This window comes from Aeromonas finlandensis, from assembly GCF_000764645.1.
Classification (GTDB): Bacteria; Pseudomonadota; Gammaproteobacteria; order Enterobacterales; family Aeromonadaceae; genus Aeromonas; species Aeromonas finlandensis.
The window spans coordinates 1-57,337 of the sequence record NZ_JRGK01000269.1 but is presented as its reverse complement, the minus strand read 5'-3'; the positions used below and the strand labels follow the sequence as shown (position 1 = coordinate 57,337).

General features: G+C 59.3%; 51 protein-coding genes and 1 pseudogene (1 of these 52 cut by a window edge). 34 read left to right on the top strand and 18 right to left on the bottom strand.

Annotation, left to right across the window (positions count from 1 at the left end):
- Nucleotides 1-102, bottom strand: partial view of a serine hydroxymethyltransferase gene (glyA, locus tag LD28_RS0115030; protein WP_033137758.1) — the start only. It extends 1,152 nt beyond the left edge of the window; 102 of the gene's 1,254 nt are visible here — the first part of the coding sequence; the start codon lies at nt 100-102; its stop codon lies beyond the left edge, outside the window.
- Between the two features lie 325 nt (nt 103-427).
- On the opposite strand from glyA, the gene LD28_RS0115025 reads away from it, so the two are divergent.
- The 4 genes from LD28_RS0115025 (at nt 428) to LD28_RS0115010 (ending at nt 2,302) form a co-directional block, all read left to right on the top strand.
- Complete coding sequence (locus LD28_RS0115025; RefSeq protein ID WP_033137793.1) at nt 428-724, top strand: hypothetical protein; 297 nt, start codon at nt 428-430, stop codon at nt 722-724.
- Nucleotides 725-750: 26 nt separating this feature from the next.
- Nucleotides 751-1,149, top strand: a complete 399-nt coding sequence (locus LD28_RS0115020; RefSeq protein WP_033137757.1) for a GFA family protein — start codon at nt 751-753, stop codon at nt 1,147-1,149.
- A gap of 135 nt (nt 1,150-1,284) precedes the next feature.
- Nucleotides 1,285-1,929 (top strand): molecular chaperone TorD, encoded by a 645-nt coding sequence (gene torD / locus LD28_RS0115015; RefSeq protein ID WP_033137756.1) that lies wholly within the window; start codon nt 1,285-1,287, stop codon nt 1,927-1,929.
- A 4-nt stretch (nt 1,930-1,933) separates the two neighbouring features.
- Entirely contained in the window at nt 1,934-2,302 is a 369-nt protein-coding gene (locus tag LD28_RS0115010) for a hypothetical protein (RefSeq protein ID WP_033137755.1), read from the top strand.
- A gap of 2 nt (nt 2,303-2,304) precedes the next feature.
- Here the strand turns inward: LD28_RS0115010 and LD28_RS0115005 are convergent, their stop codons facing one another.
- Nucleotides 2,305-2,577, bottom strand: a complete 273-nt coding sequence (locus LD28_RS0115005) for a hypothetical protein (protein WP_033137754.1) — start codon at nt 2,575-2,577, stop codon at nt 2,305-2,307.
- 269 nt (nt 2,578-2,846) lie between these two features.
- Between LD28_RS0115005 and LD28_RS0115000 the strand changes: the two genes are divergently transcribed.
- Nucleotides 2,847-5,291 carry a sensor domain-containing protein gene (locus LD28_RS0115000; protein ID WP_033137753.1) on the top strand — a complete coding sequence of 815 codons (2,445 nt, stop codon included), beginning with the start codon at nt 2,847-2,849 and terminating at the stop codon, nt 5,289-5,291.
- A 54-nt stretch (nt 5,292-5,345) separates the two neighbouring features.
- Here the strand turns inward: LD28_RS0115000 and LD28_RS0114995 are convergent, their stop codons facing one another.
- A complete protein-coding gene (locus LD28_RS0114995) occupies nt 5,346-5,627 on the bottom strand; it encodes a hypothetical protein (protein WP_241462303.1) in 282 nt (93 codons plus the stop codon).
- Between the two features lie 166 nt (nt 5,628-5,793).
- Between LD28_RS0114995 and acs the strand changes: the two genes are divergently transcribed.
- The 7 genes from acs (at nt 5,794) to LD28_RS0114960 (ending at nt 13,713) form a co-directional block, all read left to right on the top strand.
- Nucleotides 5,794-7,740, top strand: coding sequence for an acetate--CoA ligase (gene acs / locus LD28_RS0114990; RefSeq protein WP_033137751.1), 1,947 nt, complete (start codon nt 5,794-5,796; stop codon nt 7,738-7,740).
- A 288-nt stretch (nt 7,741-8,028) separates the two neighbouring features.
- Nucleotides 8,029-8,478: a type II 3-dehydroquinate dehydratase gene (gene aroQ / locus LD28_RS0114985; RefSeq protein WP_033137750.1), complete on the top strand. Its 450-nt coding sequence runs from the start codon at nt 8,029-8,031 to the stop codon at nt 8,476-8,478.
- A 36-nt stretch (nt 8,479-8,514) separates the two neighbouring features.
- On the top strand, nt 8,515-8,967 hold the full coding sequence (gene accB / locus LD28_RS0114980) for an acetyl-CoA carboxylase biotin carboxyl carrier protein (RefSeq protein ID WP_033137749.1): 453 nt from the start codon (nt 8,515-8,517) through the stop codon (nt 8,965-8,967).
- A gap of 15 nt (nt 8,968-8,982) precedes the next feature.
- Nucleotides 8,983-10,323, top strand: coding sequence for an acetyl-CoA carboxylase biotin carboxylase subunit (gene accC / locus LD28_RS0114975; protein ID WP_033137748.1), 1,341 nt, complete (start codon nt 8,983-8,985; stop codon nt 10,321-10,323).
- 162 nt (nt 10,324-10,485) lie between these two features.
- Nucleotides 10,486-10,749, top strand: a complete 264-nt coding sequence (locus LD28_RS0114970; RefSeq protein ID WP_033137747.1) for a YhdT family protein — start codon at nt 10,486-10,488, stop codon at nt 10,747-10,749.
- Nucleotides 10,739-12,199: a sodium/pantothenate symporter gene (gene panF, locus LD28_RS0114965; protein WP_033137746.1), complete on the top strand. Its 1,461-nt coding sequence runs from the start codon at nt 10,739-10,741 to the stop codon at nt 12,197-12,199. Before LD28_RS0114970 ends, panF begins: the two co-directional genes overlap by 11 nt.
- Before the next feature lie 86 nt (nt 12,200-12,285).
- Nucleotides 12,286-13,713, top strand: coding sequence for a PTS transporter subunit EIIC (locus LD28_RS0114960; protein ID WP_033137745.1), 1,428 nt, complete (start codon nt 12,286-12,288; stop codon nt 13,711-13,713).
- A gap of 1 nt (nt 13,714) precedes the next feature.
- On the opposite strand, the gene LD28_RS0114955 is transcribed toward LD28_RS0114960, so the two are convergent.
- A complete protein-coding gene (locus LD28_RS0114955; protein WP_005338917.1) occupies nt 13,715-14,587 on the bottom strand; it encodes a LysR family transcriptional regulator in 873 nt (290 codons plus the stop codon).
- Nucleotides 14,588-14,687: 100 nt separating this feature from the next.
- Between LD28_RS0114955 and LD28_RS0114950 the strand changes: the two genes are divergently transcribed.
- The 3 genes from LD28_RS0114950 to LD28_RS0114940 all read left to right on the top strand — a co-directional run bounded on the left by LD28_RS0114950 (nt 14,688) and on the right by LD28_RS0114940 (nt 18,288).
- The gene (locus tag LD28_RS0114950; protein ID WP_033137744.1) at nt 14,688-15,704 is read left to right on the top strand and encodes a zinc-binding alcohol dehydrogenase family protein; all 1,017 of its coding nucleotides are present in this window, start codon (nt 14,688-14,690) and stop codon (nt 15,702-15,704) included.
- Between the two features lie 536 nt (nt 15,705-16,240).
- A complete protein-coding gene (gene prmA / locus LD28_RS0114945; protein ID WP_033137743.1) occupies nt 16,241-17,119 on the top strand; it encodes a 50S ribosomal protein L11 methyltransferase in 879 nt (292 codons plus the stop codon).
- 200 nt (nt 17,120-17,319) lie between these two features.
- Nucleotides 17,320-18,288, top strand: a complete 969-nt coding sequence (locus LD28_RS0114940) for a D-2-hydroxyacid dehydrogenase family protein (RefSeq protein WP_033137742.1) — start codon at nt 17,320-17,322, stop codon at nt 18,286-18,288.
- 370 nt (nt 18,289-18,658) lie between these two features.
- Here LD28_RS0114940 and LD28_RS0114935 read toward each other — a convergent pair whose 3' ends face one another.
- On the bottom strand, nt 18,659-19,207 hold the full coding sequence (locus tag LD28_RS0114935) for an NAD(P)H nitroreductase (RefSeq protein WP_033137741.1): 549 nt from the start codon (nt 19,205-19,207) through the stop codon (nt 18,659-18,661).
- Between the two features lie 107 nt (nt 19,208-19,314).
- A complete protein-coding gene (locus LD28_RS0114930) occupies nt 19,315-21,342 on the bottom strand; it encodes an oxidoreductase (protein WP_033137740.1) in 2,028 nt (675 codons plus the stop codon).
- 208 nt (nt 21,343-21,550) lie between these two features.
- Between LD28_RS0114930 and sppA the strand changes: the two genes are divergently transcribed.
- Nucleotides 21,551-23,395: a signal peptide peptidase SppA gene (gene sppA / locus LD28_RS0114925; RefSeq protein WP_033137739.1), complete on the top strand. Its 1,845-nt coding sequence runs from the start codon at nt 21,551-21,553 to the stop codon at nt 23,393-23,395.
- A gap of 91 nt (nt 23,396-23,486) precedes the next feature.
- Here sppA and LD28_RS0114920 read toward each other — a convergent pair whose 3' ends face one another.
- The 8 genes from LD28_RS0114920 to LD28_RS0114885 all read right to left on the bottom strand — a co-directional run bounded on the left by LD28_RS0114920 (nt 23,487) and on the right by LD28_RS0114885 (nt 32,664).
- Entirely contained in the window at nt 23,487-24,407 is a 921-nt protein-coding gene (locus LD28_RS0114920; RefSeq protein ID WP_033137738.1) for a L,D-transpeptidase family protein, read from the bottom strand.
- Nucleotides 24,408-24,947: 540 nt separating this feature from the next.
- A complete protein-coding gene (locus LD28_RS0114915; protein ID WP_033137737.1) occupies nt 24,948-26,189 on the bottom strand; it encodes a tetratricopeptide repeat protein in 1,242 nt (413 codons plus the stop codon).
- An 11-nt stretch (nt 26,190-26,200) separates the two neighbouring features.
- Nucleotides 26,201-26,836, bottom strand: coding sequence for an energy transducer TonB (locus LD28_RS0114910; protein WP_033137736.1), 636 nt, complete (start codon nt 26,834-26,836; stop codon nt 26,201-26,203).
- Nucleotides 26,837-26,852: 16 nt separating this feature from the next.
- Nucleotides 26,853-27,260: an ExbD/TolR family protein gene (locus tag LD28_RS0114905; protein ID WP_033137735.1), complete on the bottom strand. Its 408-nt coding sequence runs from the start codon at nt 27,258-27,260 to the stop codon at nt 26,853-26,855.
- A gap of 67 nt (nt 27,261-27,327) precedes the next feature.
- Nucleotides 27,328-27,855 (bottom strand): MotA/TolQ/ExbB proton channel family protein, encoded by a 528-nt coding sequence (locus LD28_RS0114900; RefSeq protein WP_005338936.1) that lies wholly within the window; start codon nt 27,853-27,855, stop codon nt 27,328-27,330.
- A 10-nt stretch (nt 27,856-27,865) separates the two neighbouring features.
- The gene (locus LD28_RS0114895) at nt 27,866-29,239 is read right to left on the bottom strand and encodes a MotA/TolQ/ExbB proton channel family protein (protein ID WP_033137734.1); all 1,374 of its coding nucleotides are present in this window, start codon (nt 29,237-29,239) and stop codon (nt 27,866-27,868) included.
- On the bottom strand, nt 29,236-30,000 hold the full coding sequence (locus LD28_RS0114890; protein WP_033137733.1) for a DUF3450 domain-containing protein: 765 nt from the start codon (nt 29,998-30,000) through the stop codon (nt 29,236-29,238). Before LD28_RS0114890 ends, LD28_RS0114895 begins: the two co-directional genes overlap by 4 nt.
- A 108-nt stretch (nt 30,001-30,108) precedes the next feature.
- Nucleotides 30,109-32,664, bottom strand: a complete 2,556-nt coding sequence (locus LD28_RS0114885; protein ID WP_033137732.1) for a TonB-dependent receptor — start codon at nt 32,662-32,664, stop codon at nt 30,109-30,111.
- A gap of 739 nt (nt 32,665-33,403) precedes the next feature.
- Here LD28_RS0114885 and LD28_RS0114880 point away from each other — a divergent pair.
- The 5 genes from LD28_RS0114880 to LD28_RS0114860 all read left to right on the top strand — a co-directional run bounded on the left by LD28_RS0114880 (nt 33,404) and on the right by LD28_RS0114860 (nt 39,576).
- The gene (locus LD28_RS0114880; RefSeq protein WP_033137731.1) at nt 33,404-34,429 is read left to right on the top strand and encodes an ABC transporter permease subunit; all 1,026 of its coding nucleotides are present in this window, start codon (nt 33,404-33,406) and stop codon (nt 34,427-34,429) included.
- A gap of 2 nt (nt 34,430-34,431) precedes the next feature.
- Nucleotides 34,432-35,475, top strand: a complete 1,044-nt coding sequence (locus tag LD28_RS0114875; RefSeq protein WP_033137730.1) for an ABC transporter permease — start codon at nt 34,432-34,434, stop codon at nt 35,473-35,475.
- A 150-nt stretch (nt 35,476-35,625) separates the two neighbouring features.
- On the top strand, nt 35,626-37,443 hold the full coding sequence (locus tag LD28_RS0114870; protein WP_033137729.1) for an extracellular solute-binding protein: 1,818 nt from the start codon (nt 35,626-35,628) through the stop codon (nt 37,441-37,443).
- 31 nt (nt 37,444-37,474) lie between these two features.
- Entirely contained in the window at nt 37,475-38,533 is a 1,059-nt protein-coding gene (locus LD28_RS0114865; protein WP_033137728.1) for an ABC transporter ATP-binding protein, read from the top strand.
- Nucleotides 38,530-39,576: an ABC transporter ATP-binding protein gene (locus tag LD28_RS0114860; RefSeq protein ID WP_033137727.1), complete on the top strand. Its 1,047-nt coding sequence runs from the start codon at nt 38,530-38,532 to the stop codon at nt 39,574-39,576. The genes LD28_RS0114865 and LD28_RS0114860 overlap by 4 nt, the downstream gene beginning before the upstream one ends.
- A 101-nt stretch (nt 39,577-39,677) precedes the next feature.
- On the opposite strand, the pseudogene LD28_RS23965 reads toward LD28_RS0114860, so the two are convergent.
- A pseudogene (locus LD28_RS23965) lies at nt 39,678-39,803 on the bottom strand (YitT family protein); the annotation flags it as partial.
- Nucleotides 39,804-39,873: 70 nt separating this feature from the next.
- Between LD28_RS23965 and LD28_RS0114855 the strand changes: the two are divergent.
- Nucleotides 39,874-40,665 carry a substrate-binding periplasmic protein gene (locus LD28_RS0114855; protein ID WP_033137726.1) on the top strand — a complete coding sequence of 264 codons (792 nt, stop codon included), beginning with the start codon at nt 39,874-39,876 and terminating at the stop codon, nt 40,663-40,665.
- Nucleotides 40,666-40,676: 11 nt separating this feature from the next.
- Here LD28_RS0114855 and LD28_RS0114850 read toward each other — a convergent pair whose 3' ends face one another.
- On the bottom strand, nt 40,677-41,288 hold the full coding sequence (locus LD28_RS0114850) for a YitT family protein (protein ID WP_033137725.1): 612 nt from the start codon (nt 41,286-41,288) through the stop codon (nt 40,677-40,679).
- 243 nt (nt 41,289-41,531) lie between these two features.
- Here LD28_RS0114850 and LD28_RS0114845 point away from each other — a divergent pair, with 243 nt between their 5' ends.
- The 6 genes from LD28_RS0114845 to LD28_RS0114820 all read left to right on the top strand — a co-directional run bounded on the left by LD28_RS0114845 (nt 41,532) and on the right by LD28_RS0114820 (nt 46,994).
- Entirely contained in the window at nt 41,532-42,899 is a 1,368-nt protein-coding gene (locus LD28_RS0114845) for a nucleotide sugar dehydrogenase (RefSeq protein WP_033137792.1), read from the top strand.
- Complete coding sequence (locus tag LD28_RS0114840; RefSeq protein ID WP_033137724.1) at nt 42,896-43,921, top strand: NAD-dependent epimerase; 1,026 nt, start codon at nt 42,896-42,898, stop codon at nt 43,919-43,921. Before LD28_RS0114845 ends, LD28_RS0114840 begins: the two co-directional genes overlap by 4 nt.
- Before the next feature lie 111 nt (nt 43,922-44,032).
- A complete protein-coding gene (locus tag LD28_RS0114835) occupies nt 44,033-44,635 on the top strand; it encodes a DUF2076 domain-containing protein (protein ID WP_033137723.1) in 603 nt (200 codons plus the stop codon).
- 203 nt (nt 44,636-44,838) lie between these two features.
- The gene (locus tag LD28_RS0114830) at nt 44,839-45,027 is read left to right on the top strand and encodes a hypothetical protein (RefSeq protein ID WP_033137722.1); all 189 of its coding nucleotides are present in this window, start codon (nt 44,839-44,841) and stop codon (nt 45,025-45,027) included.
- A 155-nt stretch (nt 45,028-45,182) separates the two neighbouring features.
- Nucleotides 45,183-46,037 (top strand): lytic transglycosylase domain-containing protein, encoded by an 855-nt coding sequence (locus tag LD28_RS0114825; RefSeq protein ID WP_033137721.1) that lies wholly within the window; start codon nt 45,183-45,185, stop codon nt 46,035-46,037.
- Nucleotides 46,038-46,157: 120 nt separating this feature from the next.
- Nucleotides 46,158-46,994: a phosphorylase family protein gene (locus tag LD28_RS0114820; RefSeq protein WP_033137720.1), complete on the top strand. Its 837-nt coding sequence runs from the start codon at nt 46,158-46,160 to the stop codon at nt 46,992-46,994.
- A gap of 104 nt (nt 46,995-47,098) precedes the next feature.
- On the opposite strand, the gene LD28_RS0114815 is transcribed toward LD28_RS0114820, so the two are convergent.
- Nucleotides 47,099-47,608 (bottom strand): YgjV family protein, encoded by a 510-nt coding sequence (locus LD28_RS0114815; protein WP_033137719.1) that lies wholly within the window; start codon nt 47,606-47,608, stop codon nt 47,099-47,101.
- A gap of 57 nt (nt 47,609-47,665) precedes the next feature.
- Nucleotides 47,666-48,241, bottom strand: a complete 576-nt coding sequence (locus tag LD28_RS0114810; RefSeq protein WP_033137718.1) for a Crp/Fnr family transcriptional regulator — start codon at nt 48,239-48,241, stop codon at nt 47,666-47,668.
- A 243-nt stretch (nt 48,242-48,484) separates the two neighbouring features.
- Here LD28_RS0114810 and ettA point away from each other — a divergent pair, with 243 nt between their 5' ends.
- The 6 genes from ettA to LD28_RS0114780 all read left to right on the top strand — a co-directional run bounded on the left by ettA (nt 48,485) and on the right by LD28_RS0114780 (nt 57,212).
- A complete protein-coding gene (gene ettA / locus LD28_RS0114805; protein ID WP_033137717.1) occupies nt 48,485-50,152 on the top strand; it encodes an energy-dependent translational throttle protein EttA in 1,668 nt (555 codons plus the stop codon).
- Nucleotides 50,153-50,245: 93 nt separating this feature from the next.
- Nucleotides 50,246-50,578: a hypothetical protein gene (locus tag LD28_RS0114800; RefSeq protein ID WP_033137716.1), complete on the top strand. Its 333-nt coding sequence runs from the start codon at nt 50,246-50,248 to the stop codon at nt 50,576-50,578.
- 264 nt (nt 50,579-50,842) lie between these two features.
- Nucleotides 50,843-52,186 carry an NCS2 family permease gene (locus LD28_RS0114795; protein WP_033137715.1) on the top strand — a complete coding sequence of 448 codons (1,344 nt, stop codon included), beginning with the start codon at nt 50,843-50,845 and terminating at the stop codon, nt 52,184-52,186.
- 162 nt (nt 52,187-52,348) lie between these two features.
- Nucleotides 52,349-52,795 (top strand): GNAT family N-acetyltransferase, encoded by a 447-nt coding sequence (locus LD28_RS0114790; protein ID WP_033137714.1) that lies wholly within the window; start codon nt 52,349-52,351, stop codon nt 52,793-52,795.
- Nucleotides 52,796-52,954: 159 nt separating this feature from the next.
- Nucleotides 52,955-55,852: a bifunctional [glutamate--ammonia ligase]-adenylyl-L-tyrosine phosphorylase/[glutamate--ammonia-ligase] adenylyltransferase gene (gene glnE / locus LD28_RS0114785; protein WP_033137713.1), complete on the top strand. Its 2,898-nt coding sequence runs from the start codon at nt 52,955-52,957 to the stop codon at nt 55,850-55,852.
- Between the two features lie 265 nt (nt 55,853-56,117).
- A complete protein-coding gene (locus tag LD28_RS0114780; protein ID WP_033137712.1) occupies nt 56,118-57,212 on the top strand; it encodes a type I restriction endonuclease in 1,095 nt (364 codons plus the stop codon).
- The last annotated feature ends 125 nt before the right edge of the window (nt 57,213-57,337 follow it).

Genomic DNA, 57,337 nt, shown 5'->3' with positions numbered 1-57,337 from the left:
CGCAATCAGCTCGATATGCTCTTCCTGACGACGGGTTTCGTCTGTGATGGCCTGCCACAATTGCGGATCATAATTGGCGATGGTCATGTCACGTTTCAACATCCGTTTCTCTCCTGAAAATCGTTTGCGCGTTAGGTGAAGTGGGCGTGGGCATTGTAACGTGAGCTGGATCAAAGAGACAGTCCAACCACCTAAAAAAATGTTGAATTTATGTTGTAAAAAGCAAGATTCTCTCCGCCCTCAGTACCTTGGCCGCCACGCAAAAATGCGCAGGCAACCCCCCTCGCTTTAGCGGGTAAAACCCGAAGGGGATCACACCCATGTCGTTATCCATCCTGTAACATATTCATTCGAAACAAATTTCAAGATGATGATGTCACCTGCTGATATGCACCCGAGCGGCGGCATCCAACTGGAGGAGCTCAAGATGGACCATCTGCTGACATTTGTGATCCTGGCTGTCTTTTTTCTGTTCTATTGGGTCTACTACACCAGCCAGCGCAAACATGTTCCCACCACCTCGTGGGAGGCGCTCCCCACCAAAGCCGAGTATCTGGCGGCCCACCCGGAAGCGGTCGATGGCGACATCATCTTCTGTCACCACTGTGGTCACCACGAGTTACTGGAGGTGGGTCTGGTGCATCTGACCGATTTTCGCCGTGAATGGGTCTGCGCCAAGTGCAAGCAAGTGCTCTTTCGGGAGAGCGATGATCAAACCCTTTAGCGTGCCGATGGGCACAAGGAAGCAAAATGAGACAGTTACACGCCAGTTGCCTCTGTGGCGCCGTTCATCTGCACCTGCCAGACCAGTTTGATTACATGGGCAACTGCCACTGCTCGGAGTGCCGCAAATTCTCTGGCTCCGACTACGCCTCCGTCGGCGGGCTGGATGGGGACAAGGTCACTATCGCCAAGGGGGAAGCGGTGCTGACCCGTTATCAGAAATCTGCAGAGACCACCCTCGCCTTCTGCAGCCAGTGCGGATCCAGTCTCTTTAGCCAGAAGCGCAGCAGCGGCAAGATCAACCTGCGGCTGGGGATCCTCGACGACGTACCGACCCAGCAGCCGAACTTTCATATCTTTGTCGGCTCCAAGGCCCCCTGGCACCAGATTGGCGACGATTGCCCACAATTCGATACCCGCCCCTGAACAGAGCAGCCAACCTGCACCATCTGTGACCGACTGGCCAGAATCACTGAAACCGCCCCGTGAAGTTTCCTTTATTTTTAAAGTCGTTAGAATCGGGAGCCATCAAGGCTCCCGATTGCCATCCACGGAGGAAAAATGCAGGAATTTATGGCTACCAGCGAACGCCGGGCCGAACTCTACTGGTGGTTCTCCACCCTGTTCGCCGCCGAACTCAGTGATGAGCTGATCGCCGAATATGACACCTATGATGTGCGAAGCTTCCTGAAAAGCCTCTCCACGCTGGATCCCATGCGTGACGCGGTGGCCGAGCTCAATGATGCCATCGCCCGTCTGCTGGTGCGTGACGAACGAGCCAGCGCACTGGCCACAGACTTCAACACGCTGTTTCTGACCCCGGACTCGGTGCAACCCTATGAATCCGCCCATGGCGACAACACTGCACGCAGCCACATGGCAGAGCGCCTGACCCGACTGGCGATCGATGTGAGCGACAAATATCAGCAACCGGTCGATCATCTCGCCATCGAGCTGGATCTGATGGGCAATCTCATCATCCGCGCAGCGGAAGCAAAGAGCGCTGCCGAGCGGGAAAGCTGGCTCGACGAGCAGGAAGCGCTGCTGCACACGCATTTGTTAGCCTGGTTCGCACGATTTGAAACGGCCTGTCGCGCCGCCGACCCGTTCGGTTTCTATGGCGCCAGCGCCCGCCTGCTGGGGGTCTTCCTCAAGATGGATGCCAACTACCTCTCTCTGGTCAAACCGGCGCAAAGCGCCGATTAAGTCGATGAAAACAGCCCTGCTTCTGATTGCATGCTGGCTGCTGGCCCTGATCCCGCTGGATCAGGGCGTTACCCCCCTCGTCGCCCTGCTGTTCAATCCGGACCGCGAGCTTTATGGCACCGCCCAGCTCACCGGCTTTGCCGGTATCCTGTTGACGATTTACCTCTCCACTCTCGGCGTCGAAGTGGTGCTGCGCCGCCGCTTCCAGATTGCTGGCATGCTGGCCCTGCTGGCGGCCTGGATCGACTTCATCAACAGCAGTGGCAGCGAAGCGCACTGGTTGTTGCTGTATGCCCTGGCGCTCCCTTTCCATCTGCTCGGCTGGCTGGTTTTCGTGCGCGGCCTTCAGGCGTTTGGCCGCCAGAAGGGATAGGCTTACTGACCCCCCACTTCCAACTGCCAGTGGTCAGCATCCCGTTCGTTAAGGTAGCGTGATAGCGGATCGTCACCCTGATAACGGGACGCTTTTCTGAATTGGAGCGGAAACGACTCATCGACCTGCGACTTGTTCAATGAATCAACCACCTGCTCGCGGGTAGCTGGAGCCAAATAAGCCCCCCTATCCACATAACCCTGACTGGCAAACTCGGAGTCAAACACCGGAGCCTCAAACTGCCACGCCACCGCCAGCAATAACACTTCAATCATCGCATCAACTCCGTTGTTCTTTGCGCGTCACTCATACGCCCTGTGTTTCTATTTTTGCCACATTTGATGACCGATGAAAGACCCACTTTTCTAATAACTCCATTATCAAATACGCGACTGACAGCAACGCTGTTGTGACCAAATCCCCCGCATTACCTGCACATTTTTTTATCAAAAATAGATAGATAACTCCGCTTGACTCCCCTCAAAAAGTTCGTGCCATACTGAAATTCGATGTAAGTGACAAATCAATCAATGCCGAGGTCACCATGGATGGGAAGCTTTTCAATGCCGACGCCGAGGCACTACTGACACAGTTGTCAGATCACACCGTCCTGGAACAGCTGATGGATACAGCCCCATTGGGCATAGGCGTATTTGACCGTGACTTTCGTTACCGCAAAGTCAATCAGGTGCTGGCCGACATCAACGGCAAGAGTATCGAGGAACATCAGGGCAAACACCTTCGAGAGGTGGTGCCCAAACTGGCCGCAACCCTGGAGCCGATGTTTCAGCAGATCCTTCACAACGGCAGGCCCTATGTGAATGTGGCCATCACCGGCCAGACGGCAGCACACGACAGCAGCTCACGGCGCTGGCAAGCCACCTACAGTCCGATGCGCGATGAACGAGGGGAACCAAACGGAATCCTGGCTATCGTGCGGGACATCACCGAGCAGTACGAAACCGAGCAACGCCTGCAACTGGCGATGCGGGCGGCACAAATTGGCGTATGGGAATGGCATGTGGCGGAGGACAGATTGCTGTTTGACGGCCAGATTGAGCCACTGCTGGGGATCCAGGCCAATCAGTTCAATGGCGGATTGCAGGCGTTCGTCGACTGCTTCGAACCGGAATCAGGCCGTCAGCTCAAGGATGCCTTGCAAGGCCATGAGCCCATCCACCTCACTCTGAGTTATATGACTCCCCTTAATGAGCGTCACTGGGTAGATATTCATGCAGATCATGTGCCTGCCACCGAGTCGGTCGGACATAGAGTCATGGGGGTCATCCACAATGCCACTACCCGACGCCATCAGGAGGAGCGACTGCATCAAGCCAACGTAGTATTCGACACTACGGCAGAAGGGATCATCATTCTCGACAACGAGCATCACATACTCTCGGTCAACCCGGCCTTCACCATGCTGACCCAGTATGAAGCCGAAGAGGTCATAGGGCGCACGCCGGATATCATCATGCACCCGAAACGTTATGCGGAGCTCGATTTCCCCTGGTATCACCTGCGTCCCGGCAATAATGCCTGGCACGGTGAAATGGTCTGTCTGCGCAAGGATGGCAGCTACTTCTCCTCCTGGCAGCAGATCAGCGCTGTCTATGACAACTTCAACAACACCACCCACTATGTGATCGCTCTCTCCGACATCAGCGCCATCCGCAAGGTGGAGGCCGAGCTCAACCACCTTGCCTATCACGATCCCCTGACCGAGCTGGGCAACCGCCATCTGTTGCAAGAGCGGCTGACTCTCGAGTTGAAGACGGCAAAACTCAATCACAAGCGGTTGGGGCTGCTATTTATCGATCTGGATGGTTTCAAACTGATTAACGACAGCCTGGGTCACGACGTCGGCGATCAACTGCTCAAACGACTGGCAGAGCGGATCCGCTGCTGCTTGCAGCACAACGATCTGGCAACCCGACTCGGGGGGGACGAATTTCTGGTGCTGATCCCCTATCTGGAAGAGCCTGACGAGCTGGCGACCCTCGCCAATACCCTGCTGACAGTGTTGCGTGAACCGGTGGAGCTGGCCCACGAACTGGTCGCTATCTCTGCCAGTATCGGCATCGCTATCTATCCGGATCACGCCGACACCCCGGAGACCTTGATCAGTGCCGCAGACAGTGCCATGTACGAAGCGAAAAGCCAGGGGCGCAACGGTTACCAGTTTTATAGCCCGAGCATGGCCGCCAGCGCCCGCGAGCGCATGAAGATTGAGCAGGGACTGATCAAGGCACTGGAGCTGGAGCAGCTCTGCGTCTTCTATCAACCCATTACCAATCTGCTCAATGGCCACCTGAGCGGACTGGAGGCGCTGGTTCGCTGGCAGCATCCGAATGAGGGGATCATTGCCCCAACCCGCTTTATCCCGGTAGCGGAAGAGTGCGGCCTGATTGAGAAGATCGGGGGGTGGGTCATGCGCAATGCTTGCGAGCAGGGACGACTCTGGCTGGCGGCCGGATTACCGGTCCCCCGCTTGTCAGTCAACGTCTCGGTGCGGGAAATGCGCTCCCCCGGTTACGTTGAGCGGGTTGCCGCCATTTTGGCCGAAACCGGATTTCCGCCGGAGCGGCTGGAGATAGAGGTGACAGAGAGCATTATCCAGCGGGTTGATCAGAGTCTGGACCTCTTCACTCGCCTGAAAAGTCTGGGGGTGCAGATTGCCATCGATGACTTTGGCACCGGCTTCTCGTCACTGAGCCTGCTCAAAACCCTGCCGATTGATCGCATCAAAATCGACCGCGCGTTTGTGCAGGCATTACCGGAAGACAAGAACAGTCGGGAACTCTGCCGCACCATTATCAATCTGGCTGACAGTCTGGATATGGAGGTCACCGCCGAGGGGATTGAAACCAAGGCACAACATGCCTTCTTGCAGTCACTCAACTGCGGTGAGGGACAGGGTTATCTGTTCAGCAAGCCGCTTCATGTCGATCACATGAAGGATCGCCTGCATCAGCGCTATGTCTCATAGCGGTTGGCAATCATCACCAGCCGGGAGGCATCCGCCTCCTGGCTACCGACCGGATTACCACTCAATCTGCAAACGGGATTCCCAGCCATCATCACGGTCATTGAGCATTCGCGTCAGCGGTGATTCGCCAGCATAACGGGGGGCTGGCTCGCTGAAGGTAAGTCTGGTACCGGGCTCTTTGGCCTGCCATGCATGACCAAGCTGATCGGCAACCTGATCCCGCAGCGCGGGGGTAGCTTCCTGATGAGTGATCGCAAACTCTTTCAGAGGTTCACCAGCAGGAACTGGCGCATCAAACTGCCAGAGAGATGTACAGAGCAACAGAGAAAACATCATGACCTCCAATTAATCAACATGCCCCCTTTTACCCACTCGCCGATTAATTGTCACTCCTTACCCTGTAACCAACTGTTGCCGCCTATCCAAAAGTCTAATTGCCCCCCGCCACCAAAGGTATAAGTTGTTAAGAAACCATTAAAAGATCTATTCAAAGGAGTGACAGATGAGCGAGAGCAAGGTCTACCCGGTCAAATCCCATATCAGCGACAGCGCCCTGCTGGACAAGGCCGGGTACGAGGCCATGTATCAGGCCTCCATCGACAATCCGGACGCCTTCTGGGGAGAACAGGGAAAAATCCTCGACTGGATAAAGCCCTATAGCAAGGTCAAGAACACCTCCTACGATCCGGGCCATGTCTCCATCAAATGGTTTGAAGATGGTCAGCTCAACGTCTCGGCCAACTGTCTCGATCGCCATCTCGCCGAACGGGGTGACAAGGTCGCCATCATCTGGGAAGGGGACAACCCCGCTGAAGATCGCAAACTCACTTACCGCGAGCTGCACAGCGAAGTGTGCAAGTTTGCCAACGTCTTGAAAGCACAAGGGGTTCACCGCGGTGACGTGGTCTGCCTCTATATGCCCATGGTGCCCGAAGCCGCCATCGCCATGCTGGCCTGTACCCGCATCGGCGCGGTACACAGCATCGTCTTTGGCGGCTTCTCGCCGGAAGCGCTGGCCGGGCGCATCATCGACTCCGGTTCCCGTATCGTGATCACCGCCGACGAGGGACTGCGTGGCGGCCGTCCGGTACCGCTCAAGAAGAATGTGGATGAAGCGCTCACCAACCCGGATACCCAGGTCAACAAGGTGATCGTGCTCAAGCGCACCGGCGGCAATGTCGCCTGGCACAACCACCGCGACATCTGGTGGCACGAAGCGACCGCCGCCGTCAGCAGCGACTGCCCGCCCGAGGCGATGAACGCCGAAGATCCGCTCTTTATCCTCTATACCTCCGGCTCCACTGGCAAACCCAAAGGGGTGCTGCACACCACCGGCGGTTATCTGGTCTACGCCACACTCACCTTCAAATATGTGTTCGACTACCACGAGCAGGATATCTACTGGTGTACCGCCGACGTCGGTTGGGTCACCGGTCACTCCTATCTGGTCTATGGGCCGCTCGCCAACGGTGCTACCACCATCATGTTCGAAGGGGTGCCAAACTACCCGGCCACCAACCGCATGAGTCAGGTGGTGGACAAACACCAGGTCACCATCCTCTATACCGCCCCCACCGCCATCCGCGCCCTGATGGCCAAGGGCACCGAGGCCGTGACCGGTACCTCGCGCCAAAGCCTGCGCATCATGGGCTCGGTGGGTGAACCCATCAACCCGGAAGCCTGGGAGTGGTACTACCGCACCATTGGCGACGAACGCAGCCCCATCGTCGATACCTGGTGGCAAACCGAGACCGGCGGCATCCTCATTACACCGCTACCCGGCGTCACCGACCTGAAACCGGGTTCGGCTACCCGCCCCTTCTTCGGGGTACAACCGGCGCTGGTGGACAACATGGGCGAGCCGCTGGAGGGGGCCACCGAGGGCAATCTGGTGATCACCGACTCCTGGCCGGGTCAGATGCGCACCGTGTTCGGCGATCACGAGCGCTTCGAGCAGACCTACTTCTCCACCTTCCCCGGCCGTTACTTCACTGGCGACGGTGCCCGTCGCGATGCCGATGGCTACTACTGGATCACCGGTCGGGTGGATGATGTACTGAACGTCTCTGGCCACCGTATGGGGACCGCCGAAATTGAATCGGCGCTGGTAGCCCATCCCAAGATCGCCGAAGCGGCGGTGGTGGGGGTTCCTCACGAGATCAAGGGTCAGGGCATCTACGCCTATGTCACCCTGATCGCCGGGGAAGAGCCGAGCCGCGAGCTGCACAAAGAGGTGAAGGAGTGGGTGCGCAAGGAGATTGGTGCCATCGCCACGCCGGATGTCATTCACTGGGCGGAGGGGCTGCCGAAGACCCGTTCCGGCAAGATCATGCGTCGGATCTTGCGCAAAATCGCCACCGGCGAGACCGACAGTCTGGGGGATATCTCCACCCTGGCGGATCCGGGTGTGGTGGACAAACTCATTCGCGAGAAGTCGGAAGCAGCCTGATCCCGCTTCGTTTGTTGCTCAACAAAGCCGGCCCTGCGCCGGCTTTGTCGTTTCTAATCTGCCCGCAAAGAGCAGGGCGGCAGCGGCGAAGTCGCGCAGACCGAAACGCGCAATAAATAGCCAGATGTAGAGATTAGACCAGTAAAATGCTGCTAATTTTCACGAAATCAATATAATTGCGAAATCTGTGTGCCAGGGCACACCGATTTGCGCAGAAAATGGCTAGATTTCTGGTAGTCCACAAGATAGCTGATAGATAGCAGCATTATCATCGAGGATGTACTCAATATGTCGCAAAATCACCGAATTCTCCTGCTCAACGGACCAAACCTGAATCTGCTGGGCAAACGGGAACCGGGTATCTACGGCAGCACGACGCTCGATGAGATCGTCGCCGATCTGAAGCTTAACGCCAGCGAACTCGGTGTCACTCTGGAACATCTGCAATCCAACGCCGAACATGAGTTGGTCAGCCGCATCCATCAGGCCATGGGCCAGGTGGATTTTATCATCATCAATCCAGCCGCCTTCACCCACACCAGTGTCGCCATTCGCGATGCGCTGCTGGGGGTTGCCATCCCTTTTATCGAGGTTCACCTGTCAAACGTCCATGCCAGGGAGCCGTTCCGTCATCACTCCTATCTGTCTGATGTCGCCAAAGGGGTCATTTGTGGTCTGGGGGCCGATGGCTACCAATTCGCTTTAACCGCGGCCGTGCACCATCTGCGCGCGGCTTGATAATCACTGATCAGATAAAGAAGAAAGAGAATGCTAATGGATATCCGCAAAATCAAGAAGCTGATTGAACTGGTTGAAGAGTCCGGCATCGCCGAACTGGAGATCTCCGAAGGTGAAGAGTCCGTTCGCATCAGCCGCAACTTCTCCGGTCAGGTGACCACCGCCATGCCGCAGATGATGATGCAGCAAGCCGCTCCGGTTGCTGCCGCTGCCGCCCCGGTTGCCGCCACACCGGCCGCTGATGCCACCCCGAGCGGTCACCTGATGCGCTCCCCGATGGTTGGCTCCTTCTACCGCTCCTCCAGCCCGGATGCCAAGCCGTTCGCGGAAGTGGGTCAGCAAGTCAATGTCGGTGACACCCTGTGCATCGTCGAAGCCATGAAAATGATGAACCAAATCGAGTCTGACAAGGCCGGTGTGATCAAAGCGATCCTGGTTGAAAATGGTCAGGCCGTCGAATTTGACGAGCCGCTGTTCATCATCGAATAAGGGAAATCGCCACCCATGTTGGACAAAGTAGTCATCGCCAACCGCGGTGAAATTGCCCTGCGGATCCTGCGCGCTTGTAAAGAGCTCGGGATCAAGACAGTGGCCGTTCACTCCACCGCCGACCGGGAGCTCAAACATGTGCTGCTGGCCGACGAATCCATCTGTATCGGCAAACCAGCCAGTACCGACTCCTACCTCAACGTCCCGGCGATCATCGCCGCCGCCGAGGTGACCGGTGCCGTGGCCATCCACCCGGGTTACGGCTTCCTCTCCGAGAACGCCGATTTCGCCGAAGTAGTCGAAAAATCCGGCTTCATCTTCATCGGCCCGCGCGCCGAGACCATTCGCCTGATGGGTGACAAGGTCTCCGCCATCGAAGCGATGAAGAAAGCGGGCGTACCGTGCGTTCCGGGCTCTGACGGCCCGGTCGACAACGACGCCAAGCACAACGCCGCCATTGCCAAACGCATCGGCTATCCGGTGATCATCAAGGCCGCCGGTGGCGGTGGTGGTCGCGGTATGCGCGTGGTGCGCAATGAAGCGGAACTGGCGGGCGCCATCGCCCTGACCAAATCCGAAGCAGGCCAGTTCTTCAAGAACGACATGGTCTACATGGAGAAGTACCTGGAAAACCCGCGCCACATCGAAATTCAGGTGTTGGCAGACGGCCAGGGCAACGCCCTCTATCTGGGCGAGCGTGACTGCTCCATGCAGCGTCGCCACCAGAAAGTGGTGGAAGAGGCACCGGCACCGGGCATCACCGCCGAGATGCGCAAGTTCATCGGCGAGCGCTGCGTTCGCGCCTGTATCGAGATCGGCTACCGCGGTGCGGGTACGTTCGAGTTCCTGTACGAGAACGGCGAGTTCTATTTCATCGAAATGAACACCCGTATCCAGGTTGAGCATCCGGTTACCGAGATGGTTACCGGTATCGACCTGATTAAGGAGCAGCTGCGCATCGCCGCCGGTCAGCCCCTGTCGATCACCCAGCAGGATATCCGCATCCGTGGCCATGCCATCGAGTGCCGGATCAACGCCGAAGATCCGGCCACCTTCATGCCCTCTCCGGGTCTGGTGCAGCGCTTCCACGCGCCGGGTGGTCTGGGCGTGCGTTGGGACTCCCACATCTATGCCGGTTACAAGGTACCGCCCCACTACGATTCGATGATCGGCAAGCTGATCTGCTACGGCGAGAATCGTGACATTGCCATCGCCCGCATGCGCCATGCGCTGGACGAGCTGGTGGTGGAAGGGATCAAGACCAACGTACCGTTGCAAAAAGAGATCATGAAAGACGAAAACTTCCAGCACGGTGGCACCAATATCCACTATCTGCACAAGAAGTTGGGTCTGTAAGATCTCGCAAGCAGAACAATCACTTCCGGCCAGATAGCAGCCAGCTGTTCATCTGCAATCCAGCCGGGAGGCGGCTTCGCAAGAAGCCTCTGCTGAAAAAGGGCCATGGCGACATGGCCCTTTTTTGTTATCCTTGCGCCCCCAAATTTGTCGGAGGCCAAGGTGAACCGTTTTGCTCTCGCCCGCCGGGAAGCAGTTTTCTGCCTGCTGCTGACCCTGCTCTACTTCTTTGCCTGGTATGGCACCGCCTATTTTATCCCGCTCCAGCTGGAGCTGTGGGGGCTGCCACTGTGGTTCCTGCTCAGCTGCATGGTGATGCCACTGCTGTTCATTCTGCTCTGCGCGCTGATGGTGAACCGGCTGTTTGTGGAGATCCCCCTCGATACCCACACCCCTTCCGGCAAGGAGTCATCCCATGAATCTTGAGCTGATGCTGCCGCTCTTCATCTATCTGGTGCTGGTGCTGGGGGTCGGTTTTTGGGCCAGTCGCCATCGCGCGGAAGGCAACTTCGTGCAGGAGTACTTCATCGGCAACCGCAGCATGGGCGGGCTGGTGCTGGCGATGACGCTGGTAGCCACCTACACCTCGGCCTCCTCCTTTATCGGTGGGCCGGGGGCGGCCTACAAGATTGGTCTGGGCTGGGTGTTGCTGGCGATGATCCAGCTGCCCACCGTCTGGCTCACCTTGGGGGTACTGGGCAAGAAGTTCGCCATCATCGCCCGCCGGGTCAATGCGGTGACCATCAACGACATGCTGTGGGCCCGCTATCAGAGCAAGGCGGTGGTGATCCTCGGCTCCGTCACCATCATCCTCGCCTTTATCGCCACCATGGTGGTGCAGTTTATCGGCGGCGCCCGCCTGCTGGAGACCGCCACCGGCCTCTCCTACCAGCAGGGATTGATGCTGTTTGCCAGCTGCGTGCTGCTCTACACCATCATCGGCGGCTTCCGTGCCGTGGTGATGACCGATGCCCTGCAGGGGATTATCATGCTGATCGGCACCGGCGCCTTGCTGGCGGGGATTTTGGTCGCCGGTGACGGCCTGCCGAACCTCATCCACCAGCTCAGGGAGATCGATCCCAAGCTGGTGAGCCCGCAGGGGGCCGATGACATGCTGACCCAGCCCTTTATGCTGAGCTTCTGGATCCTGGTCTGTGTCGGGGTGGTGGGGCTGCCCCACTCGGCGCTGCGCTGCTTTGGCTATCGCGACAGCAAGGCGCTCCATCGCGGCATTCTGATCGGCACCGTGGTCAGCGCCCTGCTGATGTTCGGCATGCATCTGGCTGGCGCCCTTGGCCGCGCCATCCTGCCCGGCATGGACAGCCCGGACAAGATCATGCCCTCCCTAATGATGGAAGTGCTGCCCCCCTGGCTGGCGGGGGTTTTCTTGGCGGCACCGATGGCGGCCATCATGTCCACCATCGACTCCCAGCTGATCCAGGCCTCCGCCACTCTGGTGAAGGATCTCTACCTCAACTACCTCAGCCCGAAACAGGAGAAGCTGGAAGTGCGCATTCCGCGCCTCTCCCTGCTCTGCACCCTGATCCTCGGCACCCTGGTGCTGCTGGCGGCACTGCAACCGCCCGAGATGATCATCTGGCTCAACCTGCTCGCCTTCGGTGGCCTGCAGGCGGTATTCCTCTGGCCGCTGGTGCTCGGCCTCTACTGGTCACGAGCCAACGGCCCGGGCGCGCTAGCCAGCATGGTCAGCGGCATCGTCAGCTATGGGGTGCTGAGTCAGTGGGGGATCAAGCTGGCAGGGCTGCACGCCATCGTGCCGAGCCTCACGCTGGCGCTGGTGGTCTTTATCACGGTGAGCCTGCTGACGGCGCCGCCCTCGCGGGAAGTACGGGAACTTTTCGAGCAGAAATATTAAAAAGATAAATTAAGGGTTCCAAAACTATCCCCAAATGGGTGGTTTCCGGTTAAACTGTGCGCCAAGTCACAAAAAGTAGCCGCTGTATGCCCGTTAAAGCCACTCGACAAGTCGTTACTCAAGCCCTGCAGCGGCTCGGTTATGCCCTGCTGCTGCCCGTCTCCATCCTGCCGATGGCGGCGTTGATCTACCGGCTTGGGCAACCCGACGTGCTCGATTTGGCGGTGCTCTCCCTCACCGGTCAGGCGATCTTCAGCCAGATGCCGCTTATCTATGCGGTGGCGATCGCCTTTGGCCTGAGTCGGCAGGAGCTGGGCGGACAGACGCTGGCGGGTGCGGTCAACTTCCTGCTGCTCAGCACCGCCTTCAATACCCTGGCCCCCAACCTGCACGCCGACATGATCTGCGGCCTGTTGGCGGGGCTCACCACCGCCATCATCTATCCCTGGGTACACCAGCAAACACTGCCTCGCTGGCTGCAGATCGCCAAGGGGGAGTTTCCCAGCCTGCTGGTTTCGGCCTTGGCCTGTCTGCTGATCGCCATTCCCCTCTCGCTGCTGTGGCCGCCACTGGAGCGCGGGCTGACCCTGCTCACCTCCGAGCTGCTCACCACGCCGTTTGGCGCCTTCTGCTACGGCACCCTCAACCGCTTGTTGATCCCGCTGGGACTGCATCAGGTATTGGGTAGCGTCATCGGCCTTGGCGAGAGCAACCTGCAGGCGCTGGCCGCCGCCCAACCGCTCCATGAAGGGTATGTGGCCGGTCTCTACCCCATCATCATGTTCGGCCTGCCGGGCGCCTGTTTTGCCATCTGGCTGCACCGCCAGCGGATGCAGCGGCTGCCGCAGGGCGGGCTGCTACTCACCCTGGCGCTCACCTCGGCACTGGTGGGCATCACCGAGCCCATCGAGTTTCTGTTCGCCTTTACCGCCCCCTGGCTGTTTCTCGCCCACGCCCTGCTGACCGGGCTGTCGCTGGCGGTCTGTAGCGGGCTGGGGATCAAGGTGGGCAGTTACTTCTCCGCCGGTCTGCTGGATCTGGTACTTAGCTATCAATCCGGCGAGCACAGCTTCTGGCTCATTCCGGTCGGTATCCTGTTCTTCGTCGCCTACACCCTGCTGTTCTATCAGCTGCTGGAGCGTGCCCCCCTCAGCATGCCGAGCAAGCCCATCGCAGTGGAACACCCGCGCCTTGCCAGCGTCGCCCCTTCCGATCCGCAGATGCTGGCTATCCAGTATCTCAAGGTGCTGGGCGGGATGGATAACCTGCAAGCGATGAGTGTCTGTCTCACTCGCCTCAGCCTGCGGGTACGCGATATTTCGCTGGTGGATCAATCCCGCCTGCTGGGTCTGGGCTGCCTCTCCTGGATCCAGCTCAACGAGCACCAGCTGGTACTGGTGCTGGGCCCCAGCGCCAGCCTGATTGAAGGGCAGATCCGCATGCTGGCGGAGCGCCAGTCGGTCCCCCTCGGCCTCAAACCCAATCAGGAGTCGGCCAGCCAGAGCAGCTGGTAACTCAGGCGAACGGCAACCGCTCGGCCACGAAATCCATCAGGGTGCGCAGAGCGGGGGCTAGATGCTCTCGGCTCGGATAGATAAGGTAAAACGGGTTGGCCGGAATGGGCTGATCCGGCAGCACTTTCTGCAGCCGCCCCGCAGCCAAATCCCCTTCGCAGACATGGTGGGGCAACAGGGCAATCCCCCCATCATGGAGCGCCATCTCCCGCAGCGCCAGCAAGCTGTTGCTGACACAGGCCCCCTGCGGCCGCCAGCCTCCCTCTTGCAATGGCCACACCGGCATGGCCGAGTGCACCAGACAGGCATAGCGGCCCAGCTCGCTCAGCTGTTGCGGCATGCCGTGGGCCGCCAGATAGGCGGGCGCCGCCACCAGATGGCGCGCCACCTCACCGATGCGCCGACAGATGAGGCTGGAGTCTTTTAGCGGCGCCGCCCGCAACGCCAGATCGTAACCCTCCCCCACCAGATCGAGCTGTTCGTCACTCAGGGTCAGCTCCAGCACCACCTCGGGATAGAGGGCGCGAAACTCGGCGAGGATCCGGCCAAGCAGCAGGGTACCGGTCGCCTCGGGGGCGGTGATCCGCACCCGCCCCGCCGGGGCCGAGCGCAGCCGCGCCATCGCCAGATTGGCGCTACGGGCCAGTGCCAGCAGTCCCTGACAGTGCTCCACATAAAGTTCACCCTGCGGCGTCAGGCTCAACCTGCGGGTGGTGCGCTGCAACAGCCGCACCCCGAGCTGGGATTCGAGCCGCGAGATCTTCTGGCTCACCGATGACTTGGGCATGCCGAGCAGCTCGGCGGCCCGGGTAAAGCTCCCCTGCTCCACCACGGTGGCGAACAGTCCCATCAACTCCAGATCGACATTGTTCATATATTCAAACAGTCTTTACCGATTACCCATCTTAATCTTGATAATTAACCAGACTAGAGTGAGTGGCAATCCCGAACACAGCGATTTGAAAGGAAAAACCATGAAAGCCATTGCCCTGACTCACTACCTGCCAAGCGACCACCCCGACTGCTTTATCGCCGCCAATCTGCCCGACCCCACTCCGGGTCCGCGGGATCTGCTGGTGCGGGTCACCGCCACCTCCATCAATCCGGTGGATACCAAGGTGCGCTCCCCCAAGGCCAAAATTGAAAGCGCGCCCCGGGTACTGGGCTGGGATGCGGTGGGGGAAGTGATCGCCACCGGCAGCGAAGTCACCCTGTTCAAGGCGGGCGACCGGGTCTGGTATGCAGGCGACATCAGCCGCCCCGGCAGCAACAGCGCCCTGCAACTGGTGGATGAGCGTATCGCCGCGATCGCCCCCACTAGCTTGAGCGATGTGGAGGCCGCCGCCCTGCCGCTCACCGCCATCACAGCCTGGGAGACCCTGTTCGATCGCTTCGCCCTCACCCGCGAAAGTCGTGGCAAACTGCTGATCATTGGCGGCGCCGGTGGCGTGGGCTCCATCGCCATCCAGCTCGCCCGCCAGCTCACCGGCATGGAGGTGATTGCGACCGCCTCCCGCCCCGAGAGTCGTGAGTGGTGCCTCGAGATGGGCGCCCATCAGGTAGTGAACCACCACAAGTTGCAGGAGGAGCTGACCGCCCTTGGCATCACTCAGGTCGATGCCATCTTCTGCACCAACGCCACTGCCGAGCACTGGGCCACCATGGCCGGGCTGATCCGCCCGTTCGGCCATATCTGTACCATCGCCGAATCGAGCGAGCCGTGGGATCTCTCCCTGCTCAAGAGCAAGAGCGTCACCTTCAGCCAGGAGTTCATGTTCACCCGCTCCCTGTTCCAGACCCCGGACATGATCGAGCAGCACCACCTGCTCGGCCGGGTGGCGGCACTGGTCGATGAAGGGGTATTGCAGACCACTCTGACCAGAACCATCCCCTCGCTGACCCCGGTCACGCTGGCTCAGGCCCATGCCGAGGTGGAAGCGGGCCGCATGGTAGGCAAGCTGGTGATCGACATGAGCGGCTTTGCCAACTAAGCCCTCAAACGCACCATGATGGGATAAGTTCACCAAGGAGATGCCCCAAACGGGCACAGCAATCGGCACTCATGCCCGCCAGTGGCAGGCCAACGTCCGACAATAAGTTAAAAAAGAGGCCATTTCGCGAGAAATGGCCTGAATACCTGAACATTGGGGTAACAATCACACACATATCCTTATGCAGGACAATCCAGTCTTTGCATCTGGCGTGCCAACAGCAGCATGAGGGCGCCAAACCGGCGCCAGCCCATCCTTGAGCAAGGTGTCGACCTTGCTCTTTTTTTGTCTGGCAGATTTTTACCTGACAAATAAGTGCAGATAAAAAAATGCCACCCGAGGGTGGCAGTGAAAGATGACGGAACTTGAGCAAAGCGTTCAGCGAAAACCGGTCGTCTTCGCCTGCATAGAGCAATACAGGAACCGTGCCAATCCGGCAAAATCCCTCATATAGCCCCACGCCATGGGCAAACCACGACAGCACTGCCCCATGATGGTAGAATCTCGCGGTTTCACATTTATGAAGAGTCGACGCCATGCCCTGGATACAAATTCGAATCAACGCCACTGCCAAGACCGCAGACAAGGTGAGCAACATGCTGCTGGGGCGTGGAGCCCAGGCGGTGACCTTTATGGATGCCAAGGATGTGCCCGTCTATGAACCCATGCCCGGTGAAACCCCGCTCTGGGGCGAGACCGAAGTGATGGGTCTGTTCGATGCCGAAACCGATCCGGCCCCCACCATCGCCTTCTTCCAGCAGATCTTCGGCGAAAACGTCGGCTACAAGGTCGAACAGCTGGAAGACAAGGACTGGGTGCGCGAGTGGATGGATCACTTCCACCCTATGCAGTTTGGCGAACGGCTTTGGATCTGCCCGAGCTGGCGCGATGTACCGAACCCCGATGCGGTCAACGTCATGCTGGATCCGGGTCTGGCCTTCGGTACCGGTACCCACCCCACCACCGCCCTCTGCCTGCAGTGGCTGGACGGCCTCGATCTGACCGGTAAAACCGTGGTCGACTTTGGTTGCGGCTCCGGCATTCTCGGCATCGCCGCCCTGAAACTGGGGGCAGCCCGCGTCATCGGCATCGACATCGACCCGCAAGCCATTCAGGCCAGCCACGACAACGCCGAGCGTAACGGCGTTGCGGGCCAGATTGAACTCTACCTGCCTGCCGACCAGCCGCAAGATGTCGAAGCGGACGTCGTCGTCGCCAACATCCTGGCCGGCCCGCTGCGCGAACTGGCACCGCTGATCGCCGGCCACGGCAAAGCGGGCAGCCTGATGGCCCTCTCCGGCGTGCTGGAGAGCCAGGCCCCGGAGCTGGAAACCATCTACGGCCAGTGGTTCGAGATGGACCCGACCGCCGTCAAGGAGGAGTGGTGCCGCCTCTCCGGCCGCAAGCACGGCTAAGCGCGGTCAGCATTGAGCCAGCCTCATGCCATCAGGGCTCCCGTTCGGGGGCCCTGACTATTTTGGCCTGCCGGGCCCTTCCCCGTCCGTGGACATGGGCTTGATCGCCCTCCCTTCGAACTGTGTTCATTTGAAAACAACAGACACCTTTATTCCGGTAAGATAGCGGTCCGAGCCAACGCAACCGAGAGGGACTTCTTATGCGGATTGCCATTCTGGATGACTATCAGGATCAGGTGCGTCACCTCCCCTGCTTTGCCCTGCTGGCGGGTCATGACGTCACCATCCTCAACCAGAGCGAACCCGATCCGGCACGCCTCGCCGCCATGCTGGAAGGGATGGAAGCAGTGGTGCTGATCCGCGAGCGTACCCGCATCGACGAACAACTGCTGATGCGGCTTCCCACCCTTAAACTCATCAGCCAGACCGGCAAAGTCAGTCAGCATATCGACCCGGCACTGTGCCAGCGGTACGGCGTTGCCGTGGCAGAAGGGATCGGCAGCCCCATTGCCCCCGCCGAGCTCTGCTGGGCGCTCATCATGGCAGCCTCCCGTCATATTCCTGCTTACAGCCAGGCGTTGAGCCAAGGCCAATGGCAGCAATCAGGCACCCTCGGTTTGGGACGCACGCTGCATGGGCTGACACTCGGCATCTGGGGCTACGGCAAGATAGGCCAGCGGATCGCCCGCTACGGCAAGGCATTTGGCATGTCGGTGCTGATATGGGGCAGTGACGCTTCGCGCAGGCAGGCCGAACTGGATGGCTATGCCCGCGCCTCCAGCAAGGAGGCTTTCTTCAGTCAGGCCGATATCCTCACGCTGCATCTGCGCCTGAGCGAGGCAACCCGCGGCTGCGTGACTTGCACAGATCTCGCACAGATGAAAGCGGACTCCCTGCTGGTCAATACCAGCCGGGCCGAGCTTATCGAACGGGGCGCCCTCTATGCAGAGCTAAGCACCCATCCTGGGAAACGGGCCGCGATCGATGTGTTTGACATCGAACCGGCCACGCCACAAAACGAGCCCCTGCTGCGCCTGCCCAACGTATTGGCAACGCCCCATCTGGGCTATGTGGAGCAAAACAGCTACGAACTCTACTTTCGCGTGGCGTTCGAGAATGTGCTGGCCTTTGCCGCTGGGCAACCACAGAACCTGCTGAAGCCAACTTGACGAAGCTCGCTCGTAGCGACATAGCGTTCGTCACGAAATGGCAAAAAGAGATAAAAATAAAGCCCAATGTCACGAGGACGTTGGGCTGTTAAAAGGTGCTACGGAATTGCGACTCTCATCGCAGAAAAATTAGAAGGAATGCCCTTCTAAACTGGCAAAAGAATATTAGCGAAAAGCAAACGTTTTACACAGTGAAAAACAACAGGATTGCGAGGCGTATCGCACTATTTAAATAATTACCTGCTACGGCGCGCGAAGCCCCTTTGACCCATTTATTTTCCCCAATCACTCTGGTTACTATTCACGGTTAAACAGCAAAGCCCCGACTTCTCGAGGCTTTGCTTTTCTCAACTGCAACGTAACCAACGCGTCAGAAACGGCGGACAAACGCATCCGGCGGCAGCTCGCGCAGTTTGCGCGCTTCCAGCATGGGGGTGCCGAGGTAGAGGAAGCCCACCAGCTGATCCTCTGCCGCCAATCCCAATCCCTTGTTGATCTGCTCATCGAAGATAAACCAGCCGGAGCGCCAGATGCCGTTAAAGCCCTGCGCCTGCGCGGCCATCTGCATCGCCATCAGGGCGCAACCGGCAGAGAGCTCCTGCTCCAGTTTTGGCACCTTGGGGTGATCCTGATAACGGGTTGCTACGGCGACGACCAAGGGCGCCCGCAGCGGCGCTTCGCTGCACTTCTTGACGCTATCGTCATCCTCGCCACGGACGCGAGCCGCCTCGGCCAGCAGCTTGCCCAGCCGCTCGCGGCCCTCCCCTTCAAACAGAATGAACTGCCAGGGAGTCAGGGTGCCGTGATCCGGCGCGCGCAGGCCCGCCTTGAGGATATTGTCGAGCACCTCACCGCTCGGGGCGGGATCGGCGAGACGGCCACAGGAGTGGCGGTTGAGCAACAGGGTGAGGGCATCCATGGGCAATTCCTTCTCTGGGGCAATGATGGCGCTACCTTAGCACAGCGCCGAATGAAGAAAACCCCTGAAGCTCAGGGGTTTATCTCATTCATGATGGCGGGGAGAGATTAGATGACAGCGGCCAGTTCGGCGCCCTGCCGGATCGCCCGCTTGGCATCCAGCTCGGCTGCCACGTCGGCGCCGCCGATGATATGTACCGGCTTGCCTGCCGCCTGCAGACCGGCCTGCAGCTCCTTGAGGGGCTCTTGCCCGGCGCAGATGATCACCTGATCCACCGGCAGACACTGTTTGGTCTCGCCCACCTGAATGTGCAAGCCCTCGTCATCGATCCCCAGATATTGCACCCCGGAGAGCATCTGCACCTTGCGGTTCTTAAGCACGGTACGGTGGATCCAGCCGGTGGTTTTGCCAAGGCCGTCACCCACCTTGCTCTCCTTGCGCTGGAGCAGCCAGATCTGGCGCTCGGGGGCGTCGATCTCGGGGGCGATCAGGCCACCACGCTGGTCGAGTTGCTTGTCGATGCCCCACTCCTTGAGCCAGTGATCTCGATGGCCGTCGGCATCCATCTCCACCTTCTTCTCCACCAGATATTCGGCCACATCGAAGCCGATACCGCCAGCACCGATCACCGCTACCTTCTGGCCGACCGGCTTGTGATCCCGCAATACATCGAGGTAGTTCAATACCTTGGGATGCTCGATCCCCGGGATATTGGGGGTGCGCGGACGGATACCGGTGGCGAGGATCACCTCGTCAAAACCGCCGCCGAGCAGGCTCTCGGCACTCTGGCGCTGGCCCAGATAGAGCTCGACGCCACACTTCTCCAGCCGTTTGGCGAAATAGCGCAGGGTCTCGTGAAACTCCTCTTTACCGGGGATCTGCTTGGCGAAGTTGAACTGGCCGCCGATTTCGCTGGCCTGATCGAACAGACTCACCTGATGGCCGCGCTCGGCAGCGTAGCAGGCGAACGCCAGCCCGGCCGGGCCCGCCCCCACCACCGCCAGCTTTTTGGGCTGGGGCACGCGACCAAACGTCAGCTCGGTCTCGAAACAGGCGCGGGGATTGACCAGACAGGAGGCGCGCTTCTGCTTGAATACGTGGTCGAGGCAAGCCTGATTGCAGGCGATGCAGGTGTTGATCTCGTCCGCCCGGTTCTCGGCGGCCTTGATGACAAACTCGGGATCCGCCAGGAAGGGGCGCGCCATGGAGACCATGTCCGCCTCGCCGCCCGCCAGAATGCGCTCGGCCACCTCGGGAGTGTTGATCCGGTTGGTGGTGATAAGCGGCACCTTGAGATGCTTTTTCAGCTCGGCAGTGACCCAGCTGAAGGCGCCGCGCGGCACGCTGGTGGCGATGGTGGGAATACGCGCCTCGTGCCAGCCGATACCGGTGTTGATGAGGGTCACCCCCACCGCTTCCAGCGCTTTGCCAAGGGCGATCACCTCTTCCAGAGTCGAGCCCTGCTCCACCAGATCCAGCATGGAGAGGCGGAAGATGATGATGAAGTCGGTGCCGACCCGATCGCGGATGGCGCGGACAATCTCCACCGGGAAGCGCATCCGGTTTTCGCTGCTGCCGCCCCAACCATCGCTGCGCTTGTTGGTGCGCTCGCAGATGAACTGGTTGATGAGATAGCCTTCCGAGCCCATCACCTCGACGCCGTCATAACCGGCCGTCTTGGCCAGCGCCGCGGTGGCGGCGAAGTCGCGAATGGTGCCGCGGATCTGCCGCTCGCTCATGGCGCGCGGCTTGAACGGGGAGATGGGCGCCTTGAGGGCGCTCGGCGCCAGACTGAACGGATGGTAGGCATAACGACCGGCATGGAGGATCTGCAGCGCTATCTTGCCCCCCTCCTGATGCACGGCGCTGGTCACCTTCTTGTGCTTGCTCACCTGCCAGGGGAAGCTCAACTGCGAACCGTGGGGCACCAGCCGTCCGCGCAGGTTGGGGGCAATGCCGCCGGTGACGATAAGGCCGACGCCACCGCGGGCGCGCTCGGCATAAAAGGCGGCCAGCTTGTCAAAACCGCCCTTCTCCTCTTCGAGGCCGGTATGCATGGAGCCCATCAACACACGGTTGCGCAGTTGGGTAAAACCAAGGTCGAGCGGGGTCAGCAGGGTCGGATAGCGGCTCACGATGCCTCCAGTTAATTTTTTGTTATCAAACTGGGGCTAGAGTAAAGAATCGAAAATCCTTTTTCAAACAAATGTTTGGACAATTTTTCAGCGAACAGCCGTGCCCTGAACGAAGATAGGCGGGATCCACCAGCCGGAAATGGCAATTGGCCCCGCAACTGGTTAATAATGACCCTTCTCTACCCATTAACAGGGCGATAACGCGACTATGTCTATTTTCAAAGGTCTGGGTTGGTTGTTCCGCAGCCTGTGGCGACTGCTCAATTTCACCCGGCTGATGCTGGTCAATCTGCTGTTTCTCATCGTAGTGCTGGTCATCGTCTACAGCGTTGGTCAGAAAGAGGCGCCGGAGACCCCAATCGAGGGGGCGCTGACCCTCAATCTCAACGGTGTGCTGGTAGAGCAACGCAGCCAAACCGATCCGACCGCGCAACTGCTGCGCCAGATGGATAGCAGCGACGAGCAGCCGAGCGAGATCGTCCTCTCTGACCTGCTGTGGGCAATCAAAAATGCCAAGGATGACGAGCGCATCAAGGCGCTGGTGATCAAGCCGCAAGGGCTGCAGGGGGCCAACTTCACCAAACTGCAGGAGGTGGCGAGCGCTATCGATGAGTTCAAGGAGAGCGGCAAACCGGTGATCGCCATGGCCGACTTCTACACTCAGGGCCAATACCTGCTGGCAGCCCACGCCGATCACGTGCTACTCAACCAGAGCGGCGCCGTGGTGATCGAGGGGCTCGGCGTCTACCAGACCTACTTCAAGTCGGCGCTGGAGAAGCTCAATATCACCCCGCACGTGTTCAAGGTCGGCACCTACAAATCCTTCGTCGAGCCCTATACCCGCGACGAGATGTCCCCCGAGAGCAAGGAGGCGAACCAGCGCTGGCTGGATCAGCTGTGGCAATCCTATGTGGCTGATGTGGCCGAACAGCGCGAAATCGAGCCTGACGCCGTCGCGCCGGGCAAGGATCGCTTCCTCGAGCTGCTGCGCAAAGCCGGTGGCAATGCCGCCAACTACGCCCTCGACAACGGTCTGGTAGATCAGCTGGCCACACGCGACGAGATGACCCAGGCGGTCATTAAAGAGGTCGGTGAAGCGGACGATCACGGCTGGAAAGGGGTCGGCCTGAAAGAGTATCTGGCCGCCGCGCCCGAGCAGTATCCCCAGAGCGGCAAGGATGAAGTCGGTCTGGTGGTCGCCAGCGGCGCCATCATGGATGGCGTGCAGCCTGCCGGTACCATCGGCGGTGATAGCCTCTCCGACCTGCTGGCCGATGCCCGTCGTGATGACAAGATCAAAGCCGTGGTCCTGCGAGTCGACAGCCCCGGCGGCAGCGCCTTCGCCGCCGAGCAGATCCGCGCCGAGCTGCTGGCCCTGAAACAGGCAGGCAAACCGGTAGTGGTCTCCATGGGCAGCTATGCCGCTTCCGGTGGCTACTGGATCTCCGCCGATGCGGACAAGATCTTCGCCTCCCCGACTACCCTCACCGGCTCCATCGGGGTGTTCGGCATGTTCGCCACCATCGACAAGGCGCTGGCCCAGTTCGGGGTACACACCGACGGGGTCGGCACCACCGATTACGTCGGCGTCGGCCCGACCCGCGCCCTGCCGGATCACGTTGGTCAGGCGATCCAGCTGAGCGTGGAAGATACCTACCAGCGCTTCATCGGTCTGGTGAGCAAGGGCCGCGGCCTGAGCCCGGAAGAGGCCGAGAAAGCGGCCGAAGGACGGGTCTGGACTGGCGAAGATGCCAAGGCCCTGGGTCTGGTGGACGAGTTCGGCAATCTGGACGACGCCATCAAGGCCGCAGCCGATCTGGCCAATCTGAAAGAGTGGCAGGTGACCCCCATCGAGCAGGAGGAGTCCACCAAGGACAAGTTCCTGCGCCAGCTGTTCGACAGCAGTGCCAGCGTGCTGGCTCCACAGTTGCAAAGCTGGTTGCCAGCGGGATTGGGCAAGGCTCTGGTGGAAGTGAACCGCAGCCTCGACCCGCTCACCCGCTTCAACGACCCGCAAGGCACCTACGCCTTCTGCCCGGTCTGCGTGCAGTAACCAAGCGGCGAATGCCCCATAAAAAACGGCGACCAGATGGTCGCCGTTTTCTTTATCCTGCCAGTGCCAGCGGCACCGCCAACTTGCTCAATCAGGGATTGAGGCGGGTCGGCATACCGGTACGCTGTTCCAGCACCTGCTTGACCACGTTGGAGTCAGACTCGGCGTGGGCGATGAAGCGGGTAGTGGCCGGGGTCATCGGGAGCGGCACAGAAGCGGTGGAGTTGAACTCCTCCTCGTTACGGGAGAGCGGCTCGTGCACTTCCATGTAGCGACCACCATCCGGCTCGACCGTGGTCTTGACCGGCTGGTTGACGAACTGGACGCGAGTGCCAACCGGCACGTTATCGAACAGATACTTGATGTCGTCGGCGCGCAGACGGACGCAACCGCTGCTCACCCGCAGACCGATGCCGAAGGTGGCGTTGGTGCCGTGGATGGCATAGAGGTTACCGATGTAGAGGGCGTGCAGACCCATGGGGTTATCCGGGCCAGCCGGCCATACCGCAGGCAGGGTCTTGCCCTGGGCGGCGTAGCGGCGACGGATGTTCTCGGTCGGGGTCCAGGTCGGGTTGGCACGCTTGCGCTCTACCTTAGTGATCCAGTTCTCCGGGGTGTTTACCCCCAGCTGACCGATGCCGATAGGCAGCACTTCCACCACGTTCTTCCCTTTCGGGTAGTAGTAGAGACGCATCTCGGCGACGTTGATGACAATCCCTTCGCGGGGCGCGTTGGGCAGGATCAGCTGGTGGGGGATGATCAGGGTGCTACCCGCTTTCGGCAGATAGGGATCAACGCCCGGGTTGGCTTCCATGATGTTGGTCAGACCCAGCTGGAAGTCAGCAGCGATCTGCTCCAGCGGACGGTTGTCCGCAGGCACCACGTATTCCTGATTTTCACCGATCAGGCGGCTGTTGGCCGCAGGCAGACGGTACTCGACGGCGGCAGCCTGCTGGCTCACCAGCGCAAATGTGCATAAAAGGGCCGAAGCGGCAGTGCGAAGGGGATTCATAAAATTCCTGTGTGGTTTCCTGTACCAAATGGGCCGGGGGCCGTCTCATCCTCGGTCTGCCGGTGGCGGGTCAACCTGCCCCACGACGCCAATAACCGAGCGCGCATTCTTTCCTGAGTCGGCCAAAATTTCAACTTCGATATGTTGCTTTTCTTGTTAAAAGTGGTCGTTTTCAACGCGACCGTTATCAACAGGGCAAAAGCCACTCTAACAAGTCACAGCTGAGAGAGAGATGAACGGCATCGGCGGCCTGCCAGCGAGCCATGCAGTCTCCGGTCAACCACGGCGCCACACCAGGTTGTTTCACTGTTGAAACAGAGATAAGCGCATTTGTCACACCAGAGGAGATAATCCACTCTCGACGGTGGCACCTTGCAGACATGGAAGAGAGCAAAACAGCGCGTCGGCCACGGGAAGGAAAAAACAACCGATGCCAACGCTGCTCGGCGGGCGGCCAGTGCCATAAAAAAACCGCCCCGAAGAGCGGTTAATGGAGCCACCAGGCAACCATAAAAGGGACTACAGGTGTTGTCATTGGAATTACTGGACGGCCGCCTCCCCTGCGCCACTCTGCTCCTTGAGGAAGCTGATCCAGGGAGATGCCCGCCCGCTGACGTTGCCATTCTGAGCCGCCTGGGTGAAGGCGTTGAGGGCCTCCTTCGGCTTCTGTTGCTCAAAATAGGCGACCCCGGTCAGGAACTTCAGATCCGCACGCTGTTCACCATTGGCATTGGCCGCTGGCTTGGCGGCCAGCGCCACCAGATCCTGATAGCGCTTGCTCTGGATCATCATGCGCGCCATTTTCAGCTGCAATTCGGCATTCGGGGCCAGCCGATAGGATTTGGCCAGGGTGTCGATGGCCGGATCCAGCTCCTTGGCCTGATGCCAATAGTTGGCCAGGGTTTTGTAGTTGCTGGCGCTCTGCTCAATCACTCCATCCTTCATCCCTTTCTCCATCACCCGCGCTGCGCGATGGGGAATGCCGCTGAAGGCGAGATAGTTGGCCAGACGCTGCAGTTCGGCCGGTTCGGTCAGCATGCCGAGGCTGTAGGCTGCCTCCAGTGCCGCCAGCGCCTTGCTATCGTTGCCTGCCTGCATATGCATGGCCGAGAGCTGGGTCCAGTACTTCTTCTGCTGCGGGTGCATGTCGACCAGAGTGGTCAGCACCTCGGTCGCCGGTTTGTACTGTTTCAGCTCGTAGTGGGCCGCCATCTTCAGCAGATACCAGGACTCCGGCGCTTTGCCCGCCGACAGCTTGATCGCCTGATCTACCGCCGGAATGGCCTCACGGTACTGCTTGAGCTGCACGTGGGCGTTGGCCAGGGTGATATAGGCGTGGGAGTTGGGCTTGTCATCCTTGCCCTGGTTGGCAAACCACTCCTTCATGGTCTTTATCGAACCCTGGAAGTTGCCCTCCGCCATATAGAGCTGGGCCAGGTTATAGCGCACCTGCTGGGCCACCGGTGGCGGCAGGCCGCCAGTGGCGATGGCATCGGCAAAGTACTTGGTCGCCTGACCGTATTTCTCCTGCTGGGCAGCCACGAATCCGAGAGTCTGCAATATGACCCCCTTGTCGTAGACCCGATCACCCACGCCGGAGAGCGCCTCCTGCAATCTGGCATTAGCCAGACCGTATTGTTTGTCAGTGATCAGCTCCTGCGCCTTGTTGACCGCCCGATAGGCCCGATCCGACAGGGCTGGCTGCTCGGCGGCCCAGCTGGCGGTGCTGAGCAGCACCGCCATGGCGACCGGGGCGAGGATCATCTTGTGTAACTTGTTCATCGCCACCTTCCTTAGTTGACCGCGAACTCGATCTCTTGCTGCATACGGCTCTCTTGCGGCTTGCCATCTGCCATAGCGGGCTTGAACGTCCACTTGGCGATGGTTTTGCGCGCCTCTTTGCCAAGGTCATAGCTGCGTGGCTCTTCCTTGACGATCCGTACGTTGCTGACAGTACCGCGCTCGGTGACGGTGAACTCCACCAGCACCTTGCCGGAGGCCAGACCCGCCAGCGCCGCCTTGCGGGGCATCATGGGCTCGAAGGTTGCCAGCGGAATGGCGCCGTTGTTGCCACCGATCCCGCCACCGCCGCCACCGGTGCTGTAGGCACCGAGGGCGTTGCCGCCACCGATGTTGACCGGAATGTCGAGCTTGGGCATATCCATGGGAGAGCTCTCCATCTGCGGCCGATCCGTGCTGGCCACCTCCATCTCGGGAGGGGGCGGCGGACGGTTCGGCGGCGGCGGTTTGGGCAGCTCCCGTTGCTTCTCTTGCAGGGTCTCCTGGGGCTTGATGCGAATGAAATCGGTCATGGCGATGTCATCCTTCTCCACCAGCTCCCGGTGATCCGGTGTGATCAGCTTGTTCATTCCCAAAAACAGAAAGAACACCACCACACAGGAGACCGCCAACGATATCAGGTATCTCATAGGTCTCTCTCCAGCATCAGCTGCTCTTGCTGGCAGCGATGGAGATGTTCTGGACACCGGCCATGCGGATCTGATCCATGACCTGCACCACCAGACCGGAACGGGATTCGGTATCGGCCTGGATCACCACGGCGCTCTCCGGGTTCTCGGCACGCAGCCGCTCGATGTTGGCACGTACCGCCCCCACTTCCACGATGCGCTTGTCGACCCAGACCTGACCGTTTTCGCGTACCGCGACCATGATATTGCCCTTCTTCACCGTCTCGGCCGTGCTGGCACTGGGACGGTTGATCTCGACACCGGACTCCTTGACGAAGGAGGTGGTGACGATGAAGAAGATCAGCATGATGAACACTATGTCCAGCATGGGGGTCAAATCGATAGCCGCCTCGTCAGCACCGCTGTCGCTGTAACGTTTTCTCATAGCAGAAACTCCTTGCTTGTTCTGTGCCCCCGGCAGGCCATGCCTCGCCGGGGGTATGCATCCTGCATCAACCGTGTTTCAGGTTGTCTTCCAGCTTTTGCACCGCCAGTTTGGCCTTGTGATCGAGCTGGTTGACAAAAAACAGGCCGGAAAGGGCGGCAATCATGCCCGCCATGGTCGGTACCGTTGCCTTGGAGATCCCCGATGCCATGGCCCGCGGCGAACCGGTGCCGGTGATGGCCAGGGTGTCAAACACCTGCACCATCCCCACCACGGTACCGAGCAGCCCCATCAGCGGACAGAGGGCAATCAGCACCTTGATGACCGGCATCCCCTTGTCCACCGCCATGGCGACCCGTGAGACCAGCTCGCGCCGGATCTGCTTGGCAGACCAGGAGAGGTGATCGGTGCGGGCCAGCCAGGTGGCCTTGGTCTGTTTCACCTGCTTGGGATAGACCGCCATAAAGTAGAACCAGCGCTCCAGCAGCAAGGCCCACATCATCAGGGTCAGGAAGAACAGGGCGACCAGTACATCGCCCCCCAATCCCAGAAACCGGCGGACCGACTCGACTTCTTCAATCAACCAGAACCACATGGGTGACTCCTTACGCTGCAGCTTTGGAGGCGTGCAGACGTTCCTGATAACGGGCGACGAACCCGGCGCTCTGCTCTTCCAGCACCTGGATCAGACGACGGCTCTGGGTCTGCACAATGGTGTAGAGGAACAGCATGGGCACCGCGACGACCAGACCCTGCATGGTGGTCACCAGCGCCTCGGAGATACCGCCTGCCATCAGCTTGGGATCGCCGGTACCGAACAGGGTGATGGCCTGGAAGGTGGCAATCATCCCCACCACGGTACCCAGCAGGCCCAGCAGCGGCGCGACCGAGGCGATCAGCTTGATGATGCTGATGCCCTTCTCGAACTTGGGTACGTTGCGCAGGATGATCTCGTCGAGCTTGGACTCCAGATCCTCGATGTTGTCACCACGATGACTCTGGTAGGCCCCCAGCATGTCACCAAGCGGGTTGCCCTTGATGATCTGATCGGATTTCAGCTGCTTGCGCATGGAGGTGCCGATCAACGACAGGCGGATACCGCAGAAGATGGCCAGCAGGGTACCGAGCACACCGAGCACCATGATGACGTAACCCACTTCACCACCCTGATCGACCCGCTCCTTGAAGGTCGGAGACTGCACCAGCAGAGAGAGGATCACGCCGCGAGACGGGTCGATGAAGATGGGTTTGACCCCGTCACCACCCTGTTCAAACTCGGCGATAGGCTCCAGCACCCCCTTGTCCGGTTGACGGGGAAGTTGCTCGAACTTGCCGGTCTCCGGCACGAAGGTGAGGTACTTGCCTTCGGAGACGGTGTTGAACTCACCGATCTGGGTGACGGTCTTCTCGGCCTGGTTGCCCTCGCCGTAGACCACGGTCGCCGGGATCTGGCTCACCTTGCCACCGTCCACCATGCGGCTGAGGGTGGTAGTCCAGAACGCTTCCAGATCGTCGCTGGAGGGGAGCTCTTTACTCTCGGCCAGACGGGTCAACAAGGCAGATTGCTCCGGATGCTCGACCCGACGGGCAGAGGCGTTGAAGATCCCCTTGAACTCACCGGCAAACTGACGCAGCACACCAAACATCTCGCCCATGTTGCCGGAACGCTGGCGCAGGGTTTCAGTCAGCTCGGTCAGCTGCTTGTCGTTGGCATCGAAGGTCGCCTTGAGCCGCTCACCCTTGGCCGTTTCGGCAGCCAGCTCGGCCTTGGCCTTGGCCAGCAGCGCCCCTTGCTCGTTCTTGTCGGCCAGGAAGCGGGCTTCCCGCTCCTTGTTGAGTTGGGATTCACTTAAGCTGGAGGCCTTGACCTGATTGAGCAGCGCATTGAGATCCACCGGTTTTTCGGCGGCAGTCACCGGCAGGGTGACCAGGGTAGCTCCCGCAATCAGGGAGGCAATAGCAAGTTTGATTCCTTTCATGATGCTTTCTCCGCAGTTTGAACCGGCAGCTTGATGAGGGCGGGAGGCGCCTGCTTCTTGGCGATGCGAAGGCCCTGTTCAACCGCACTGCGATACTCCTGGGGCAACTCTTCCCACTGACGGGTCTGCTTGTTCCACATACCGGTCTCATTGCCATCCGGGGACTGGTAGAGCAGGGCAATGCGGCCGACGCGCAGAAACTCGTAGGTCTTCTCGCTGCCATCCTTGTCCAGGCTCGCCTTGTAGGACTCGATGGTGCGACTGAAGCCCTCCTCGATCTGGTAAGCCTCCAGGATCTTGCGGTACTTCTCGGAGATGGTGACATCTGCGCTGTTCATCAGGTCGGTCAGTGCGGCAACCCGATCTTCGCGCTCGACCTTCTGGAACGGCAGATCTAGGGCGACGAACTGCTCAAGGGAGTCGATCATCTTGAGCATCAAGGGCACCACTTCGGTGCTGGTCTGATCAATCTGGGCGATCTGCTTTTGCATCGAGGCCAGCTCGGTGGTCTGGGATTCGACCATCTTGCCCACCTGCTCGTTGTAGGTGCGCAGACTGTCGACCTGACGCAGGGCGGCCTTGTACTGGGCCAGCGCAGACTCGGCAGATTCGGCATAGCTGTCGATTTTCTGCTGGGAAACTTTGGCTGCATTATTGGTGGCGGCTTGAGCGTCCACGGCCTGACCGGCGGTGGCGGCACTCAGATTGAAGCTGGTCAACAAGGCGGCCGAAACCAGGCTGCCAAGGAGCGCTTTCTTCATTGTAATGGTCCTTGTCTTCATAGGATGACCCTATCTCCGTAACTTCCTTGGACGTTGGGCACAGCCGACCCGACCGGGCCGGCTGAGGTTGTATATCAACGGGGTTGATTAGAACTTCTGGGTGTAGTCGATGTAGTAGACGCGACCGTCGATGCCGTAGAGGTATTCATCGTAAGTGTAACCATCGCTCGACAGGGAAGGCCCACGGTTGAACAGGTTCTTCACGCCGGTCTGGATCTTGGCATTCCAGCTGGTATCGACCGCCACGTTCAGGTTCCAGACGGTGTTGGACGCGATATGCCCCTCTTCCTTGCCGTCCACATAGTCCTGGCTCTGGGAGTCGATGTAGTTGGTGCTCAGGTAGGTATCCAGATTCCACAGCTGCGGGAAGTTGGCTCCGATCCCGGAGTTGAAGCGGAAGTCGGGTCTGCCATTCCAGCCCTTCTTGTCGACCATTGGGCCGCCAGCAAACAGACCTTCCTCATATTTCAGGATGTAAGTGCTGCCAAAGTCGTAACGCAGGGTGAAGGAGTTAAAGTCGTACTTGTAGTCCGCCTTGAAGTCGATACCACTGGTCTTGAGTTGCCCCAGGTTGACCATGCCGGCGTAGACCATCTCGACATCACCGTTGGCGTCACGGATGACGTTCGGGTTACTGCCGGTGTTCAGCTCCTGGTAGAACTGGGTCTGGGTGGTGGCCAGCTGGATCACGTCATCAATCTTGATGTAGTAGTAATCGAGCGACAGGTTGAGATTGTCCAACGGGTTGTAGGCAGTACCGATAGTGAAGGTATTGGCGGTCTCTTCCTTCAGGTTCTTGTTGGATTGACGCGTTGTGTCGTACTGCGCTTCGGAACAGTTGGCGACACCATTGGCCTGGCAGTAGACATAGTCCTTGGCAAAGTCCGCTGACTGGGCATCCGCCGCATAGAGATCATTCAGACCCGGCGCGCGGAAAGACTGGGACCAGGAGGTACGGAACATCAACTGCTCAAGCGGCTGATAACGCAGGCTCGCTTTGGGCGAGAAGGCGCTGCCAAAGTCGCTGTACTTGTCGTAACGGCCCGCCAGGTTCAGCTCGATCTGCTCGGTGATAGGGATCAGGCTTTCGATGTAGGTGGCAAACACGTCACGCACTCCACCACCGGAGTTGCCTGAAGAGCCCAGTACATTGCCCGCTTCGGACTGGCTGTCGTAGGTATCGGAGTAAACCCAGTCGTTATACTCGGCGCCCAAGTACCAGCTGACGGGGCCAGCCGGCAATGCGCCCATCTCCCAGCCCAGACCGCCATACCACTGGAAGAAGTCCATCTTGGAGTTGCGACTGGTGGTATAGGAGAGATCCTTGGTGGCGTCAGCGGAGAAGCTGCCATTGACAAACTTGCCGCTGTTGACCTGGGTCTGGACAGCAGGTTCCAGAACATAGCCATTACCAATGCTCTGGTTGTCGGTCTTGGAGTACATGTAACCGGCGTTCCACTCCACATCCCCTACTGTTTCGGTCGGCACTGTGCCCTCAAAACCGAGATTCAGGGTACCGGTCAAATCGGTTACATCGTTGTCACGGGGCCCGACGTTGCTGAAACGGTAATAAACGGTAGCGGCTTTGGCGGTGCTGAAGTTGTTGGCTGAGAGGACTGCGGCGCTTTCCGGGGTGGATCCATCCACGGTGAAGGCACCGGCAGCAGGCGCGAAGCGACCAAAACTGGTGACGCGGGAACCAATCATCTGCGGCACAAAATCCACACTGTCATTGATGTGGTAGCGACCGTTCACATAGACGGTATCACGGGTGCGTGAAGCGGTTTTGGCTGCGACCTTGGCAAAGTCGAAACGGCAAGCCGTGCCCTTGGTGACGAAACCGGGACCGGTGCCTTCACAGTCAACCCCATTCAGAGTACGGGTGACCGTCTTGCCAGTGGTCGCGTCTACCCCCTTGATATTGCGACCATACAGGCTAGGGGACTCAGCCCCCTGCTTGGCCAGATAGTCACGATCCTTGTAGTAGATCTCGTCTTTGACATCGTGCTCGTAGACCATCATCAAGGCGCCCTTCTCACCCGAAACGCCACTGACGATGGAACCGCTCTTCTCATCCCCACCCTCTTCGCTCGGGGAACCGACACGGCCCTGGAATGACAAGCCTTCAAAACCCTCTTTGAGGATCACGTTGATAACGCCACCGATGGCATCAGAACCGTAGAGCGCGGAGCCGCCATCCAGGTTCACTTCCACTCGCTCAACCGCCGCCATGGGGATGGTGTTGAGGTTGATGGCAGTGCCGCCCATGGTAGGAGAGCCAGCAATTCGCTTGCCATTGAGCAGCACCAGGGTGCGATCTTCCCCAAGGCCACGCAAGCCAACGGTGGCTTGTGACTGGGCAGAACTGCCGGATGAAGGGGAGAAACCGCCGAAGGAGTTGTAAGAGGCCTGTTTCAGATAATCCGCCACAGTCTGCTGACCAGACTGTTCGATCTGGACCTTGCTGACAGCAACAACCGGAGTTGCACCCTCGACATCGACACGGGAGATACGGGAGCCAGTAACCTTGATTTTCTGCAATTTTTCGACGTTCTGCCCTTCTTCGGCAGACACGGATGGGGCCACTGCAAGGCTCGCCAAGGCGAACGCAATCGCAGCAGAGATTCTGCTCTTCCTAAGCATCGCTTATATCCTTCCTGGTTGTTTTTTGTTTGCTTCCTGATATCGCCCTCTTTGGAGCGATGTGTAAGGCTTATCAATCTTTGACTGGCGGCGTCAATGGAGTAGGTGGCAGGGAAGGCAGAACACACAATAAGATGAGTGTGTTATTTTTGGCCTGCATATTTAGTGAATAATTCCACAGGAAACAACAAAAGCAATGTAAAAATATTGTTAATGACAAATGGTGGCGTTGAAACGATATTTGATGAACTTATTAATTCGGATGTTGTCTGTTTATATATCATTTCGATTTATTGGCATTCATCAGAATAAAACACTAACCACATAGAAATTGAACCCACCTGACCTGATGAAAGAGAAGAATAAATCCGTCGAGATGATATCGTTTTCCCTCATTTTGGTTACCGCAATAAAACACTTAAAAATCAATAACATAACCACAGGAAAATCTAGAAAAAACTGCCGGTTATATTTTTTAAAATAATTTTGAGCAGCAGCGTTTTGTTTTGATTTTCACTTTTCAGATAAAAAATATCATTTTTCGGCGTTTTTTGTCTCAGAGAGTCATTTGTCCCTATCTTCCATTTACTTTCACTTGATTTTTGTTACAGAGCTTTTACAGTGACCAAGCGGATTGTCTGCTATTTGGCAACCAATCCAGCGCGTAATGCCAGGAAGGACAGGCCTGTCACCGGATTTGACTGGCCGCAAAAATAACAACAAAGGACGAGGTTCCACCATGCTGTCGTATTTCCTACGCCGGATGCTTCTTATCATCCCGACGTTTCTCGGTATCACCCTGCTCGTCTTCACCATCACCCGTTTCGTGCCGGGCGGCCCGGTCGAACGCATGCTACTGCAAGCCCAGGTGTCCCAGAACGAATCTGGCCGCTCCAGTGGCAGCAAGGGGTCGCAAGCGCTCTCCGATGAACAGATCGAGGAGCTCAAGGCCTTCTATGGCCTCGACAAGCCGATGCTGGTCGCCTATTGGGAGTGGCTGCAGAAACTGGCGGTGCTGGATCTCGGCGAATCGACCCGCTACTACGAGCCGGTGTGGGGTCTCATCAAGGATCGGCTGCCGGTCACCGCCTTCTTCGGGCTGGCCACCTTTCTACTGAGCTATGCGGTCTCCATACCACTCGGGGTAGCCAAGGCGCTCAGGCACAACAGCCGCTTCGACTCCTTGAGCTCCATGCTCATCTACATGGCCTATGCCCTGCCCGCCTACGTGGTGGGGATCTTCCTCATCACCGTTTTCGCCTTCCATCTGGAGTGGCTGCCCATGGGCGGCTTTCCGGGGGATGACTTTGAGTACATGGAGAGCAGTTGGGATCAGATCCGCACTGTCTTCGCCCACGCGTTGCTGCCGCTCATCGCCTACGCCATCGGGGATTTCGCCATCCTCACCATGACCATGAAAAACAGTCTGATGGAGAACCTGTCGGCAGATTATGTGCGCACCGCTGTGGCCAAGGGGCTGCCGTTTCGCAAAGCGGTCACCGACCACGCCATGCGCAACAGCCTGATCCCCATCGCCAGTCACTTAGGGTCTGTGCTCACCGTCTTCTTTGGCGGCTCCTTTCTCATCGAGACCATCTTCAACATCGACGGCATCGGCCTGCTCGGCTACGAGTCGATCGTCGAGCGGGATTACCCCACCGTCATGGGTATTCTGGCCATCACCTCCATGCTGATGCTGATTGGCAATATCGTCTCCGATATCTGTGTAGCCCTTGTCGATCCCCGTGTGCGCTTTGGAGACTGACCATGAAGCTCAATCCGGTTACCTTGAAAAAACTCAAGCGCTTCAAGTCGATCAAGCGCGGTTACTACTCCTTCATCATCTTCACTGCGCTGGTACTGCTCTCCCTGCTGGCAGAGCTGCTGGTCAACAGCAGGGCGCTGATGGTGAGCTATCAGGGCCAGCTGCACTTCCCCACCTATGGCGATGTGATCCCCGGTCAGCAGTTCGGGCTCGACTACGAGTACGAAACCAACTACCGCCAGCTCAAGGCTAAATTTGCCGCAGAGGGCCAGGGCGACTGGGTGCTGCTGCCGCCGGTACCCTGGAACCCCTATGAGCAGGATTTCAAGGAGGATGCCTATCCCCCTTACGCCCCCAGTCTGGCTGAACGCCACTTCCTCGGCACCGACACCAGCGGCCGCGACGTGCTGGCGCGGCTGGTCTACGGCTTTCGCATCGCCATCGGCTTTGCCTTTATCGCGCTGGCGGCCAGTTACGCCATCGGGGTCACCATCGGCTGCCTGATGGGCTTTCTTGGCGGCCGCTTTGACCTCATCCTGCAACGCTTTATCGAGATCTGGTCTCAGGTGCCGTTTCTCTACGTCATCATGATCCTGGTGTCGCTGGCCAAGCCCAACTTCGGCCTGTTTGTCGGTATCAACGTGCTGTTCGGCTGGATGGGGATCACCTGGTATATGCGCACCCTCACCTACAAGGAGCGGGCGCGGGACTACGTGATGGCGGCGCGGGCACAAGGGGCGACCACCGGGCGGATCATCTTCAACCACATCCTGCCCAACACCCTGATGATGATCGTCACCCTGGCGCCGTTCGCCGTGGTGGGCAATATCTCGACCCTGACGGCGCTCGACTATCTGGGCTTCGGGCTGGCACCGCCAACCCCGAGCTGGGGGGAGCTGCTCTCCCAAGGCATCAACAATCTGGATGCCATCTGGATCGTCAGCTCGGTGGTGGCGGCGGTGAGTCTGGTGCTGATCATGGTCTCCTTTATCGGCGAGGCGATCCGCGAGGCGTTCGACCCGCGCAAATTTACCCGTTACCAATAACGAGGCCGGTGCTACCCGCGTCGGTATGCGCCAGGCAACGAACTGTGATTAATGAAGGGCGGGCCGCCACCACTGGCGGTCCCGAGAGCAAGGGATTAACCCGTTATCAATCAAGACCCCCAGTGCAGGGGCAAGACCTGGAAGTCAAACATGAAAAATAAACTCAAATGGATAGGTGCTCTCTTTGTGCTGGTGAACGGCTCCTGGGTGTGGGCGGCCAGCCTGCCCGCGGATCTCAAATGGGAGACCAACGACACGGATCCGGTGTTCGCCTCCCCCAAGGCGCTGCCGGGTGGCAGCCTCAATATGTTTGTCGACAGCTTTCCGCTGACGTTTCGCACCGTGGGGCCAGATTCCAACGGAGCGTTCCGCTCCTTCATCATGGATAACCAGCTGCGGCTCATCAGCTTCCACCCCAATACCGGCAACCCCATCCCCTCGCTGGCGACCCACTGGGCCATCGCGCCAGACAATCAGACTGTCTACTTCAAGCTGGATCCCCGCGCCAAATGGTCGGATGGCAAACCGGTCAATGCCGATGACTACACCTTCGGCTACGAGATGATGCGATCAAAAGACATCAAGGGGCCCTGGTTCAACAACTACTACACCACCGAAGTGGTCGCGGTAGAGAAGATCGACGACCACACCATTCTGGTCAAGGCGGGCAACCGCAAGGCCAAAATGGACCTGCTCAACACCACCGAGCTGTGGCCCCAACCCAAGCACTACTACAAGCTGACCCCCAACTGGGTGAAGCAGTACAACTGGGCCGTCGTGCCCACCACCGGCCCCTATGTGATCAGCGACGTCAAGAAGGGCAAGTCGGTCACCTTCAGCAAGCAGCAGGATTGGTGGGCAAAGGACAATCGCTACAACCAGCACAGATTCAATATCGACACCATCAAGGTGCAGGTGATCCGCGATCGCAACATCGCTTTTCGCCACTTCCTGAAAGGAGAGATCGATACCTTTGATATGCTCCTGCCCAACTGGTGGCATGAAAAAGCGGTCACCCCGGAATACAAAAAGGGGTACGTCCAGAAGGTGATGGCCATGACTGACACCAAACAAGGCGGTCAGGGGGTTCACCTCAATGTGGCCAACCCCAAACTGGCGGACGTGAATGTGCGGCTCGGCATCCAGCACGCCTTCAACATCGACAAGATGATCGAAACCGTGCTGCGCGGCGACTACGACAGAGCCACCACCTTTGACTCTGGCTTTGGCGAGTTCACCGACATCACGTTGCCTGAGCGGACTTATGACATCGGCAAGGCACGGGAGTACTTTGCCAAGGGCGGCTACGACAAGCCGGGGCCGGACGGCATCCTGCAAAATGAGAAGGGGGAGCGGCTGACGCTGGCGCTCACCTACACCAGTCAGGAGCACTCCAAACGACTGACCGTGCTGAAAGAAGAGGCCAAGAAAGCGGGTCTGGATCTGGAGCTCAATCTGGTGGATGGCGCCACCGGCTTCAAGGTGATGCTGGAGAAAAAACATGAAGCGGCCTGGCTCGGCTGGGGCGGCGGCGGTCTCTATCCGCAATATTGGGAGTTTTTCCACTCCGCCAACGCCAACAAACCGCAGACCAACAACCTGTTCAACGTGGCTGACAAAGAGCTCGATGGGCTGATCGACGCCTACAACGTCGAATTCGACATGGCCAAACGAGCCAAACTCTCCCAGCAGATCCAGCAGCGCATCTATGATCTCGCCATCTTCGTGCCCGGGGTGCAGCTCAACTATGTGCGAGCCAGCAGCTGGCGTTATGTGATGCTGCCCGAGGTGCCCGCCACCAAGAACACGCCGGACCTGCTCTACTGGCCGATGGACGGTTATCCTCACAGTAGCGGCGGTCTGCTCTGGCTCGATCCAAAGGTGAAGGAAGAGACCCACAACGCCAAGGAGGCAGGGGAGGCGCTGGCGCCCATCAACCTGCTCGACAAGACCTATGCACGTCATTGATATTCAGGCCATTGCGAAGGGAGCAGCAGTTATGCCCAACACCCAAGCCCCCATTCTTGACGTACCGGATAACGGGGGGGAGTTCGCCGTTGATAACGGCCAGCACCAGCCCCCGATCCTCGAAGTGCGCGATCTCGAGGTGGAGTTCGCCGTCGATGACGGCAAGATCAAGGTGCTCGACGGGGTTAGCTTCAAGGTGGCCCCGGGTCAGACTCTGGGGATCGTCGGCGAGTCCGGCTGCGGCAAGAGCGTCACCTCGCTGGCCATCATGGGACTCTTGCCCAAACCCCACGGTCAGGTAGTTGCTGGCTCCATCCGCTTTCAGGGGGAGGAGCTGCTCACGCTTGCGCCGGATCAGATGTACAAGGTGCGCGGCAACCGCATCTCGATGATCTTTCAGGAGCCGATGACGGCCCTCAACCCGGTGCAGACGGTGGGGGAGCAGCTGATGGAGGTGTTTCGCCTCCATCGCCCCGAGTATGACAAGGCCCAGCGCAAAGCCGCGGCCATCGCCATGCTGCAAAAGGTGGGGATCCCGGAACCGGCCCAGCGCTTTGCGGTCTATCCCCACAACCTCTCCGGCGGTATGCGCCAGCGGGTGATGATCGCCATGGCGCTCTCCTGCGAGCCGGACCTGCTCATCTGCGATGAACCGACCACGGCGCTGGATGTCACCATTCAGGCCCAGATCCTCGAACTAATGAAAGAGCTACAGGCCCAGACCGGGATGGCCATCATCTTTATCACCCACGATCTGGGGGTGGTGGCCGAGCTCTGTGACGAAGTGGTGGTGATGTATGCCGGGCGGGCGGTAGAGCAAGCCGATGTGTTCGAACTGTTTGACCACCCCCGTCACCCCTATACCCACGGCCTGATGAGCTCGATCCCGCGCCTTGAGGATGAGCCCAAGAGCCTGCTCAAGACCATCAAGGGACAGGTGCCAGCCCTGCACGAGATGCCCGCTGGCTGCCGCTTCTCCAACCGCTGCCCCCACGCGACCGATCTCTGTGTCAGCGCCATTCCGGCGGTGGAGCAACTCAATCCGCGCCACCATGTCGCCTGTCACTACTGGAAGGAGTTGACCGCATGAGCACTCTGTTATCGGTCAGGGATCTGAAACAGCACTTCCGGCTGGGAGGCGGCTTCCTGCGCAAGCAATATACGGTTCATGCGGTGGATGGCATCAGCTTCGACCTGAAACAGGGGGAGACGCTGGGGCTGGTGGGTGAATCTGGCTGCGGCAAGTCCACCCTCGGGCGCAGCCTGCTCAAGCTGTTCGAGCCGACCGCGGGCACCATCACCTTCGAGGGGCGCGATATCACCGCCCTCAGCCCGAAGGAGATGCGCTCCCTGCGCCAAGAGATGCAGATGGTGTTTCAGGACCCTGCAGAATCCCTCAACAGCCGCCACACAGTGGGCCAGATTTTGGAGGAGCCCTTTATCATCCACGGTAAAGGCAACACTGAGCAGCGCCGCGGCTGGGTGCAGGAGTTGCTGGCAAAAGTGGGCCTGCCGGGCAGCGCAGTGGATCGCTACCCCCACGAGTTTTCCGGCGGTCAGCGCCAGCGGATCGGCATCGCCCGCGCCATCGCCCTCAAGCCCAAGCTGCTGGTGTGCGACGAGGCAGTCTCGGCCCTCGATGTCTCGGTGCAGTCCCAAATCGTCAACCTGCTGCTCAGCCTGCAGCGGGAGATGAACCTCTCCATCATCTTCATCGCCCACGATCTGTCGGTGGTCAAACACATCTCGGATCGGATTGCAGTGATGTATCTGGGACGGATCGTCGAACTGGCGGATGCCCAGTCGCTCTATCTGGCGCCGCGCCATCCCTATACCCAGGCGCTGATCTCGGCCATTCCGGTGCCGGACCCACGGCGGCGCAGCCAGCGCATTCTGCTGACTGGCGATGTGCCCTCCCCCATCTCGCCGCCGAGCGGCTGCCACTTCCACCAGCGCTGCCCCCATGCGACCGAGCTGTGCAAGAGCAAGGTACCGAGGCTTGAGGTGTGCGATGAGGCCCATCATCAAGTGGCCTGCCACACCCCGCTCGCCGTTGGTGGTCACGCTATCAGCGGTAGCTCCATCAGTGGCAACGCTATGAGCGACGACAGCAGGCTGGAACAGGCGAGCTAGACGAAGCGTTCAAGCATCAGGGTAAAAACAGACGAGGCGGCCATCAGGCCGCCTCGTGCTATCGGGTCACGCTTGTCTTATCGAGTCACAGCCGCCGCTCATCAGGCAATCTGGTAGCGGCCCGGCTTGTGGTTGAGTGTCAACACCAGATTACAGATAACCGCCGCTACGATGGCGATGGTCTGGTGCCAGGGGAGCACCACGAAGAAGAAGGCAAGCTTGATGCTAAATCAGAAGTGATGGAACCGTAGCCGCACTGCCATACTCACTGCATGGCCAAAACACGCGGGAATCAAGATGCTCAGGCTCATTGCTATATTGGCACTCATGGTCAGCCTGACTCCGAATGCAAAACCTCTGCGATTCGTTGTACAACATTTTCCCCCGTACACCTTTAGTGACAAAAACAATAACATCACCGGCGCATACACCGAAATGGTGAAAGCCGCCTGCAAAGAGTGGCCTGACGGATGTGACATCATTCAGTTGCCCAATCTGCGAGCTCGCAAGATGCTGCAAAAAGGCTTGGTTGATGGCATGTTTCCCTTGGCCAAAAACCCAGAACGCAGCCAAGAACTCTGGTTTAGCCGCCCACTGAGTCGTACTTCTTGGGGATTTTTTTCCCATACAGATAATCCGCAAACCGACCTGACCTTCAATGCACTTTCCGGTGCACGGATCGGCGTCACAAAGAATTCATTCAGCGAATACTTGCTGTTAACGCTTGATAAGCAACTCCAGTTGCAAGGTGCAAAACCGCTGCGCATTGACACCAACATCACCGACTCGATGCGCAGTCTGGAAAAACTGCAGCGCAACTCACGCTACCAGTTCTATTTTTCCAATGTCGATGTAGCCCTCCACTATATGGAGCAAAGCGGCAATCACCAGCTCAAGTTACTTAAAATAAGCCACGTTGCTAACTACTACATAGCGTTCAACAAACAGGTGGTGAGCCAGGACCAGCTGATGGCATTTAACAAGATCCTGGAGCGACTGGAGAATGAGGGCGTCTTGCTTACTTATAGAGTGCATTGGGGCTTATCCTCGCCAAGTAAGGATGACAATCTGCACTCCCTGTTCCACTGATATAGAGCCCGTCAGGCAATCTGGTAGCGGCCCGGCTTGTGGTTGAGTGTCAACACCAGATTACAGATAACCGCCGCCACGATGGAGAGCGCCAGAATCCAGGGTTGCACCACGAAAAACGAGGCGATGACGATGGCACAATCGAGCCCCATCTGCAGCTTGCCCGCCCGGATGCCAAAACGATCCTGAATGAAGAGCGCCAGAATGTTGAAGCCCCCCAGACTCGACTTGTGACGGAACATGATGAGCAGCCCCATGCCAATCAGGGTGCCGCCGATCAGCGCCGCATAGAGGGGCTCTATCTTGCCGATCTGCAACACCCCGTTGAGGTGATCGGTCATGTAGGAGACCGCCGCCACCGAGACGAAGGTGTTGAAGGTAAAACGTGGCCCCATTCGCAGCCATGCCAACGCATAGAAGGGCAGGTTGATGCCGAAAAACAGCAGGCCGAAGCTGATGCCGGTCACCTTTTGCAGCAGCAGCGCCAGCCCGGCGGTCCCGCCGGTGAGCAGGCCAACCTGATGAAACAGAAAGATGCCGAGGGAAACAAAGCCGGCCGCCGTCAGCAGGGCCAGCACATCCTCATAAATAGGATGAGCGTTGCGAATCGAGGTGTTGTCCATAACCTGTATCCAAGCGAAGTAAAGAGAGAGTGTCTGTCGCCTGCCGTTGCGGGCGGGCTGCGAGCCCTGTTCTACAGGGCTTCGTTATGGGGTCCAGTCTATTTTTTGTGAAAAGGATCACAACAGCCCGGCTGAACGCCCCATTCTGGTGCCTGTCATCTGGCATTGACACCCGCTGCACCAAGATGCAGCATGCCGCGGTTTAAGCGCGCCATCCCCCATTCACAGCACGAGGCACTTTTCATGAAGGTCACCATTTTTGGCACAGGCTATGTCGGGCTGGTGCAGGCCGCCGTTCTGGCCGAGGTGGGCCATCAGGTCTGCTGCGTGGATGTGGATGGCGAGCGGATCGCCGCCCTCAGGCAGGGGCAGATCCCCTTCTACGAACCGGGGCTGGCCCCGCTGGTCGAGAGCCATCTGGCCAGCGGCCGCCTGAGCTTTACGGTCGATCCCGCCATTGGCGTGGCACACGCCAACCTGCTGCTGATCGCCGTGGGCACCCCGGCTGACGAGGATGGCTCGGCCGATCTGCAACATGTGCTGGCGGTGGCCGACACCATAGGCCGACTGATGAGCCGCCCCAAGCTGGTGGTGACCAAGAGCACGGTGCCGGTCGGCACAACGCAGCAAGTACGAGAGCACATTGAGCAGCAGTTGGCCGAACGTGGGCTGGCCCTCACCTGCGAGGTGGCGGCCAACCCCGAGTTTCTCAAGGAGGGAGCGGCGGTCAACGACTGCATGCGGCCGGACCGCATCATCATCGGCTGTGACAGCGAAAGGGCGCTTGAGCAGCTGCGCGCCCTCTATACCCCCTTTAACCGTAATCACGACCGGATCGTGGTGATGGATCTGCGCAGCGCCGAGCTCACCAAATACGCCGCCAACGCCATGCTGGCCACCAAGATCTCCTTTATGAACGAGATGGCAGCCCTCGCTGAAGAGCTGGGAGCCGATATCGAGGCGGTACGGCAGGGCATGGGGGCCGATCCCCGCATCGGCTACCACTTTATCTACCCGGGCTGCGGCTATGGCGGCTCCTGCTTCCCCAAGGATATCAAGTCGTTGCGCCATACCGCAGCGAGTGTCGGCTGCGACGCCCCGCTGCTGGCAGCGGTCGAGCAGGTCAACCAGCGCCAGCAACAAAAGATGGCGCAAACCCTGCTGACCCGCTTCGGCCCGGCTCTGCGTGGCCGCACCTTCGCCCTGTGGGGACTGGCGTTCAAACCCGGTACCGACGATATGCGCGATGCGCCGAGTCGCCCGCTGCTGGCCGCCGGTGGCCGGGTGCAGGCCTTTGATCCCAAGGCGATGGGGCGTGCCCATGAGCTTTACGGCGAGCGGCCGGATCTGCAGCTCAGCCCCACTCAGGAGGCGGCACTGGAAGGGGCCGATGCCCTGCTCATCTGTACCGAGTGGCAATCCTTCCGCGTCCCCGACTTTGCCCGGATGAAGAGTCTGCTCGCCAGCCCCGTCATCATCGATGGTCGCAACCTTTATGATCCGCGCCAGCTCAGCGAGCTCGGGTTTGACTATCACGCCATCGGGCGACCACATCTACCCGCCAAAAAGCAGCCAGCCAATGCGAACTGCAATCCGGAGACCCAACCATGATCTATCTGGTCACCGGCGTCGCCGGTTTTATCGGTTTTCATGTAGCCAGCCAGCTCTGCGCCGCAGGCCATCAGGTGGTGGGCATAGACAACCTCAACGACTACTACGAGGTGAGCCTCAAGGAGGCACGGCTGGCACAGCTGGCCAGTTTCCCCGATTTTCACTTCGAGCGGCTAGATCTGGCGGATCGCGAAGCGATGGCGACCCTGTTTGCCAGCCACCGTTTCGAGCGGGTGATCCATCTGGGGGCGCAGGCGGGGGTGCGTTACTCTATCGACAATCCGTTCGCCTATGCCGACAGCAACCTCACCGGCATGCTGACGGTGCTGGAAGGCTGCCGTCACCACGGGATTCAGCACCTCATCTACGCCTCCTCCAGCTCGGTCTATGGCATGGGGGATCAGATGCCCTACTCCACTGCGCAGCAGGTGGATCACCCGGTCTCCCTCTATGCCGCCACCAAAAAGAGCGGCGAGCTGATGGCCCACGCCTATTCGGCGCTCTATGGCCTGCCCACCACAGGGCTGCGCTTCTTTACCGTCTACGGCCCCTGGGGTCGGCCCGACATGGCCATCATCAAGTTCACCCGCGCCATCCTCGCGGACGAGCCTATCGATGTGTATAACAACGGTGATCTCAGCCGCGACTTCACCTACATAGACGATATCGTCGCGGGGATCCTCGCCGTCGCCGATCAGCCGCCCCGCCCCAATTCCGATTGGCACGCCAGCGAGCAGAGCGCGGCCGAGAGCGCGGCCGAGAGCGCGGCCCCCTACCGCATCCTCAATATCGGCAACGGCCAACCCGTACAGTTGCTCGCCTTTATCGAGGCGCTGGAGGAGGCCATCGGCAAGCCCGCCATCAAGCGGATGCTGCCGATGCAGGCAGGCGACATGCACGCCACCTGGGCCGACAGCGAACCGCTGCACACCCTCACTGGCCTGCGCCCCGCCACGCCCCTCAAGCAGGGGGTCGCCGAGTTTGTCCGCTGGTATCTCGACTACTACCGGCCAACCCCCTGATGAAGGCGAGCAGATCCATCAGTCATTGATGAGTTAATCCGGTATCACTGGTTTGCCATGGGTTTTAGGATGGCTGAACGCACTGTCTGCGCACCATAGCGAGGATTTGAGATGCAACCACAGGAACAGGGTCTGATCGATGGACTGTTCGACCGCCTCAAGCAAGCGCAAGCCAGGGATAGCAAGCGAGACCAACAAGCGGATCAGCTGATCCGGCAGCATCTGGCAGAGCAGCCCGATGCCCCCTACTACATGGCCCAGGCCCTGCTGATCCAGCAGGCCGCCCTCACCCGTCTCAACGAGCGAGTCAAGGAGCTGGAGGCCAGCCAGAGCGCTCCGAGCGGCGGCAGTTTCCTCTCCGGCCTGTTTGGCAGCGAGAGCAGCCCACCCCCACGCTTTACGCCGCCACCGGCAACTGCCCTTGCCCAACCTGCGTCCCGTGCCAGCTCCTTTTTGGGCGGCGCCCTGCAAACCGCCGCCGGTGTGGCCGGTGGCGTGATGCTGGCAGACATGATCGGCGGGCTGTTTCACAGCAACCGACCCGAGGAGATCATCGACATCATCGAACCGGCGCCCATTGCCAACCCGGTCGACCCAGAGCCGGTCAGCTGGAATGGCTGGGATTCGCCCCCCGATGCCAGCAGCAGCTTTCTCGATGACGACAGCCAGGGCGGCTGGGACGACAGCGACGATAACAACGGCGGTTTCTTCTGACCGTCACCCGACCACAGGCCCCGTATCTGGCGGGGCCCTACTCGATACAACACCCATGACTATGGAAAGTGTGATGACACCACGGATCGGCGGCGGCGCCGCGCGATATACTCAGCGCGCTTCGTGCCACCCGGGAGACACTCCCGACCCCAGGCGCTCTGTCCGTGGCCACGCAACACCCCCATGACGACAAGGAGCCACCCATGATCCGAACCCTGCTTTTGACCGGTGCTGCCATCGCGGCCTATGCCCTGCAACAGAGCCACTCTCTGCTTCCCCTGCTCAGCCTGCTGGCCCTGCTTTCGCTCTGGGTTGCCAGCGAAATTGGCCAATTCTACCGCGACCTCCCCGACGCCAACGCCGATAAGCAGGAGTACCACCACGACTTCTAAGCGACAGAAAAGCCTCGATAAACGGCTCGTTCGCCATTAGTTCCATACCATTTTGCTCTCTGAAATCCTCGGGCTATAACAACAGGATCCACTGGTTTCGTGGCGATGGCAGCCATGTTCCTCTATATCTTCTCTACTCAAACAGGAGATACCCCATGAGGAACATCAGCGAAAACGGACTGTTTTTGCTGCTTTTTTTGTCGTTGTTACTGGCAGGTACGCCGCGGGCGATGGCACAAGGCAGGGATTTCAGACAAGCCCCCAAGGCGTTGACGGCGATCAAGCAAGGTCAGGCGGCCCAGCAAAACGGTAATCTGCAAAGGGCCATCGCCCTCTACTGTGTCGCAGCCAGCACCGGCAACCCCGAAGGGTACTTCCGGATCGGCCGCCTGCTCGCCACCGGCCCCGCCTCGGTGCGCAGCGCCAGAATGGCCAACAGCTACCTCGCCATGGCGATGCGCCTTGGCAACCAGCAGGCAGCCCGTTACTACAACGCCCGCGTCGGCAATGCCCCCATGGGAGATCAGTGCGGCATCGGCGCCCGCGGCGGACAGGGAAGCTACTTTGCCCTGCCCAGCACACCATTCAATCTCGAGGCCTATCTGGCGCGCCAGGCACCGGGCAAGCAGAAACTGGCCACCATGTTGCGCCACGCAGCCAAACGCCATCAGGTCGATGTCCGGCTGGTGCTGGCCATCGCCATTGCGGAGTCCAACCTTGAGAGCGGCGCCGTATCCCCCAAAAATGCGCAAGGGGTGATGCAACTGATCCCCGAAACCCAGCAGCGCTTTGGCGTCACCCGACCATTTGATCCGGCACAAAATATCAAAGGTGGGGTCAGCTACCTCAAGTGGCTCGATCGCCGTTTCGATGGCAATTGGGTGCTGATCTCCGCCGCCTACAACGCAGGTGAGAAGGCGGTTGAGCGCTATGGCGGCATCCCGCCCTATGACGAGACCCGGGAGTATGTAAAACGGGTGCTCTACTTCGCAGGACACAAGCAGCCCTGACCCCGTTCAGCAGGACTGAATCCAGACAAACCGCCCTATCCACAAAACAATTAATGATTTGCGCAATCGTTTGCCTGCAAGTAGAATCCGGCGCTTTCCCGCAGCCCTGACAGGTGAAACATGAATTTCTTTAAACGGTTGGTGTGTCTGATCGCACTATTTTGTGCCCCCTTCTCATTCGCACACGCAGCCAACCCGGCTTCCTCCCCCATCCTGATCCAGGGGGCGATGGACGTTGAGGTGGATACCATGGTCGCGGCCCTGCAAGAGAAGCAGGAGCTGACTGTCGGCGCATGGACCTTCTGGCAAGGTACGCTGGCTGGCTATCCGGTGGTCATCTCCCGCACCGAAGTGGGTCTGGCCAATGCGGCGGCAGCCACCACTCTGGCCATTGAGCGTTTCAAGCCGCGCCTCATCATCAACCAGGGCACCTCGGGGGGCCATGATCCGGCGCTGCATCGGGGCGATATCGTCATCGGCACCAAGAGCTTCAACATGGGAGCCTATCGCAGCGATCTGGCCCCGGCCGAACAGGGCGTTGACCCAAGCAAATGGCACAACTTCGATGTAACCATGCGTCTGCGCGATAACGGCAAGCTGGTGGAGCACAGCTCGTTCACTGGCGACCCCGAGCTAGTTGGCCGTGCTCTTGGCATGGCTGATCGCTATCAGCACGGTCGCGTGGTGGCAGGCATCATCGGCACTGCCGACGAGTGGAATCGGCAGGTGGCCCGCATCAACTGGCTGCACCAGACCTATAACACAGCAGCCGAAGAGATGGAGACCTCCTCCGCCGCCCTGGTGGCCGAGGCCTACAAGATCCCCTTTGTCGGGATCCGGGTGCTCTCCAACACCGATCTCCATGGTGAGGAGTTCGATCCGAAAACGGCCATCCACTGCCAGCAGTTCGTCATCGACTACGCCAAGGCGCTAATCAACAGCTTTAACAAGGCTTGATAGTGCCAGAGAGGCCGCCGCAATGGCGGCCTCTCTCTCTTGTCCCCCCCCAGCCTCAACCAGATAGCCATCCTCCATACGCCTCTCAAGTCAGTCAGCAACAATCATCCGCAGACAGACTCCTTGCGCCCGTAGTGACGGTAATACCCCACCAGATTGCTGACCAGAAACAGCCCCTCCATCAGCGCGGCGACCGGTGAGCCCACCAGCAGGTTATTGCCAAGCCAGCAGAGGGTACCGAGCAGCATCCAGCGCCGCAGTTGGCGATCGTCGGGGCAAAACGCGGCCCGGGTTTGCAGCAGGCTGGCCAGCAGCCCGATCAATGACAGCAGGCCCTGATAAGTCGCCATCGCCGCCGCACAGGCCAACCCCATGAAAAACCACATCAAGATGCGCCGAACCAGCCAGATACTCACCAGAAAGCGTACGCTGGCCAGCAGCAACAGGCAGGCGGCCGACCACTGCCCGAGCAGGGCAAAGTGACCGGCATTGAGTGCACAGGAGAGGGCCAGACAGGCCAAGATTCTGCGGCGATCCCGTAACTGAAACGACAGCAGATCGAGCAGCAAGGCCAGGCTCACTACCAGTTGCGACCACAGAAACAGCGACATCATCCACACCTCGTCCGTCATTTGGATGGCGCAGCATGAAGTGGCAACCAACAGGCCGCATTAACCCGTGTTAATGCGGCGGCGGATCCGTGACAGGGTGACCGGGCTGATACCGATGTAGTTGGCGAGCTGTACCTGAGTGAGCCGCGCAGGCCAGTGGGGGAAGGTGTGGCAGAGCTCCCGATAACGTTCCTCGGGGGAGTGGAGCAGCAAAAACGCCTCCTTGCGCTCCTTGTAACCGAGCTGCTGGCGTAGCAGAGCCATACAGACCTGCTGCCAGACGGGCTCATCCAGCAGGACGATCGGCACCCGCACCACCTGCAGCTCCGTCAGCGCCTCCAGCTGGTAGCGGGCGGGCGACCCCGTGAGCCAGCTGTCATAGAGCAGGCAGAGCTCCCCTTCGAAGTAGAACTCCTTGCAGCGCTCCTGCCCGTCCCGGGTGTAGTGGCAGGCACGGGCGATGCCCGCTTCGATATAGAAAGCCGCCTCCTGCTCGGCCCCTTGCGCCAACAGTGTCTGACCGGCGCGCAACGTCTGCCGTGGCAAGCGCAGGCTGATGGCTTCGCTCAGCGCGGCGTCCAACCCCATTGTGCAGAGAAAGGCGGCCAGTGAGGGGGCTTGAGGGGATGGGATCATGAGGGCTCCGGGACAAAACAGCAGCCCACATCATGCCCAAATTGCACGGCTGATGCAGCAAGACGTGACCGCGGTGGCAAAGGGGGGCGCCAACCGGGCGCTGCCTTTGCCCACCCCTGTCCATTGGTTTACAATCGACGGGTTTTTTGGAACCGGGTTGACGGCGTGTCGACCTGGCCCCACCACGACATCAGTCTGTTAGTGCCAAGACATTAACCTGCTGAAAAGGAAGAGAATTAGCCAATGGCTCAATTTATTTACACCATGAACAGGGTCGGCAAGGTCGTGCCGCCCAAGCGTCATATCCTCAAGAACATCTCCTTGAGCTTCTTCCCGGGCGCCAAGATCGGCGTACTGGGTCTCAACGGTGCCGGTAAATCCACCCTGCTGCGCATCATGGCGGGCATCGATACCGAGATCGAAGGGGAAGCCCGTCCGCAGCCCGGCATCAAGATCGGCTACCTGCCCCAGGAGCCGAAGCTGGATCCGGAGCAGACCGTGCGCGAAGCGGTCGAAGAGGCCGTTGGCGACGTGAAACGCGCCATGGCCCGTCTCGACGAGGTCTATGCCGCCTACGCCGATCCGGATGCCGACTTTGACAAGCTGGCCCGCGAACAGGGCGAGCTGGAAGCCATCATCCAGGCCCAGGGTGGCCACAACATGGAGAACCAGCTGGAGCGTGCGGCCGATGCCCTGCGCCTGCCAGCCTGGGATGCCAAGATCAAGCACCTCTCCGGTGGTGAGCGTCGCCGTGTGGCGCTGTGCCGTCTGCTGCTGGAAAAGCCGGACATGCTGCTGCTGGACGAACCGACCAACCACCTGGATGCGGAATCCGTGGCCTGGCTGGAGCGCTTCCTGCACGACTACGAAGGGACTGTTGTGGCCATCACCCACGACCGTTACTTCCTCGACAACGTGGCAGGCTGGATCCTGGAGCTGGACCGCGGCGAAGGTATCCCGTGGGAAGGCAACTACTCCTCCTGGCTGGAGCAGAAGGACGCCCGTCTGGCGCAGGAAGCAAGTTCCGAAGCAGCCCGTCGCAAGTCCATCGAGAAAGAGCTGGAGTGGGTTCGTCAAAACCCGAAAGGGCGTCAGGCCAAGTCCAAGGCCCGTATGGCTCGCTTCGAAGAGCTCAACACCAACGACTACCAGAAGCGCAACGAGACCAACGAGCTGTTCATTCCGCCCGGACCGCGCCTCGGCGACAAGGTGGTGGAAGTGGCCAACCTGCGCAAATCCTATGGTGATCGGGTGCTGATCGACGATCTGTCGTTTGCCATTCCGAAGGGGGCCATCGTGGGCATCATCGGCCCGAACGGTGCCGGTAAGTCGACCCTGTTCCGCATGATGTCGGGTCAGGAGCAGCCGGATTCCGGCGCCATCACCCTGGGTGAAACCGTGGTGCTCGCCTCTGTCGATCAGTTCCGCGACAGCATGGATGACAAGAAGACGGTATTCGAAGAGGTCGCTGACGGTCAGGATATCCTGCGCATCGGCAACTACGAGTTCCCGAGCCGCGCCTATATCGGCCGCTTCAACTTCAAAGGTTCCGACCAGCAGAAGCGGGTTGGCGAACTCTCCGGTGGTGAGCGCGGTCGTCTGCACCTGGCCAAGCTGCTGCAGACCGGCGGCAACGTACTGCTGCTGGATGAACCGACCAACGATCTGGATATCGAAACCCTGCGCGCCCTCGAGAACGCCCTGCTGGAGTTCCCGGGTTGCGCCATGGTCATCTCCCACGACCGTTGGTTCCTCGACCGTATCGCCACTCACATCCTGGATTATCAGGATGAGGGCAAGATCGAGTTCTTCGAAGGTAACTTTACCGAATACGAAGAGTGGAAGAAGAAGACCTACGGCGCCGAGGCGATCCAGCCCCATCGCGCCAAATACAAACGCATCACCAAATAAGGCTGACTGCGTCGTGTTGAGGGGAGCTTCGGCTCCCCTTTCTGTTGCCTTTTGACTTACAATCCAAGACGGATGCCTTTGCATGGATGTAGCATGATGACGACCCCCATTGAGAAAAAACTCACCATCCAGATCCGGGTTGAACCGGGTTGCCTCGGACCGGATGGCAAGGAGCACATAGAGACCTTCTGTGCCGCTGCCGCCAAGATGTTTGCCGCCGTGGAGCCCGAGCTGGTGAGCTGGGTGCTGATCCCCCGCTACGACAAACAGCTGCCGGAGCAGGAGTTCTTTATCGAGGGGCGCAAGCTGACCGAAGAGCAGGCCAGCCTCTTTCTGCGCCGTTTCGGGCGCGAACTGGGTGAGGTTCAAGACCGACTCGACTCGGTGCTGGCCCAGCTGGTCGAGCGTTACTTCAAGACACTTTAAATCTCTTCTTTTCGAAAAAAGGTTCTCCTATGAGAACCTTTTTTCATGGTCAAAAAGCAAACGTTTGAATTTTTGCTCTATTCATTGATCTGCTTCGCAGATCCAGGGTTTGTAAACGGCGCCGCCTGTGTAAAAATGTGCGCGCTGTCACGGTATCAGGACGAGTCTGGTTACTTAACCGCCAGAAACAGGGCAATTTACCCCGCATGGATGGGATAGCCCGTTCCCCTGCTGCTTATTTCACGTCACCTATTGGAATCCAACATGAATCAACAACACCAAGCTGCCAATCAGGCCGCCGGGCAAGGATTGCTTGAGCGCCTGTTTGCCCTGCAAGGCCATGGCACTACCGCCCGCACCGAAGTGATCGCCGGTATCACCACCTTCCTGACCATGGTCTACATCGTGTTCGTCAACCCGCAGATCCTCTCTGCTGCGGGCATGGACACCCAGGCCGTGTTCGTCACCACCTGCCTCATCGCCGGTATCGGCAGCATCCTGATGGGCCTGTTGGCCAACCTGCCGATCGCGCTGGCCCCCGCCATGGGCCTCAACGCCTTCTTCGCCTTCGTGGTGGTCGCAGGCATGGGTTACTCCTGGCAAGTGGGTATGGGCACCATCTTCTGGGGCGCCATGGGTCTGTTGATCCTCACCCTGCTGCGGGTGCGCTACTGGCTGATCGGCAACATCCCGCTCACCCTGCGGGTTGGCATCACCGCCGGTATCGGTCTGCTCATCGCCCTGCTCGGCCTGCACAACGCCGGTATCGTGGTCGCGAGCCCGGCCACCATGGTGACCGTGGGCAACCTCACCTCCCTGCCCTGCCTGCTGGGTCTGCTCGGTTTCTTCCTGATCTGCATCTTCTCCGCCCGCGGCGTGCACTCCGCCGTGCTGATCGCCATCGTGGTCACCACGGGTCTGGGCTGGCTGTTTGGCGATGTCACCTTCAAGGGCTTTGTCTCCATGCCCCCCAGCATCGAGCCGGTATTCGGCCAGCTGGATCTGATGGGATCGCTCGACATCAGCCTCGCCGGGATCATCTTCTCCTTTATGCTGGTCAACCTGTTCGACTCCTCCGGCACTCTGATTGGCGTCACTAACCGCGCCAAGCTGGCCGATGATCGCGGCCACTTCCCGCGCATGAAGCAGGCGCTGATGGTCGATAGCGTCAGCTCGGTCGGCGGCGCTTTCATGGGCACCTCCTCGGTCACCGCCTTTATCGAAAGCAGCTCCGGCGTCGCCGTCGGCGGTCGCACCGGTCTGACCGCCATCATCGCGGGCATCCTGTTCCTGCTGGCGATCTTCTTCTCCCCGGTTGCCGCCATGGTGCCAGCCTACGCCGCCGCTGGCGCCCTCATCTATGTGGGTGTGCTGATGTGCTCCGAGCTGACCCGGGTCAAGTGGGAAGACCTGACCGAAGCGGTCCCGGCCTTTATGACCGCAGTGATGATGCCGTTCAGCTTCTCCATCACCGAGGGGATCGCCGTCGGCTTCATCTCCTACTGCGTGATGAAGGCAGGCACCGGCCGCTGGCGCGAAATCAACCCCTGCGTGCTGGTGGTGGCCCTGCTGTTCGTCCTCAAGTTCGTCTGGGTCGACAGCCACTAAGCCGCTGTTCCACCAATAAAATGGGCCTCCGATATCGGGGGCCCATTTTTATAACCGGGGCTTAAAAAGGGTGGCTGCGTAACGCTCACCCCGTCAGGCAAAACTGTTAACATGGCAGTCGATAGCCCGAAAATATCCATCACCATCCAGCAAGGAGCCAGGATGCAGAACAGAGAAGAGCAGTTTGAATTCGAGATCAGTGACGACAAGGGGCGGCTCGATGTGCCGCTGATCCACCGCTTTTTATCGGAAGAGGCCTACTGGTGCCGGGGTATTCCCCACAGCACTGTGGTGCGGGCCATCAACCACTCCCTCTGCGTTGGCGGCTATGTCGACGGTCAGCAGGTCGCCTTCGCCCGTGTCATCACCGACAAGGCCACCTTCGGCTATCTGGCGGATGTATTCGTGCTGCCAGAGTATCGCGGCCGCGGCTACAGCAAGGCGCTGATGGCGGCTATTGTCGACCATCCCGAGTTGCAGGGATTGCGGCGTCTCGCCCTCGCCACCTCCGATGCCCACGGCCTCTATGCCGGTTTTGGCTTTGCGCCGCCCGCCAACCCGGGCAGTCTGATGGAGATCTACCACCCCACCATCTACCAGCGCACCTGAATGAGTGACCGCCGATAATTCCCGCCGGATCATGCTTCTCGCCCCTGCGCTGTGACGCGGGGGCCTGACAGTGCTAGATTGGCAGCCACCATTTTGAACCGGCAGTTTCGTTAACCCCGTGTCGTTAACCCCCTGTCGTGAACCACAAGGACGGCAACCGTGGCCCAGCATTTTGCTTCTCTCTGCGCATCAATCTCCCCATCACTCACCGCTTTCCCGCCCTTGCTGCAAGATCAGGCCGAGCGCCAGTGGCAACGGCTGGTCGAACTGGCCCCCGACTATGGCAACCAGCCCGAATCGGTTCGCCACACCCTGCTGACCCTGCTTGGCCTCTCCGATTTTGTCGCCGATTCTCTCTTCAAACAGCCGGAGTTGCTGACCGAGTTGCTCGTCTCAGGGGATCTCGAACGGGCCGAGCGCTGGCCCGCCTACCAGAGTGACCTCACCTCCCTGCTCGCCGAGGTGAGTGATGAAGAGGCGCTCAAGCGCATTCTGCGCCAGTTCCGCCGCAGCCGTATGCTGGTGATCGCCTGGCGCGAGCTGCTGGGCCATGCGGCAGTAGAAGAGAGCTTTATCCACCTCACCAAGCTGGCGGATGCCCTCATCTGCTCTGCTCGCGACTGGCTCTACACCAAACAGTGTGGCGAGCTGGGCACCCCGATGGACGGCGACGGCAATCCGCAGCCACTGCTCATTCTCGGCATGGGCAAGCTTGGCGGCGGCGAACTCAACTTCTCCTCGGACATCGACCTTATCTTCACCTTCCCCGAGAACGGCTACACGGTCGGCGGGCGGCGCGAGCTGGCCAACCAGCCCTTCTTCATCAAGCTGGGCCAGCGCATCATCAACGCCCTCCACCAGCCCACTCAGGATGGTCAGGTGTTCCGGGTCGACATGCGACTGCGTCCCTTTGGCGATGCGGGGCCGCTCGCCATCTCCTTTGCCGCCATGGAGGATTACTACCAGCACCACGGCCGCAACTGGGAACGTTACGCCATGGTCAAGGCACGGGTGCTGGGCCCCCAGTGCGAACACGCGGTGGAGCTGGCAGAGATGCTGCGCCCCTTCGTGTTTCGCCGCTATATCGACTTCGGCGTTATCGACGGCCTGCGTCAGATGAAGGCGATGATCGCCGCCGAGGTGCGCCGCAAGGGGCTTGAGGGCAACATCAAACTGGGGGCTGGCGGCATCCGCGAGGTGGAGTTTATCGCCCAGGCGCTGCAGCTTATTCGCGGCGGGCGCGAACCGGCGCTGCGGGTGCGTCACCTGCCGGAGGCGCTGGCCGCCATCGCCCAGTGCGGCGCCCTCGAATCCGCCCATTGCGACCGCCTGCTGGCGGCCTATCGCTTCCTGCGCCGAGTGGAGAACATCCTGCAGGAGATCGGCGATCAACAGACCCAGACCCTGCCCACCGAGGAGCGGGATCGCCAGCGGCTGATCGCTGCTCTGGGTTTTGCCGACTGGGGCGCCTTTATGGCTCATCTCGATGAGGAGATGGCCGCCGTCCACCAAGAGTTCGCCGCCGTGGTGGGGGAAGAGAAAGAGGCCCCCGCCCATCTGGAGCAGCTCTGGCTGGATCTCTGGCGCACCGAGCTCGATGCCGCCGAGCTGGAAAAATTGCTGACCGCGCAGGGGGTGGCCGAGCCCGCCCCGCTCTGCGCCGCCCTGCTGCGTTTCAAGGAGGAGTACAAGCGCCGTCAGGTAGGGCCGCAGGGGCGTATCGCGCTGGATTGGCTGATGCCGGAGCTGCTGCGACTGGTGGTCGCCAGTGAGCAACCCGCCCGCCTGTTCGAGCGGGTGTGCGAGCTGCTGACCCGCATCTTCACCCGCAGCGCCTATCTGCAACTGCTGGCGGAGAACCCGGGCGCCCTGCGCCAGCTGGTGCGGCTGTGTGACGCCAGCCATCTGGTGAGCGAGCAGCTGGCCCGCTACCCCATCCTGCTGGACGAGCTGCTCGATCCCCAGCACCTCTACCACCCCACCCCGCTCGATCAGTACAAGCCCCAGCTGCGCCAGTTCCTGCTGCGCATCCCCGAAGAGGATGTGGAGCAGCAGATGGAGGCGCTGCGCCAGTTCAAGCAGGTGCAGCTGCTGCGCATCGTGGCGGCCGATATCGCTGGCGCCCTGCCGCTGATGAAGGTAAGCGACCACCTCACCTGGCTGGCGGAGGCGATCACCGAAGAGGTGGTCAATCAGGCCTGGGCCCAGATGAGCGAGCGCTACGGGGTGCCACCCGAAGTGGCGCTGAGCGGCCAGCGGGGCTTTGCGGTGGTGGCCTATGGCAAGCTGGGCGGCATCGAACTCGGTTACGGCTCGGATCTCGACTTGGTGTTCCTGCACGGCGGTGACCCCAACAGCTACACCGACGGGCGCAAGCCCATCGACAGCCGTCAGTTCTACCTGCGCCTCGCCCAGCGGATCCTGCATCTGTTCAGCACCCGCACCCCCTCCGGCATCCTCTACGAGATCGATATGCGGCTGCGTCCCTCCGGCGACTCCGGCCTGCTGGTGTCGTCGCTGTCGGCCTACGAGCAGTACCAGCAAAACGAGGCGTGGACCTGGGAGCATCAGGCGCTGGTACGGGCTCGCCCCATCTATGGCGATGATGCCATCGTTGCCGAGTTTGCCCGCATCCGCCGCGATGTGCTGGCCAAGGAACGGGATCTGCCAACTCTGGCCCGCGAGGTGCGCGAGATGCGCCACAAGATGCGGGATCACCTGCTCAAAGCGGGCGCAGGGGAGTTCGACCTCAAGCAGTCCCCCGGCGGCATGGTGGATATCGAGTTTATCGCCCAGTATCTGGTGCTGGCCCACGCCTGCGGCGAACCCGATGCCCTCACTCGCTGGTCCGATAACGTGCGCATCTTCGACGAGTGCGTGATGGCAGGAGTACTGACCCTGGAGCAGGCGGAGGGGCTGAAACAGGCCTATCTGGAGATCCGCAACCTCGGCCATCGCCTCAACCTCTCGGAGATCTCCCGCAAGGTGAGCGACGATCAGTTGCAAAACGAGCGCAGCCATGTGCTCGACGTCTGGCGCAAGCTGCTGGGGGAGTGAGATAACCCACTGCTGGTTCAATAAGCAAGGGGCGCTTGGGCGCCCCTTTCTAATATAAACATCAGCTACAAGCTCATATTTTATTCACACAACACTCAATAGCGGTGAGCTGGATCCTGTTTCAGGCATACCAACCTTGGAATCGTATGGCACTTTGCTGAATATACGCAGAGATAAGCCGTATCTATGACCTCACCTGATTTTGGCCAGATATGACGGGTGAATATCAACTAAACAATTCCAGTCCCAGCGCAGAGAGGAAACAATGGATTTTTCAGAGCAGCTACAGAGTCTCGCCAAAAAGATTGCGCAACAGTCATCGATGATCACCACCGAAGAAGCAACCAAGAACGCTTTTGTCATGCCATTTCTCAATCGTGTACTTGGCTATGATGTGTTTGATCCTACGGAGGTGATTCCGGAATTCACCGCAGATACAGGCATCAAAAAAGGGGAAAAGGTTGACTACGCCATTCTCAAAGATGGCCAAGTACAAATCCTGGTTGAGTGCAAAAAATACAGTGAAAAGCTCTCGGCCAAGCATTCTGGTCAACTCTTTCGCTATTTTTCAGTTACCAATGCTCGAATCGGCATTCTGACCAATGGGGCACAATATGAGTTCTACACAGATCTTGATGCGCCAAACAAAATGGACGAAAAACCATTTTTGACGCTCGATCTGGAAGACATAGATGAACACATAGTGCCCGAGGTATTAAAACTAACCAAAACCTCTTTCGATGTTGATTCAGTTGTCGATGCGGCTGGCGAACTGAAGTACCTCAGCCAGATCAAAAAGTTGCTAGCCGAACAATTTGGCTCACCGGAAGAAGACTTTGTTAAGTTCTTTGCATCCAGAATCTATGACGGTGTGCTGACTGCAAAGGTCAAACAGTCCTTTACCGACATCACCAAGAAGGCACTTAGCCAATTCCTGAATGACAGCATCAATGCCAGATTGAAATCTGCGATTGGTAGCAGTGTCAGCTCCTCAACTATCCAACCGGCATTTGATAGTGATCCATCCAGTGATAACAATAATGCCGAAGGCAGTAGTGAGGAAAAATCAAAGGTCGATACAACGATTGAAGAGATGGAAGGCTTTAATGTCGTCAAGGCAATTCTGAGACAGCGATTTGATGTAACAAGAATCGCGGCAAGAGATACCCAAAGCTATTTTGGTATTCTCCTCGACGATAATAATCGCAAGCCGTTATGCCGGTTGCATTTTAATGCGAAGCAGAAATATATCGGTTTATTCGATGCCGACAAGAAAGAGACCAGACACCCTATTTCCTCGATAGATGAGATTTTTACCTTTGCAGACCAGTTGCTGACCGCAACAGCAGTCTACGAATAGTTGCTATTAGGGGGGGAATCCCCCCCCTTTCATCTCGCCAGAAAAAGCCCGTTTACCGACTCAAGCCGTGATCCATCACCGTCTCCACCAGCATCTGGTTGAAGCACAAGTAATCTTCCTCCTCG

Bases quoted from the DNA above. Each gene is read 5' to 3' on its own strand.
- LD28_RS0115025 (WP_033137793.1), top strand. From the start codon at position 428: ATGGACCATCTGCTGACATTTGTGATCCTGGCTGTCTTTTTTCTGTTC.
- LD28_RS0115020 (WP_033137757.1), top strand. From the start codon at position 751: ATGAGACAGTTACACGCCAGTTGCCTCTGTGGCGCCGTTCATCTGCAC.
- torD (WP_033137756.1), top strand. From the start codon at position 1,285: ATGCAGGAATTTATGGCTACCAGCGAACGCCGGGCCGAACTCTACTGG.
- LD28_RS0115010 (WP_033137755.1), top strand. From the start codon at position 1,934: ATGAAAACAGCCCTGCTTCTGATTGCATGCTGGCTGCTGGCCCTGATC.
- LD28_RS0115005 (WP_033137754.1), bottom strand. From the start codon at position 2,577: ATGATTGAAGTGTTATTGCTGGCGGTGGCGTGGCAGTTTGAGGCTCCG.
- LD28_RS0115000 (WP_033137753.1), top strand. From the start codon at position 2,847: ATGGATGGGAAGCTTTTCAATGCCGACGCCGAGGCACTACTGACACAG.
- LD28_RS0114995 (WP_241462303.1), bottom strand. From the start codon at position 5,627: ATGATGTTTTCTCTGTTGCTCTGTACATCTCTCTGGCAGTTTGATGCG.
- acs (WP_033137751.1), top strand. From the start codon at position 5,794: ATGAGCGAGAGCAAGGTCTACCCGGTCAAATCCCATATCAGCGACAGC.
- aroQ (WP_033137750.1), top strand. From the start codon at position 8,029: ATGTCGCAAAATCACCGAATTCTCCTGCTCAACGGACCAAACCTGAAT.
- accB (WP_033137749.1), top strand. From the start codon at position 8,515: ATGGATATCCGCAAAATCAAGAAGCTGATTGAACTGGTTGAAGAGTCC.
- accC (WP_033137748.1), top strand. From the start codon at position 8,983: ATGTTGGACAAAGTAGTCATCGCCAACCGCGGTGAAATTGCCCTGCGG.
- panF (WP_033137746.1), top strand. From the start codon at position 10,739: ATGAATCTTGAGCTGATGCTGCCGCTCTTCATCTATCTGGTGCTGGTG.
- LD28_RS0114960 (WP_033137745.1), top strand. From the start codon at position 12,286: ATGCCCGTTAAAGCCACTCGACAAGTCGTTACTCAAGCCCTGCAGCGG.
- LD28_RS0114955 (WP_005338917.1), bottom strand. From the start codon at position 14,587: ATGAACAATGTCGATCTGGAGTTGATGGGACTGTTCGCCACCGTGGTG.
- LD28_RS0114950 (WP_033137744.1), top strand. From the start codon at position 14,688: ATGAAAGCCATTGCCCTGACTCACTACCTGCCAAGCGACCACCCCGAC.
- prmA (WP_033137743.1), top strand. From the start codon at position 16,241: ATGCCCTGGATACAAATTCGAATCAACGCCACTGCCAAGACCGCAGAC.
- LD28_RS0114940 (WP_033137742.1), top strand. From the start codon at position 17,320: ATGCGGATTGCCATTCTGGATGACTATCAGGATCAGGTGCGTCACCTC.
- LD28_RS0114935 (WP_033137741.1), bottom strand. From the start codon at position 19,207: ATGGATGCCCTCACCCTGTTGCTCAACCGCCACTCCTGTGGCCGTCTC.
- sppA (WP_033137739.1), top strand. From the start codon at position 21,551: ATGTCTATTTTCAAAGGTCTGGGTTGGTTGTTCCGCAGCCTGTGGCGA.
- LD28_RS0114920 (WP_033137738.1), bottom strand. From the start codon at position 24,407: ATGAATCCCCTTCGCACTGCCGCTTCGGCCCTTTTATGCACATTTGCG.
- LD28_RS0114915 (WP_033137737.1), bottom strand. From the start codon at position 26,189: ATGAACAAGTTACACAAGATGATCCTCGCCCCGGTCGCCATGGCGGTG.
- LD28_RS0114910 (WP_033137736.1), bottom strand. From the start codon at position 26,836: ATGAGATACCTGATATCGTTGGCGGTCTCCTGTGTGGTGGTGTTCTTT.
- LD28_RS0114905 (WP_033137735.1), bottom strand. From the start codon at position 27,260: ATGAGAAAACGTTACAGCGACAGCGGTGCTGACGAGGCGGCTATCGAT.
- LD28_RS0114900 (WP_005338936.1), bottom strand. From the start codon at position 27,855: ATGTGGTTCTGGTTGATTGAAGAAGTCGAGTCGGTCCGCCGGTTTCTG.
- LD28_RS0114895 (WP_033137734.1), bottom strand. From the start codon at position 29,239: ATGAAAGGAATCAAACTTGCTATTGCCTCCCTGATTGCGGGAGCTACC.
- LD28_RS0114890 (WP_033137733.1), bottom strand. From the start codon at position 30,000: ATGAAGAAAGCGCTCCTTGGCAGCCTGGTTTCGGCCGCCTTGTTGACC.
- LD28_RS0114885 (WP_033137732.1), bottom strand. From the start codon at position 32,664: ATGCTTAGGAAGAGCAGAATCTCTGCTGCGATTGCGTTCGCCTTGGCG.
- LD28_RS0114880 (WP_033137731.1), top strand. From the start codon at position 33,404: ATGCTGTCGTATTTCCTACGCCGGATGCTTCTTATCATCCCGACGTTT.
- LD28_RS0114875 (WP_033137730.1), top strand. From the start codon at position 34,432: ATGAAGCTCAATCCGGTTACCTTGAAAAAACTCAAGCGCTTCAAGTCG.
- LD28_RS0114870 (WP_033137729.1), top strand. From the start codon at position 35,626: ATGAAAAATAAACTCAAATGGATAGGTGCTCTCTTTGTGCTGGTGAAC.
- LD28_RS0114865 (WP_033137728.1), top strand. From the start codon at position 37,475: ATGCCCAACACCCAAGCCCCCATTCTTGACGTACCGGATAACGGGGGG.
- LD28_RS0114860 (WP_033137727.1), top strand. From the start codon at position 38,530: ATGAGCACTCTGTTATCGGTCAGGGATCTGAAACAGCACTTCCGGCTG.
- LD28_RS0114855 (WP_033137726.1), top strand. From the start codon at position 39,874: ATGCTCAGGCTCATTGCTATATTGGCACTCATGGTCAGCCTGACTCCG.
- LD28_RS0114850 (WP_033137725.1), bottom strand. From the start codon at position 41,288: ATGGACAACACCTCGATTCGCAACGCTCATCCTATTTATGAGGATGTG.
- LD28_RS0114845 (WP_033137792.1), top strand. From the start codon at position 41,532: ATGAAGGTCACCATTTTTGGCACAGGCTATGTCGGGCTGGTGCAGGCC.
- LD28_RS0114840 (WP_033137724.1), top strand. From the start codon at position 42,896: ATGATCTATCTGGTCACCGGCGTCGCCGGTTTTATCGGTTTTCATGTA.
- LD28_RS0114835 (WP_033137723.1), top strand. From the start codon at position 44,033: ATGCAACCACAGGAACAGGGTCTGATCGATGGACTGTTCGACCGCCTC.
- LD28_RS0114830 (WP_033137722.1), top strand. From the start codon at position 44,839: ATGATCCGAACCCTGCTTTTGACCGGTGCTGCCATCGCGGCCTATGCC.
- LD28_RS0114825 (WP_033137721.1), top strand. From the start codon at position 45,183: ATGAGGAACATCAGCGAAAACGGACTGTTTTTGCTGCTTTTTTTGTCG.
- LD28_RS0114820 (WP_033137720.1), top strand. From the start codon at position 46,158: ATGAATTTCTTTAAACGGTTGGTGTGTCTGATCGCACTATTTTGTGCC.
- LD28_RS0114815 (WP_033137719.1), bottom strand. From the start codon at position 47,608: ATGATGTCGCTGTTTCTGTGGTCGCAACTGGTAGTGAGCCTGGCCTTG.
- LD28_RS0114810 (WP_033137718.1), bottom strand. From the start codon at position 48,241: ATGATCCCATCCCCTCAAGCCCCCTCACTGGCCGCCTTTCTCTGCACA.
- ettA (WP_033137717.1), top strand. From the start codon at position 48,485: ATGGCTCAATTTATTTACACCATGAACAGGGTCGGCAAGGTCGTGCCG.
- LD28_RS0114800 (WP_033137716.1), top strand. From the start codon at position 50,246: ATGATGACGACCCCCATTGAGAAAAAACTCACCATCCAGATCCGGGTT.
- LD28_RS0114795 (WP_033137715.1), top strand. From the start codon at position 50,843: ATGAATCAACAACACCAAGCTGCCAATCAGGCCGCCGGGCAAGGATTG.
- LD28_RS0114790 (WP_033137714.1), top strand. From the start codon at position 52,349: ATGCAGAACAGAGAAGAGCAGTTTGAATTCGAGATCAGTGACGACAAG.
- LD28_RS0114780 (WP_033137712.1), top strand. From the start codon at position 56,118: ATGGATTTTTCAGAGCAGCTACAGAGTCTCGCCAAAAAGATTGCGCAA.